Consider the following 51,646-nt stretch of genomic DNA (forward strand, 5'->3'; position numbering starts at 1 on the left):
TTTGTTACGTTGGCTTAGCTTCTTAAAAGAAACTAAAATTTATTGTTTGTTTGCACGATTCTGTTTGTTTAGTTTTCAAAGAACGATTTTATCATCGCTCAGAAGCGACTTTATTAATATAACATAAGTCATCAAAAACTGTCAATAACTTTTTTAACCGCCACTTACGAAAACATTTTTTCAATGTCTTGCAGCGACGGTTATTAATATACCAAGTATTCCTTATAAGGTCAATACGTTTTTTTCTTTTTTACAATAATTTTTTATTAAGACGATAACCTCTATGAAAAACACCCTGGCCTTTTGTCTCTATATTCACTACATCGATTAAATGTTTATCAATTAAATATTCAAGTAATACTCCTAGGTCAACAGAGTAAGGAATTAATTCCTGTTCACTCATAATTTCATTGAATAACCAAACTTCCCTGCTGCTAAGTACTTCTAAAAAATGACCTGTCCCCATTTTAGTTCTTGAATGAATCATAAACTCACTTGCAAGGAATAATAGTTCGAGTCTTTTTTCAAGCGTTTCTTCACTATACACAAGTTCCTCGTATAATTTATAAATTTCAGGTTCTATCTGTTTTACTTGATTCCAAACCGTTAACTCTGGATGAAGCCCATTTTCTAACACAGCTAACCTTGCAAGATGATGCAAGGAATGAACAACATAATTGTAGGCATCTAAAAACTGATGACTTTCAAATAAGGCTTTTCCATCCACATAGCGTCGAATCAATTTTGCAAATTCTAAACCTATTTTTATTTTGCGCCCATTAAAAGGAAAATCACGCAATTCTGTTTTTAAATTGGCTACATATTCGTTCCGATCGAAAATGATTTTGGCCTCATAAAGCCATTCAAATATTTTCCGATTCGATCCTAATAAAATCCATTCATTCAACTGCTCTTCCGTGATGATATGCATGGCTGCCTTTTTATCGTGGTAGGTATAGTGCTTTATAAATAGGGGCTGCTCTGCTTCTTTGACAAGGATTAACAAGATTACATCAAATGAATCTGTTATATGACTTAACTTTTGTTTTTTTTCTACCATCAATACTCCAAGAGTATTCAATTGGCTCGCCCGTTCTTGATAAATAGGCCGAAGGATGTCTTCCATCTATTATTCCTCCATTTTTTTCAGGTAGCAATATAACTTCGACAATGATAACAAATCTCCTTCTTTCTTCGGAGACAAATTTCGACATTTCTCATCCTTGCTTTTTCCTTCTTACCATAATTATGGTATAGTTTCTCTAGGAGGGAGTAACATGGCAAGATATTCGAGTAAAATAAATAAAATTCGTACCTTTGCATTATCATTAATTTTTATAGGTTTCATTGTTATGTATGGCGGGATCTTTTTTCGAACTTCTCCACTTATTATGACCATTTTTATGATTTTGGGCCTTCTTTTTATTATCGCAAGTACTATTGTTTATTTTTGGATTGGTATGCTATCAACAAAAACTATCCAAGTAACATGCCCTAACTGCGGAAAGCACACGAAAATGCTTGGTCGAGTGGATATGTGTATGTATTGTCGTGAACCATTAACCCTTGATCCTAATCTAGTAGGCAAGGAATTTGACGAGTCATATAATAAAAAATAAGAAAATAAAAGAGGAAGACTAAACCATTTTGCTAAAAAGCTACTGTGGTTAAGTCTTCCTTCTTTATTCACAAAAATCTGCTGCTTTAAGGTTAATGAACCTCTTTACTTGCACATTCCGGACAGGAACCATAGATTTCCATACGGTGGTTTTCAACTTTGAAACCTGTTACATGGGAAGCTAGGTGCTCCACTTCATCTAAGCCTGGATATAGAAAATCCACTATTTTTCCACACTTTTCACAGATGACATGATAATGATGAGATGTAACGAAATCAAATCGACTTGAAGCATCCCCAAATGTCAGTTCCTTCACAAGACCTACTTCACGAAATACTCGCAAATTATTGTAAACCGTCGCCACACTCATATTTGGAAATTTTCCTTCAAGGGCTTTATAAATATCATCTGCAGTAGGATGTGACATCGAGTTTATTAAATATTCAAGTATCGCATGACGTTGTGGAGTAATGCGTACCCCTGTTTCCTTTAAGGTATCCAACGCTTCTTTTAACTGGTTCATCGCCATGCACCTTCTTTCTAAAAAATATTCTTACTTTATAATTGTTATAATTAATTTTACTAAGTAAAATGTACTTTTGTCAATATTGTTATCTTATTAACAAATAATGTTTATTATCCTTTTCCATGTAATGTTTGTTCAGATGCACTTAATTGGAAATTTACATAGCGTGCAGTCACAAACAATAAGTCGGAAAGTCGATTTAAATAAGCTAATACAAGTGGATTAACCTCTTCACCTAATCCAACAGCGCATCTTTCTGCCCTCCTTGCTGTTGTTCGCGCCACATGGAAAGCAGCACCTGCAGGATGTCCCCCTGGCAAGATAAAATTTGTTAACACTGGAATTGCCTCATTCCATTCATCAATCTGTTTTTCCAATTCTTCAACATCTGATAAAGCAAGTGCCCACTTCACTTCCATTCCTTTTGGGGTGGCCAGTTCTGCACCTACATGAAAGAGATTTGTTTGTATTTTATGATATATAGTATCAATTATTTCTTTCCCTTGAAAATTTTCCTTATTTAAATAGCTAAGAGCAAGACCAATCATTGAATTGGTTTCGTCACAAGTGCCATATGCTTCCACACGTAAATCGTTTTTCGCCACTCTTTTTCCGTATATTAGTGAAGTTGTTCCTTTATCACCAGTTCTAGTATAAATTTTCATTTATTAAACCTCCTGTTAATGACCGTGACTACAAGGCATTATTGCGCGAGCATTTTTTTCATCATAACACCTGTTAATATATTTAGAAAACTCAAAATATAAAAACCCTTTGTATCTCCATAAAAAAAAGGGCCACTATGGACCCAAAATTTATCTGAGGAGGTATGCCCTAATAAAAGGATATTCAATCTCACGTAACTTGCATTGGACAAATGCCTTCCCTTAACAAAATAGGCTTCTGTTAAGGAATTAGCTGAGCTGCTCCCTTATGTATAATAAAGCCTCATCAACATGACCCTTGACTTTGACATTTCTCCATTCTTTCACGAGCTTGCCTTCCTTATCAATAATAAATGTAGACCTTTCAATCCCCATATATTCTTTACCGAAGTTTTTCTTTAACTTCCACACTCCGAAATTTTCTGCTAATTGATGTTCTGTATCTGCTAGAAGAAGAAAAGGCAATCCATATTTCTCGACAAATTTTTGATGACGGTCAACTGGGTCTGGACTTACCCCCAAAATAACTGCATCCACTTCAGTAAATTTTTGAATTTGATCTCGAAAATCGCATGCTTCTGTAGTACATCCTGGCGTCATATCCTTTGGATAAAAATACAAAACGATATTTGTGCCTCGGAAATTTGATAGATTTACAGTCTCGCCATTATTGGCCTCTAACTCAAAATTTGGTACTTGCATTCCAATTTCAACCGTCATCATTTACCACTCCCATATAATAATTCCTTTAGGTAAGCGTAACAAAATTCACCCATATAAAACAACTATCCTGCATCACTTATAATGTTTCCCGGTCAAACATAACTCGAGCTACAAAAGCTGCCGGTAATGTATATCCAATCAACGCCTCTGTTACTGTAATAATCCTGCCTATCCCCTGCGGAATGACATCACCATTTCCGACTGAAAATAAGGTCATCGCACTAAAATAAAAACTAGTCTCAAAAATATTCCTGTTATCTTGATTATTAACTTCCATTAGTAAGGACATGCCAATTAACTCAAAAAGTAAATAAATAAGTCCAAAGCCAAGAATAACCGTCAAATAAACTGAGCCTAAATACAAAAAATTATCAATGGATACTAACTTATCTTTAACTGTATTAGGAATAAAAAGCGTTCTTAAACTCATGAAGATGCAAAAAATAACAATTGGAAGCAAGAAAAAAAACAAAATAAACCACCTCAAAATTTTACTTTTTGTAGTTTATTTCTATGCTAGCTTGGACAATAAAATATCTGTTAAAACTAATTCCCTGCTCCTCTATATTTCTTTACACCTTGATTCCAAATCATTACAGCAATGAGGAAGAAAACAACACCAATTACAGGTGTTAAAAATGAATACCAAAACCATTCCTTTTTGCCAAGAAAAAAGGCAGCGGGGTAAACACCAACAAAGGCAAATGGCAGCACCCATGTTAAGACAAATCGAATGAGTTTATTGTAAATATTTACAGGGTACCTGCCATAATTGCTAATGTTGTACATCATGGGCATTAGCGACGTACGAGCGTCTGCCCAAAAACTAATGCAGGCAATCATGATGAAAACTCCTCCATAAACAAGTGCCCCACCAATGACAAAAAGGATAAATAGAAATGGATCAAACCAATGCAGTGAAAGATCCAGTCGGTTTCCGGCATAAAACATCACAGCAATTCCTGTAAGAGCTCCTAATAAGGACTCTAGTTCAAGCCTCTCAAGGATGATTTGAAAGAGACTATGGATAGGTCTTGTTAAGATTCGATCCAATTCCCCCTTCACGATATACCGTTCATTAAAATCCCAAATGTTAAAAAATGCAGAAAAAACAGCAGATGGGACGAGAAAAAATCCATAAATAAAGATAATTTCATCCCTGCTCCAGCCATTGAGTAAATTGGTATGACCAAATACAACTAATATAAAAATTAAATTTATCGCTTGTGATAATAGATCTGAGAAAAATTCAACAAAAATATCGGCTCGATATTGAAGTCTCGTTTTTAAATACTGTGATAGGTATTGAAAAAACATCGAAATATAGAACAACTCTTACTCTTACCCCCCTTGAATAATCAGTTGTTTCTTTGCCAAGGACCAAAGAATTTGGATTGGAAAAAATAACAGTATTACCCAAACAAATTGTTGAGTGATTGCATCAATCGCCTGTGCTTGAGAAAAACCTTTGGTCACAATCATACTCGGAAAATAACTAATTCCTTGAAAGGGAAGATATTTCATCACAGCCTGGGCCCAGCCCGGAAAAAAACTAATCGGCAGTAACAACCCAGAGAACAAATCAATGACAACACGTTTGGCTCGAATCAGCCCAGAGTTATTATATATGAAGAAAGTAGTAATTCCTGTTAGTAAATTCAACTCCGTATTTATAAAGAAACTCAACAAAATGGAAATGGCAAACAATCCCCAAACACTGAGATCCCATGTAAACTGTACTGGAAAGACAAAATAAACGATAATCAGTCCTGGAGCCGAAAAGAAGAATAGCCTGAAAATCCCTTCCCCTAACCCCTGCATAACTTTCATCCCCAGGTAATTGTAGGGCCTAATTAATTCAACTGCTACTTTACCCTCCATAATTTCCAGGGCCATTTCACGATCAAGGTTGTTAAAGTAAAAGGCACGGGCCATCCAGGAAACAGCAACATATGTGGTCATCTGCGTAACTGAAAGACCAACAATTTGCTCTTTATTCCCGTAAATCGCAGACCATAGAAAATAATAGGCACCAATATTAATACTATAGATTAAAATTCCCGTGTAATAATTGGTCCGGTATGCAAGCATCATTAAAAAGCGGATTCTAATCATCTCAAGGTATTTATCCACTTATACCGCACCCTTTTCATAAATATTTCGAATAATTTCTTCCGTCGACGTTTCATTTATTTTGATATCTTTTATTTTAATAGCAGCTACCAACTTGGCAATGACTTGAGAAATAACTTCATCATTATCTTCCAGCGTAGCCGTAAAGATTTGCCCTTTTTCGTCCAGGTCCCACTTTACAGGAATTTCACTGGTGAGGTTATGCACAGCAGACAGTTCGACATGTTCAAGAAACTGAAATTGAATCTCTTTCCCTTCCCCCCATTTCTCCTGAAGATTCTTTAATGCCCCATCATATATGACCTTACCTTCATCTAACATGATTACTCGCTCACACAATGCCTCAATATCTGTTAAATCGTGTGTAGTTAAAAGGATCGTAGTCTGATATTTCTCGTTAATCTCTTTTAAAAATTCACGAATTTTTAGCTTTACAAGCACATCTAATCCAATCGTTGGTTCATCCAAAAATAATAATGGCGGATTGTGAATGAGCGCAGCAGCAAGTTCGCATCTCATTCTCTGACCTAGCGATAATTTTCTTACTGGTTTATCTAGCAGCGGTTCGATATCTAACGTGCGAATCACATGACTCATGTGGCTGTTATAATCTTCATCGGACACCTTGTACACTTTTTTCAAGAGGCGAAAGGATTCTTGAACGGCGATATCCCACCACAATTGAGACCGTTGTCCGAACACAACCCCAATTGTCTGGACAAATTTTTCTCGTTCTTTATGCGGGTTCATCCCGTTTACCACGATTTCTCCTGATGACGGAGTTAAAATTCCGGTCAGCATTTTAATGGTGGTTGATTTTCCTGCGCCATTCTCACCGATATAACCTACCATTTCACCTTTTTTCACAGAGAAATTAATATCATTAACGGCAGGAACAATTTTATAATTTCTTGTTAATAAATCCCTAAATGCTCCTTTTAAACCAGTTCGGCTGGAATATGCCTTAAATTCTTTTCGCAAATTATTAACTTCTATTACATTATTCATTTTCTCCCCCCAAAACAATGACCTAGAAATTTAGTTTAGCCAAATAAGATTGATAAAACAACAAGCACGCATTCATGAAATATCCGAATAGTTAAACAGACAAAAATTAGCTGAAAAAGTGCTAAAATGGGATAGAAGTAATTGAAGGAGGGAAATATATGAAATTTATTAATTCAGAAAGATTACATAATGAAGCACTTGAACATATTGTGGGCGGAGTAAACAGTCCATCACGTTCCTATAAAGCCGTAGGCGGCGGAGCACCCGTTGTAATGGAACGGGCTCAAGGGGCATACTTTTGGGATGTGGACGGAAACCAATATATTGACTATCTAGCTGCCTATGGGCCAATTATCACTGGTCATGCCCATCCCCACATTACTGAAGCAATCAAACACGCCGCAGAAAGTGGTGTATTATATGGAACACCCACACCACATGAAGTTAAATTTGCAAAAATGTTGAAAGAAGCCATTCCTTCGATGGAAAAAGTTCGGTTTGTAAACTCTGGGACAGAAGCTGTCATGACAACAATACGCGTTGCCCGGGCTTATACTGGAAGGGATAAAATCATTAAATTCGCAGGCTGTTATCATGGTCACTCTGACCTTGTCCTGGTTGCGGCAGGCTCCGGTCCATCTACATTAGGTACACCAGATTCTGCAGGTGTCCCAAAAAGTATTGCACAAGAAGTAATAACAGTACCTTTTAATGATATTGAACCATTTAAAGAAGCTTTAGAGAAATGGGGGGACCAAATTGCTGGTGTATTAGTGGAGCCCATCGTCGGAAACTTCGGGATCGTCGAACCAAAACCTGGATTTCTACAGCAGGTCAATGACTTAACCCATGAAGCAGGTGCGCTTGTGATTTATGATGAGGTCATTACAGCGTTTCGGTTTATGTACGGTGGTGCCCAAAATTTATTAGGAATCGAACCTGATTTAACCGTCCTTGGAAAAATAATTGGCGGCGGTCTTCCAATTGGCGCGTATGGTGGACGGAAAGAAATTATGGAAACAGTTGCCCCGCTGGGCCCTGCCTATCAAGCAGGAACGATGGCAGGAAATCCAGCTTCCATCCTATCTGGAATTGCCTGTCTCGAAGTCCTAAAACAAGAAGGAATTTATGATTATCTAGACCGTTTAGGTGCCATTCTTGAGAATGGGATTTTAGAGGCTGCGAAAGAATATAATATCGACATAACAATCAATCGATTGAAAGGTGCTCTAACTATTTATTTTACAAAGGAAAAAATTGAAAACTATGTTCAAGCAGAAAATACAGACGGAGAAACATTTGCAAAGTTCTTTAAGCATATGCTCCATCAAGGAATAAATCTTGCTCCATCCAAATATGAAGCATGGTTTTTAACAATCGCACATACAGTTGAGGATATTGAGGCTACTTTACATGCAGTAAGAAATGCATTTTCTTTACTCTCGAACGAATAAATATACAATTTTTATGCACAAAAGGAAGTGGAAATCACTTCCTTTTATTCTTTTAAACCCTTTGAAAACGTTTACATTAACATATTCACTAATCAAATCAGTGCCTTTTATCCACTATTTTCTTATCCAAAATAATGTATATTTATTTGATTTCTGAAAATTCTTATGATACTATTAAATTACTAATTTTTTAATTTATCCTTTAACTATATACCCCGTTAAAGTGACAAACGAATACACAACCACGAATTTATACTTAAACTTTTAGTTTCATAGGAGGTGAATGGCCTTAGTAGATTACTGCTAAAGCCTAATATGATGACACAAAAATGGACCCCTTCCCTATTTAAAGATTTCCACAAACAAGAACATGATGCTTGCGGAATCGTTGCATGTCTTGAAAAATCTAAGCGTCCAACTAGAAAAAATATATTTGATTGTATAGACGCGCTTGTGACCATGAATCATCGCGCTGGATTTATAAATGGTGAAGGCGATGGTGTCGGCATTCATACCGATATCCCAGTGGAGCTTTGGAAAGAAAAATTGCTTCAAGCAGGTCAAGAACCAACACTTGCTGAAAAAGATGAATTTGCTGTTGGGCATGTTTTTATTAGTCAAAAAGTAAACTGGAAAACTACCAAACAGGAATTACTTAATAAGCTAGAGAAATACGGCTTTGATGTAGTATTTGAATCAGATCAAGTAACGGATTCTTCTGCACTTGGCCCAATCGCCATCCAGGAAAATCCTATTTTCTGGCAATTTGCCTGTCTTTCTTCAATAACTGGCCAAGAATTAACCAAGAGCCTTTTCGAAGTATTAATTGATTTTGAATCGAATGATCAAGTTCATGTTGCTTCATTAAGTCACAACCATGTCGTATACAAGGTAATGGGTGCAGGAGATATTCTCCCACGTTTCTACCATGACCTTGCGAATCCACTTGTGGCTTCAACCATGACGCTTGGACATAATCGTTATTCTACAAATACTTTATCAAGCTTCTTCAGAGTACAGCCATTTAGTGTTCTTGGACATAATGGAGAAATTAATACCATTGCCAAACTTCGAGATGAAGCAAGAATGATTGGTGTACCCCTTGTCAAAGATGGCAGTGACTCTCAAGATTTAAGCCGGACAATGGAAACATTAATTTGCCGCGAAGGTTTTTCATTATTTGAAGCAATCGATGTTTTATTCCCGCCAATCATCAATGAAATTAAGGCATATCCTGAAAATCTTCAAGATTTATATACTTACCTAAGAGAAGCATGGGGGCATTTTGCTCAAGGTCCTGCAGGGATTATTTCAAGATATGGTGATGAAGCCGTATTTAGTGTTGATGCACTAGGACTCCGTCCGCTGTGGATGCTCGAGACAGAAAGCTCTTATTTATTTTCCTCTGAACCAGGAATCATTTCTTCGAGCGAATATGTTAACGAACCAAAGCCTTTAGCACCAGGTGAAAAGGTTGGCTTTAAATGGAATGGTGAAACGCTGGAGGTTTTTGAGCAAGATCGTTTTCAAACTGAAGTCTATTCCCGTTTTTCTGAGAAGTTAAATATTAGTGAGGTTAGGGCTCGTTTGCTACCTCCTTCATTAGGAAAAACAGTTACGATGACATATCCTGACAAAATCCATAATGGACAATATAAAGCATTTGGCTGGGAACGAGATCATATTCAATTAATCGAACAAATGGCGGAAAAAGGTGTGGAACCAATTCGATCTCTTGGTCATGATGCACCACTAGCTGCACTTAACCCAGAAAGAAAAAATATTGCTGATTATTTTAAAGAAAGTGTTGCGGTTGTAACGAATCCTGCAATTGACCGGGACCGTGAGACTGAACATTTTTCAACACGTGTCATTATTGGAAAGCGTCCAACTCTATTCAATAAAGAAAATAGCGAAACAGTTATTGAATTAACTACCCCTTTATTATTGGAAGGGAAAGCAGGCTATGACTTATCTGAGAGTTTAAATCAACCAAGTTTTGATCAAGTTGTCTCTCATTTTCAGGCACGGAAGCTTGTAACTTTTATTTCTGCTACATTCAGTAAAGAAGAAAAATTAGAGCAAGCGTTAGAAAGACTTGCAAATGAAGCCGTTCAGGCAGTTCAAGCAGGAAAAACTTTACTTGTTCTTGATGATGCAAAAGCACATCAGGAAGATTCTTATTGGATTGATCCGCATTTAGTAACTTCAGTCATTGATCAGGCACTTGTTAAAGCAGAAATAAGAAGAGAATGTTCTTTAGTCCTACGTTCTGCTGCCATTCGTTCACTTCATGACATCATTACGGCATTCGGATTAGGTGCAGACTTAATCAGCCCTTACTATATGTTCCTAACGGTTCTTGACGAGACATCAAAACCTCTAATAAACCTTTATAGTGCACTTACTAAAGGGCTAGAAAAAGTAATTTCAACAATTGGTATTCATGAACTACGCGGATATGGCCGATTATTCTCAAGTATCGGCTTACATGAGGATATTGCCAATCTATTAAAAATTGTTAACTTTTTTGGTTCGAAAGAACTTGAAACTGATTTTGAAGCAATGAAACTTGATGCTTTATCAAGAGCCGAAGATTACCACAATGAAAAGGAAAGAGTCGGAAAGACTTTCCATCTCTTCCCACGGATTTGGAAGGCAATTGGTGAAGTAGCATCTACTGGAGATTACGATGTTTATCGTGATAAAATCACCGAACAAGAAACAGAGAATCCAACAACGATCCGTCATTTAATTCAGCTTAAACCAAGTAATAAACAGTTAGTACCAGAAGATGTCGACCTTCGTGTCGGTGACCATGATTTACCGTTCATTATTTCTTCCATGTCCTTTGGTTCTCAGAATGAAACAGCATTTAGAGCCTATGCCGAAGGTGCAGACCGTTTAAATATGGTTAGCTTAAATGGTGAAGGCGGAGAAATTAAAGATATGCTCGGTAAGTATCCAAAAACAAGAGGTCAGCAGATTGCCTCAGGAAGATTTGGTGTAAATGCTGAACTTCTTAACTCTTCTAACCTATTAGAAATTAAAATTGGTCAGGGGGCAAAGCCTGGTGAAGGTGGTCATCTTCCAGGTTCGAAGGTTACAGCAAAGGTTGCTGAAGCACGTAATGCAACCCTAGGTTCCGATTTGATCTCTCCATCTAACAATCACGATATCTACTCAATTGAAGACTTAGCGCAAATGATCTTAGAATTGAAGACGGCAAATGATCAAGCAAAAATTGCAGTTAAAGTCCCTGTTGTACCGAACATTGGAACAATTGCAGTTGGTATTGCAAAAGCAGGAGCAGATATTATCACTTTGAGCGGATTCGATGGCGGAACAGGTGCTGCAAGAATTCACGCACTACAGCATGTTGGATTACCAGTTGAAATTGGCGTAAAAGCTGCCCATAATGCCCTGCTTGAAAGCGGCCTTCGTCACAAAGTAGAACTTTGGGCTGACGGCGGTATGAAAAGTGCAATGGACGTTATGAAAATTATGCTCCTTGGTGCTAACCGTGTTGGCTTTGGGACATTATCGATGCTGGCAATTGGTTGTACGACCTGCCGTGGCTGTCATTTAGATACTTGTCACGTCGGTATTGCCACTCAAATTGAATCAGAAGCACAGGCAAAAGAACACGGTCTACGACGTTTTGTTCCAAGACAATTAGATTTAGCTGTACAAGGAATAATGAATCTCTTTACTGCATTTGCAACAGAATTAAAGAGTCTATCGGCTTCCATTGGAGTTCGCAATCTACAAGATGCAGTTGGTCGTTCTGATTTATTAGAGCAAATGAAAGGCCAGGGTCAACTTAGCCTCTCTTATTTGCTAAAACCATTAGAAATCAGCCAATTTGCTAAAACAGAAGCGTCAAAATCAATTGAAGAGGTGCAAATGCAAGTAGCTGTCGGAGCAGAATACTTAGATGGCAGTGTGGACCAATTACACTCTTCTCGTGAATTCACTAGTGTTACATCCGAACAGCGAGTACTTGGAAGTCGTGTATCTTGTCACCGTGTCCGCGGAAGATTAGATGGTTCTTATAAGCAGTTACCATCGGTTCAGCTTAATTATAAAGACGGTTCCATTCCTGGAAATGGCTTAGGTGCCTATAATAGTGAAGGAATCGAAATCACTGTTAATGGCGGCGGTCAAGACGGCGTTGGAAAAACATCCTTTGGTGGGAATATCCAAATATTAAAATCAAAAGGTAAGAATGGTCAATACTATAATGGTTCGGTAGGAAAAGGGTTCGGCTATGGTGCTCAAAAGGGACTTCTTATCGCGCAAGGAAATGCAGACGCAAGAGCTGGAATACGACTTTCTGGTGCAGATTTAATCATCGGTGGTACAGTTAAAAAGCCACTTCCGGAAAATGAAGGTGGGAATATCGGTTCAAATGCAAACATCAAAGGGTTTGCCTTTGAATATATGACAAATGGCCGCGGCCTTGTACTCGGTGACCCAGGTCCATGGATTTGCGCAGGAATGACAGGCGGGGTTGTTTATATTCGTCAGCAGCCAGAAATGGGATTAACCAGAGAAGCCATTCAGAGAAGAATTGCTAAAGGTGCAAAAGTTTCAATTGTTGATCTAAATGAAAAGGGCAAACAGGATATTAACGAACTTTTAGGTAAATATACTGACCTGCTCGAACAGAACGGTCAGACAGAGGAAGCACAGCAGCTTCGTGCACTACTAACGAATGTTGAAAATCACTTTGTGCAAGTACTTCCTGTCAAAGAGCAAGCTGATCCATCTGTATCTACAGAATGATTTATAGAAACAAGTTTAAGGACGTCCGCTTTTTTAGCGGACGTTTTTTTATTCCAACTTTTTTTAACAAATATCAAAAAAATTCATTTGATATCTCTTGATAATATGGGGTAATCCATGTATAGTAAAATTTTGCTTAAGAAAACCTTTTGAAAGGAAACCAATTAGAATGAAGTTAGGTGCCCGCATATTAAAAACGGGAATTGCTATTGTACTCTCACTTTACTTAGGTCAGTTGTTACACTCTCCCTCACCGGTATTCGCTGGCATTGCCGCCATATTCGCGATTCAACCAACCATTTATCGTTCCTATTTAACGATTATTGAACAAATTCAAGGAAATCTTATTGGGGCATTACTCGCAGTCGCTTTTGTTCTTCTCTTGGGAAATCATATTATTGTGATTGGATTAGCAGCAATTATTGTCATTGCCATTAATTTAAAGCTTAAACTTGAAAATACAATTGGATTATCGCTTGTTACATTAATTTCGATAATGGAAACCCCGGGTGGAAATTTCATTCCATTTGCTGGAATCCGCTTTTCGACCATTATGATTGGTGTATTTTCTGCCTTTATAGTTAATCTTTTGTTTATGCCTCCAAGGTATGAAAACAAACTTTACTTCAAAATGACGAGTACGACTGAAGAAATCATTAGATGGATTCGGTTAAGCACACGTCATGACTTTGATCATAATCTACTAAAATCAGATATTGTAAAATTAAAAGAGAATATTATTCAAATGAATCAATTTTACACGATGTATAGAGAAGAACGCAGCTATTTTAAGAAAAAGAGCTTAGAAAAATCACGTAAGCTTGTTATCTATAGGCAAATGCATTCAGCTGCCAAGAAGGCACTCGATACATTAAAAAGGCTTCATCGTTTTGAGAATGAATTATTACATCTTCCAGCGTCATTTCAGCAAGCCATACAAGAACAATTGGATTGTCTCATTTACCATCATGAACAACTTATGCTTAGATTCATTGGTAAAATTCCAACCTCTCCCACTGATTCTGAAAATAATGTTTGCTTAAATAAAAAGCAATTATTTGATTTGTTTTTACTCCACCAACAAAAATTTACTGAGCAAGACCAGCCGCATTTATTTCATACAATGCAAATCATAGCTTCGATTATCGATTATGGCGAACAGGTTGAACACTTAGATACTTTAATTACAAGTTTTCATTCATATCATCATAATGAAGTATTGATTGAAGAAGACATTCTATAAAAAGAAACCGAAGCATTTATTCTGCTTCGGTTTCTTTTTGTTCTAATTGTTGAACTTGAAAAAGTTTATAGTAATTCCCTTGTTTCGCCATTAACTCATCATGTGTCCCTATTTCTACGATTTGACCATGTTCAATCAGGACAATTCGATTGGCATGAGTTATGGTGGATAATCGGTGTGCAACGATAAAAGTGGTCCTATCCTTAGCTAATGCTTCAAGTGATTCTTGTATTGCATGCTCACTCTCCAGATCCAGAGCAGATGTTGCCTCGTCAAGTATTAAGATAGGCGGATTTTTTAAAAAGACTCGGGCAATCGCCACTCGTTGTTTCTGTCCTCCTGAAAGCTTAACTCCTCGTTCTCCGACCCTAGTATTGTACCCTTCAGAAAGGTTTAAGATAAACTCATCAGCATTAGCAGCTTTTGCAGCCATATAGACCTCTTCTTCAGCTGCATCTGGCTTCGCCAATAAAATATTATCCATTACCGATTCACTAAACAAAAGATTATCCTGAAAAACGACACCAATTTTGTCCCGTAGAGATTGAACCTTAAAGTTTCTGATATCTATCCCGTCTAATGTGATTCTCCCACTTGTCACATCATAAAAACGGGGAATCAAACTAACTAGCGTTGACTTCCCCCCGCCGCTCATTCCTACCAGGGCAATTGTTTCCCCCTTTTTCACATGTAAAGTAATATCTTTCAAGACTCTCTCTTCGTTTGCTTCGTAGCTAAAAGACACATTTTCAAATGAAATATCACCGTGTACTTGATTACAAACTTGAGCATCTGGGGAATCAACGATATCATACTTCTCATCTAAAAATTCAAACACCCTGTCCATTGATGCAAATGATTGAGTAATTGTTGTAGAGGAATTAACTAATCTTCGCAATGGATTGTAGAGCTTATCAATATAGGCAAAAAATGCAACCATCGTCCCTAATGATAGCTGGTTCTGAATGACAAGATAAGCAGAATAGCCAATCACAATTAATGGGGCAATATCTGTAATGGTATTAACTGCAGAAAATGCCTTTGCATTCCAGCTGGTATGCTGTAAGGCCTTTTCCAAGAAATTCTTATTTTGCTTATCAAATTGACTCTGTTCAAAATCTTCTATCGCAAAGCTTTTAATTACCGGCATACCTTGAACACGCTCATGCAAATAACTTTGCACCTCCGCAAGTGCTTGTGAACGTTGCCGAGTCAGCTTACGTAGATTCCCAAAAAAATAACTAATCGAAAATGCGTAAAGTGGAAACAACAATATTGATACGAACGTTAGCTTAACACTCATTGAAAACATAAGAATAATGGCGATAATAATTGTGGCAATATCCAGCCAAAGATTCATTAATCCGGAAATGACAAACGTTTTCGTCTGTTCCACATCATTAATGACACGTGAGATTATTTCCCCCGCACGATTATTTGAAAAATATTTAAAACTTAACTTTTGAATGTGAGTATACATCGTATCACGAATATCATAAAGGATTTTACTTGAAGTCCACTGGGCAAAATATTGACGGTAATATTCAATCGGCGGTCGCAGGATGACAAAAACAACAAGCATAATAACCAGAATGAATAAGAGCTTTTCAAGCTTCTCGTCGTGAGAAAGAGTATGACTACCTACAATGTCATCCACAACATATTTAATCAATAGTGGTATCATAAGCGGAATAGAAAATTTAATTACCCCAATGATGATTGTCCCTATCACCTGGAACCGATACGGTTTTACAAATTGCAGATACCTAAGAATACTGCTCAAAATAGCCCTCCTTTCAAAAAATAATAAGAAGCATGCTATACCAATTACTTTTTTACAATAATAAAATCACATTGTTTGCTTCCTTTACACAAAAGCAAATAAAAACCTGTTGATTACATCAACAGGCGCGTAATATCCTCTTTACCCATCTAACGTCTGTATGTTAAATAACGTTCATACCAAATATCAATAAAATCTGGTGCAAATGGGCCATTCCGTTGCCGAATCCATTGAATCAGTTTTTCCACATTCCTTTTTAGGATTTGATCAATCGGATCTGGATAATTCATTTCACGGCGATGACGTTCATACTCATCTTCGTCTAGTAAATTAAAAGTCATATCTGGAAACACCTTAATATCTAGATCATAATCAATATACTTTAGTGCTTCGCCATCAAAAATAAAAGGGGAACTGATATTACAGTAGTAATAAATACCATCCTCACGAATCATTCCAATTACGTTAAACCAGTATTGTGAATGGAAATAACAAATGGCAGGTTCTCTTGTTATCCATGTTCTTCCATCTGATTCTGTCACTAGTGTTCGGTCATTGCCTCCAATAACCAAATTCTGTGTCCCCTTTAATACAGTTGTTTCTTCCCAGACGCGATGGATGTGCCCATTGTGCTTATAGCTATGTATTTGCATTGGTTCACCTTCGATGGGTACGCCCATGTTTCTCCCCTACCTTCATTCCTGAACGCTTTGCAACCCTATTTAAACCGTTAGATAAATAATGACAAAAGGTAACAAAGTACAATTCCTATTTATTACTATTATTATAACGGTTGAGAACAGATTTTAAAACAAAAGAGCCATATTTCGATGGCTCTTTGTAAAAATTTGCGAATTTTTTAGGGAATTCTTTGTTTTTCCACCTAAAAGGAAGGTGTTAAGTTCATTTCCCGATAGGAATTGATTACTTCTTCTGTCTGCTTTTCAAAAGTGGACTGGATCCCTTTTAACTCATCTTTCATCAGCCGGATCTCTGATTGGATACTTTCAAGATCCGTTGACTTGTGTAACATTTGAAGCTCTGCTTCGATTTGTTGACAACGCTCAAGTTCTCCTTGAAGAAATAATAATTTCTCCATCGTTACCAATTGCTCGGAAACTAATCTGTTAAAATGATCCATTTCCCTCACCGCCTTCTTATTAGTTCCTAATATGTATTCTTGACCAAGTTGTATTCTCCTTTGAAAATTTATGTAGACATTAGAGAAGTTTTGTCGAAATTGAAAAGCGGAGGCGCCTTGAACAGGGGCGACAGGCATAAGACGAGCCGGCTTGAAGGTTGCTTTTTAACCTTCAGGACGGATTGGCTTATGACCCCGAGCCCCTAGGCGCTGGAGCTAGACAGTTTTCTAAGTACAATGACACAGAAAGAAGACACTCTATTCGAATCTAGAGTGTCTTCTTGGTTTTTAACTATTATTAGCTTTGACCAAATTGGCCATTGCCTTGGTTTTTACGGGCTTGAGATTGTTGGTTTTGTTGTCTTACTTCTTGAGCATCTGTTTGGCTTGCAAATTCAGTTCCAAATTGGCCAGATGAGCCCTGAGAACCCTGAGCAAAACCAGATTGAGATCTTTGAGCAGATTGTTGGTTTTGTTGTCTTACTTCTTGAGCATCTGTTTGACTTGCAAATTCAGTTCCAAATTGGCCGGAAGAGCCTTGAGAACCCTGAGCAAAACCAGATTGAGATCTTTGAGCAGATTGTTGGTTTTGTTGTCTTACTTCAGCAGCATTTGTCTCGCTCGCAAATTCAGTTCCAAATGAGCCTTGGGACCCAGATTGAGATTGAGCGTTTTGTTGTCTTACTTCCTGGATGTTAGTTCCAGCTGAAGTTTTGTTTGGCTGTTGATTGAATTTTGCCAAGTTAATCACCTCCACGAATATAATGTAACCATGCTTCGTGGAGATTATCCGAAAAAAAATATTATTTAAAAATAATTAAACGAGTAATGAAATTCCACCATCGATAATGATGGTCTGCCCCCTAATCATGCTCGATTCCTCTGATAAAAGGAACATCACACAATTTACCATATCCTCAATTTCCACCATTCGTCCTGCAGGAGTTTTTTCTTTTGCCTCTTGAAGCAGTTCTTCACGATTTGGAAAATGCTTTAATGCTTCCGTATCGACTGCGCCTCCTGAAACAGCATTAACGACGATATTTTTAGGAGCTAATTCAACCGCCAAATATCTTGTAAGTGCTTCTAAGGCCGCCTTTGAAACGCCAACGACCGTATAATTTTCTAAATAGCGAATAGATCCCAGAGAACTAATGCTGACAATTTTACCACCGCCAGTTCGTTCCATTAATTTTGCAGCTTCCTGTGCACAAAACAGCAAAGCTTTGCTATTAATATTTAAAGTCCAATCCCAGTGATTTTCTTCAAGTTCCATTACCGGCCGTTGTACGCCAGAGGCTGCATTATTTACAAACACATCCAGACGTCCAAATTCTGCATCAATTTGGGTGAACATATCTCTTATTTTCGCCACGTCGCCGACGTTTGCTTTAACAACGAGTACTTTTCTACCTAATGCCTCTATTTGCTCCGCTGTCTCTAGAGCTGATTTTTTGCTTCTAGCGTAATTTATGACAATATCGTATCCTGCTTCAGCTAATCGAAGAGCTGTCGCCTTACCGATACCCCTGCTGCTTCCAGTGATGAGTGCTACTTTTTGAGTCATCAAACTATTCCCTTCTGTATCAAGTAATGTTTTTATTTTATCTTTTCCACGAATAGAAGACAATTAATATTAAACAATAAGAGTAAATTACCTTGGAAAGGAAGAAGTGCTTATGTATGTTGGACGTGATATGACCGAACTGTCAATGATGGCCAAAGCGGATTGGAAAAGCAGTGAGCTTGCTTTTTTTCATCATTCTTTGCAGCAAATTGCTCCCTATTTAAATAGTGAGGGACAAACGATTCATCGTGAAATTATTGAGGAAATTGAAAGCCGGGGAGGCATTAATAGACAAGAGGCAGATTATACACATGGTACGAAAACAGTATACGATTGAAAAAACGCCGCATTTTGCGGCGTTCATTCCTTTTGGCGTTCCAGATAAAGCTTAAGCATTTTTTGATAGGATACAGGGAAGGCAAATTCTTTCATTTCTTCTAATGAAACAAACTTCCACTCGTCACTTTCCTGAAAATCAGATTGGAACACACCTGTATATACATTAATATTCCACACCAAATGAGAAAAAACATGTTCAAGCTGCCCAATAATTTTTTCAAGTTTTACTTTTATCTTTAGGGATTGCTCAAATAATTCACTAATCTGCTCCCGATCATTTTGTAAGGGATGATGAATTTCAACATTAGGGAACTCCCATAAATTTGCGAGCAAACCTGTTGCTGGCCGCTTGTGAATTAATACCATTCCATCACCATTTAATAGGATCGCGGCAGCTAGTTGAACATCTCGTGTCTTAGTTTTTTTGGTCTTTATCGGAAGTTCATTTTGAACTCCCTCTTCGAACGCTTGGCAATGCTCTCGAACAGGACATAATAAGCACGAAGGAGAGGTTGGTGTACAGATTAACGCTCCTAATTCCATTAAAGCTTGGTTAAAAGCGGATGGGTCATCGTGTGAAATCAATTCTCGAACTGCTTTTTCAAATATTTTTCGTGAGGAGGATTTGGCAATGTCTTCCCATATGGAGAGAACTCTTGAAAACACCCTCATTACATTTCCGTCCACGGCAGGTTCAGGAATCCCGTAAGCGATACTTAATATGGCACCTGCAGTATAGGGGCCCACACCTTTCAGCCCAGCGATTTGCTCTGGAGTATTTGGTACGATACCGCTATACTTCTCATTTACTTCCTTAACTGCTGATTGTAAGTTTCGTACCCTCGAATAATATCCGAGCCCTTCCCATGCCTTCAATACTTTATCTTCCTCCGCCTCTGCTAAATCCTCTATGGTAGGAAACCACTCGATAAAACGATTAAAATAGGGAATGACTGTATCCACTCTTGTTTGCTGCAGCATGATTTCTGATACCCATATTTTATAAGGGTCTTGGTCTTTTCGCCAAGGTAAATCACGTTGTTCGTGTTTAAACCAGGTGATTAAGTCTGATTGAAAAGCAGATTTGTTGATTTTCTCTATATTCTTTAGTTCAATAATCATAACTTTTGTTCCTCCAGATGTAGTTAAACTGTGTGAAAAAAGGCATTATAATAAGTAATATATTTGTTTTACGTTAAATCACTGGAGCATGTTTGACAAGAATTATATTTGAAGGAGGATTTCCTTTTGGATACAGGAACACACGTTGTTATGGGTATTGCTATAGGTGGTTTGGCAACTCTTGATCCTGTTGTCGCTAGCAGCCATGCCGCCACCACTAGTGTCTTAATTGCTACGATTGCCGGATCGCAAATACCTGATATTGATACGGTTTTAAAGTTGAAGAATAATGCCATTTACATTCGCAATCATAGAGGCGTTACCCATTCCATTCCAGCTGTAATTTTGTGGCCGCTTCTCATAGTTGCCGTTATATATCCGTTTTTCACTGGAGCTAATCTATTTCATTTATGGGCATGGACATTTGCAGCGGTCTTTATTCATGTATTTGTTGATATATTTAATGCTTATGGAACACAAGCACTCAGACCCTTCTCTTCAAAATGGGTCGCCTTAGGAGTCATCAATACCTTTGACCCCGTTATCTTTGGAATTCATATTCTTGGAATCATTATTTGGGTATTAGGAGCTGATCCCGGCTATACCTTCTTAGTCATGTATGCCATCATTGTCGGATATTATATCATGCGCTTTAAGGCAAAACATCGTGTAATGGCTGAGATAAGAAAAAAAATACCGGATGCAACAGATATAATTATCGCACCAACAATGAGGTTCCATCAATGGAGAATTGCTGCCATGAATACGAAACAGTTTTTTGTAGGAAAGGCGATAAATAATGAAGTCGAGATATTAGATTACTTTAACCGAATTCCCGTCCCAAAGACCCCAGTAATTGAGGCAGCAAAGAAGGATAAGAATCTGTCAGCGTTTTTATCTTTTTCACCAGTCTATCGGTGGGAAGTGGATGAATACACCGATTTTTATGAAGTGCGCTTTATTGATTTACGTTACCGGAGCAATGGCCATTATCCGTTTGTTGCTGTAGTTCAATTAGATTGCGACTTGAAACCGATTAGTTCCTATACTGGCTGGGTATTTAGTGAAAAGAAATTACGGAAAAAATTAAGCATCATTCCAAGTTAAAAAAGCGCAAGCGCCCTGGAAAGCGGCGTATGGCCTCCTCGAAAGCGCCAGCATCTTATCAGTAAAAAAAGCGGTGACGAAAAGTCACTCGCTTTTTCTAGTTTGAGCTATTTTTTTCCTGCTTCAGAAAGTCCTTGTATTTTGGGTTGGTTGCCACAAATTCGTGTAACTTTTCCCCATAGTTTTCAATCCATTGCTTAACAATTCTCTCAGTCATGTCACTACCCTTATATTCTCTGCCTGCCTTTGCGTAGGTTGTTTCAAAATCTTCCCAAAGCAGTTCCACCCATGTCCTTGCTTGGTTATAGCTTAGTTGGTTATTTTTACTTAATAGCAGATTTGCTAATTCGTCATGGTAACTGTTCATGTTCACACCTCATTGGCAATTTCTTTTAACATAACCTAAATTAATAAAGCAGATACTAATGGTACGTGGTAAGCAATGAGAATGCTTTGCTTTTCACGTGCTCTCATTCCATTTTGGAGGTATAGCATGAGAAATAAAGAAACTGGGTTCCCAAATCAAAATAACAATAAACTCGAGGGAGAACCTCGGGCTAAGGCAGAATATGCTTCAAAAAGAGCAGATGGCACGATTAATACTCATCCACAAGAGCGCATGCGTGCATCTGGAGAGCGCGACGACGAATCGCCGCAAGTGTATAAATAGATAGCCATTAACATTGTTAATAAAGACAAGCCAAAGATTTACTCTTTGGTTTGTCTTTTCATTTTTTCTACTTTTTTAACAAAGAGATTGGCAAGGCCTCTTCATGGCCATCCCCCTTAAGACGATACCCCCATGCAAACACACCGTTTAGATAGTCAATTTTAAAATATTGGCCTGGACTACCCTCGATTTCATAAAGTTCTCCTGGTTTAAACTCATTTGGATTCATTAGGTATGCTTTTGCCATTTGAACCTTTCGTTCTAGAACTGCAAACTCACTTACCATTCCCATTTGTTCTGCTTTTCGTGCTTGCTCCTGAAGTATGCCAATTTCCTGACGTAATTCATGTTCTGTCATTGTACTATAGCGTTTGTCCTGCTGCATTATTCATTCACTCCCTATTAATCCCTTTATTTTAGTATAGTAATTTTTATATAATTAATAAAGTTTGAAATCAATGAAGGAGATTAGATATGAAAACAATCATAATTACTGGGGCTGGTTCTGGATTAGGAAAAGAATTGGCACACCTTTTTTCACAGAAAGGTTATCATCTACTTCTTACTGGGAGGACGGTTGAAAAGTTAACATCTGCTAGGGATGAAATTGTTGCTAATGGGGGAAAGGCTGATATTCTGCTCTTAGATATTCAAAACGGCGATGATGTATCAAAAAAAGTAAAAGAAATAAGCCATACATATACAATTTCCGGATTAGTCAATAATGCAGGTGTTGGGCATTTCGGTCCATTTGTCGAAATAAATGAACAAGACATGGTAGAAATGATTAATACAAATGTTTTGGGTACTCTTTTGATGACCAAAGAAATTTTACCTTATTTACTTCAAACGACTGATGGAAGAATAATGAATATTATTTCGACTGCAGGTTTGCGCGGAAAAGTAAATGAAGCCGTCTATGCAGCAAGTAAATTTGCTGTTAGAGGCTTTACAGAAAGTTTGCAAAAGGAATATGAAGATCACAGCATTAAAATAAATGCCGTTTATATGGGCGGTATGGACACTCCATTTTGGGATCATACCGACCATGTCAAAGACCCTTCCCGTTTCCGTACTCCAAAAGAAATTGCAGAGATGATTATGGAACAAATCGATCAGGACTCCATTATTATTGAAAGTAAAAAATCATGACTCTTCTTGGTCATGATTTTCCACTTCTCCAAGGTATGATTCAATCAGTTCCATTGGGAAGCCTTTTCGATATAAAGCTTGCTTCATCTTTTGTTGAAATTCAAAGCCGCTGAACTTACTATATTTTCGGAGTGCCTTCTCACCTTGAAATCTGATTGCCTTCATATCCTCATCAGCATCGTTGTTTACTGACGCTTCATTAACGGCAATATTAATGACATCGTATGAATAACCTTTTCTAAGCAACAGGTTCTCCAGCTTTTGTTTTTGGATTTTTAATGATTCTTTAGCTTTCTTTTCGTAAAACTTTCCGCTTATTTTTGCAGCCTTTTCAATTTGCTGCTCCAACGGATATTCCCCTAAGGCAAGCATGATTGTGCCTTCATCAATCCCTTTTTCCTTCAGTTCCATTTTGATGTTCGTTGGACCTTTGTCAGTAGTATTTGCTTGGGTTCGTACATAAGCAAAGGCAAATTCCTCGTCATTTATGTATTTCAATGCGGATAGTTTATGGATAATTTCATTAATGACAGGTTCTTCTATTTCCTTTGAAGTAAGGTAATCCTTGATTTCTTTTTCAGACCTCATCCTTCTTGATAAATAATGGATGGCTTTGTTATATGCTTTACGTATGTCGTCTTGATACTGAATTTCCATAAAGGAGAAATCGTCAAGTTCCATCCCTTTTTTTAATTGGAATTTGATCAGAACATCACTATCGACACTGAAGGCGAATTCCTCTCCCTTCCCCTTGCCGTAATCCATAAAAATATTAAAGCGATCCTGATTTTTTTGCTGAGTGGTGATCTTAGTAATCGTAGCCATGTCATTCACCTCAACATTACTTTACCATAATCCTCATAAAATATTGTAAGATAAACGTACTAAGGGGGCGGAAAAATTGAAAATTACCATTGCTGGTGGAACGGGCTTTGTAGGGAAAGCTCTGACGGAGCAATTGTTGAAAAACAATCATGAGGTAATCATTTTAACTAGAGGCAGAAAAAACACAAATGGAACTAATCGAATTCGTTTTGTTCAATGGCAAAGTGAAAATTCAAGCCCCATACAAGAACTTGAGGGTACCGATATTTTTATTAATCTTGCTGGCGAATCGATCAATGGCGGGCGGTGGACACAGCAAAGAAAAGAAAAGATCTTAACCAGTCGCTTAAATTCTGTTAACGCACTGCTAGATATCATTTCTAAATTAAGGACTAAACCAAAGTCACTGATTAATGCAAGTGCTATAGGCATTTATGGAACATCTTTAGTGAAAATTTTTACGGAAAAAGAAAACCATGGGTTCGGGAATGATTTTTTGTCAAATACAGTGCAGCAATGGGAAAATGAGGTGAGCAAGGCCTCTCGGTTAGGAATACGGACTGTTTTTTGCAGATTTGGAATTATTCTGGATAAACACAATGGTGCCCTGCCTAAAATTGCCTTCCCTTACCAATCATTTTTTGGCGGGCCAATTGGGAATGGACGTCAATGGATGTCCTGGATCCATATTGAGGATGTGGTCAATGGTATACTGTTTATTATCGAAAATGAACAAATGGCTGGCCCCATTAATTTTACTGCACCCCATCCTGTAACGATGTCTGAATTTGGAAAATCACTTTCAAGTGTATTGCATCGTCCTTACTGGCTGCCTGTCCCAAGTGTTGCTCTACGACTGCTTCTTGGTGAAATGAGCACATTGGTTGTTGATGGGCAAAAAGTACTCCCGGAGATGCTTTTAGACAATGGCTATCCATTTAAGTACTCAAATCTAAATTTGGCATTAAAAAATATATTTTCATAAAATCCGTATCATTCCTTTCTTAAAAGGTAAAAATGGAAATAAGTACATAAAGTGCTTCTATTTTTTACCACATAGCTTGATGACGATTAACTAAAAAAATTGTTGAAAGGAATGAGCAAAATGGCGGAAAAGAAGAAAAAGGATAAGGATCGTGGAAAATACTCTCTAACGAGTATGCAAGAGGTATCTTATCAAAGAGAATTTAAAATGGCAGATCGTGCTGGCGGCTTTCACGACAAGAAAACGAGACTATAACTATCGAAAGGTTCTGCTGAAGTATTTTCCATTCATGGTTCCCTTTTAAGTTGTAAATCATAGTAAAGGGAGCAATTCTGCTCCTTGGATGTTAACAATGAAAGGGGTTTTTAGTAATGGGGCGTATGCATAATGGAACTGGTAATAGTAATAAAAGTTCACTTCCACAAACACCTAAGAACCTAAAAATTACAGATGGAAATGACGTCGAATATTCTGCAGAATTTGCAGACCATGCAGACCTTGAGGCACAAGCACGAGCGAACGCAGCGAATCAGCGGGTACAAGCAAAAAGAAATAAATAAATCTTTATGAAAGATGAATTAAAAAAGAAGCAGGGCTTCCTGCTTCTTTTTTTAATTCAGGGCTTTGTGATAAGTCTGTTGATTTGCGCTCCAGGTGCTTCGCTTCAATCAACAGGTGTATCAATAAAGGTCAGAAACTCAATAAATAATGTTACGCAAAGGAAGCTAACCAAACTGAATAGAAATGTATCTTTAATGATAAATGAACTGGTCCTCCTAATTGTAGCCTTCAGGATTATAATAATTATTGAAAAATATTTCTTTATAACGAGTTCTGCAAATCCTCATTATTTTTTGACACTAATGTTTGGAAATCATCTGTAAAGGCGATTATTTCTCCCCATTCCATTAGTTCATTATCGGAAATCTTCCACGTATGTTTATCAGCGTCATTTCTGATAACCGCAAAATGAAATCGGTCAGTTGAAAAGACCTTAAATCCCTTCTCCTTACATTGTTCAATGAAAAAGAAATCCTCAGCTCGATTTACTTTTTCAAATGGAACTTGTTGACAGACAGCTTTTCTAAACATTAAGGTCGCTCCAGCAACAGTGTCTGTGATTGAATTCTCATTACCTGTTACATGGATCAGCGCTTTTTTATTTTTAAAATAGATAAATACGGAGTTTTTTCCGATAATAGAAATATCTTTATTTTTAAAAGCAGCCATCGAACTTTTAATGTAATCGGGCCCATAATAGTCATCGTCATCAAATTTGGCAATAATATCATAATTTGATTTCATAATCCCAAAATTTAAGCAGTCACCTAAAGTTGCCTTTTCGTGTAGTTGATAAATCTGGACATTACGATATTTCCTAGCCTCAGTAATCCATCTATCCATATTCATAGAATCCTTATTTAGGATAATGATCAACTCTTTATTCTTCCAGGATTGCTGTTTATAATTTTTAAAAACATTATTGATATTCTCATCTCTTATTGTACAAGTAATAATGGAAACCACTCTCTCACTCCTTTAACGCTGAGAATTATTTTATGAGTTCATGATCTTATCTAAAACGGTGGTTAAATTAGTAAACTTTTTAAGTTTTTTAATCGAATTAATTTCTTTTTTCAGCTCATTTATGTCCTCAGAGCCAAAGCCTGCAGCTCCTAAGATATTTATGTGACGGATGTCGATTTGAAGTAAAAGGACAATTGTTTCAAGTATGTGCATGAATTTTTCTTGGAATTTTTGAAATTTCCCTGGATAAGATTGAATGAGTAATTTATATTCTTTTAATAGCTTACTCATTGTTAATAAATCAACAAGACCTGAAATCTCTAATCCGAGTACAAGTACATCGATGTCATGATGCTTCGAAATAAACAGTCCAAGGTTGTTAATTGCTTCTTTCCATTTGCTTTTGCCTACAGGGTGTTCTTGATGATAGGTAATCAAATCATTTCCTGTAATATATGTGGCCCCCATTTTATATAAACGATATCCTAGTTCCCAATCTTCGTAACCGTACAGAACAAAGTCTTCATCGAACAATCCTGCCTGAGTAATAAACTCTTTTTGAATGGAAACATTCCCTGTAAGAAATGCCATCCACGGAAAGGAAAACCCTTCTAAGTCAGCAGCAAAATTGTCGGTTATCGTTTGGAACCATGGGTATGTTACAACCCCAATATCCTTGAAGGCTTTTCTTGCAATATCACTTTTTTCCAACAACGGGTACGGTTGTTTAATTGAATCTTTATATTTATTAAACCTAGAATTAAGCAAATTATCTTTTTTTGTTAAAGTGGCAATCGTGCAAATTTTCTCTGGAGTAAATTCAGGAAAGATGCATGAATAGATGATTTTTGAGTGCATTACCCCTGATAAAATATGCTTATTTTTTGATTGATGGAACTTTTGATGTTTTTCAACAAAATCAGGTTCTGTTATCATTTCTGCATCAAGAAAAATAAGAGTGCTCCCTCTTGCTGTACGAATGCCCAAATTTCGTACGCTTGCTCTTCCTAGGTTCTTTTCATTTCGTATATATTTGAAATGATAGGGAGGCATATAGCCTTTTAGCTTTTCTTCCGTTTGGTCAGTTGAAGCATCATCTATAAGGATAACTTCCATTTTTGAAGGATTGAACGTTTGATATTCTAGTGAGAAAAGAGTCAGGAGATTTAGTGGATATTTATTTAGGGAAGGAATAATGATACTTACTTCAATATCTTGGCTATCATTTACTGGCGTTTCTTTATTAAGTTTCTCTTTGGTGCTTGTGTCCTTGTTATTTGAGGACTTTTTGGTTTTTGGATTTACTTTCTGTGGTTCTTGTTTATTTACAGTTGGAATTGGCCAAACACCATATAGCCCTTTTTCGTTTCCTGTAAGCTTTTTATTCATAAAATTATTAAGATTTTGTTCTGTCCTGCAATGATCCCACAGTCTGATTTCGTTAATATCACCATTAAAGAACAGACCTGGCAGACCGCCAATCATCCCAGATGGGTAGACAAAGTCTTTAATGCTTCTAACACCTTTTTTTACAAACTTCCCATTAATAAATAGCTGCGGCTCTCTTTCATCATAGACAACCGCAATGTGAATTAGATCATTAATACTTGCTTCATGGACTAACACCGCATATATATTCTCATTCGTATGTTCATAAATCGTTATTCCATTTAGTCCAATTGAAACACTAACTCCTGCATCATTATCGGTCATCCCTTGTCCTGGCCCAATCACATAATTCGTTCCTGTACCATCCACTGACTTTTCCCGAGATTGCTTATCGATATGATGAACATTTTCGGGTAATACCCAAAATTCATAGGTAAATGTATTTTTCAGATTCGTTAATAAACGACCATTTAGGCTATTCCATAACATGACGCACCTCTTCAATTTACTTTTATAAGTAACTAGTCCATTTGGGTTTTGCTTTTACACAATATGTATACCATTTGATTTTGACTAGACTTATCCCCATTTATAGGTTGCTTTGTATATATTTTTTTGGTTTTTGTCGATTCCCTCCAATTAGGAGCATAGAAATTCACAAAAAAAAGAGCTTATGCGCTCTTTTTACGGAATAATTGCTTATGATTTTAATCAAACTATATGGCGGCTAATGTCACTTCTTTATCATTGCTTTCCATTTCATACTCCCCTAAAATTTGAAAGCAACACTTTATGTTTTGTTCACTCATTAACTGTTTAATTAACTCCGTATTTGTCCGGATAATTGCTGTCTCCTCACTAGTTTGAGTAATCCATGTGATCAATGGGTTTTTAGTATCCTTTGTGAGACCTTGAATTATCCATAATTCGTCTGCATGCTCTTTTTTATCTCCTAAATGAATTGCTGGCGTCTTTGTGAAATACTTATTTGTCCGCTTATTTTGACAGACATAAACTAAATCTTCAATTGCTGCACTTGCTGTTGGAAACATGCCGGCACCTGGTCCTTGTAATGTAATACTACCAACAAGATCTGTGTAAACATTAACAGCATTTTCTACCCCTTCAATAGAATAAAAAGGATGAGACTTTCCAACAAGGACTGGTCTAACAGCGGCTTTAATTTGATCATCTTTCTTACTTATACTTGCAATATGTTTAAACCTAAGTCCAAGTCTTTCAGCTGCCTCGATTAATTCACTTGTAATTGAAGTAATCCCTTCTCGTTCTACATCCTCCCAATTCGGTTCCTCACCAAATGCAATTCTGCTTAGAATCATTGTTTTATAAAAAGCATCAAAGCCCTCGACATCATTGGTTGGGTCTGCTTCAGCAAACCCCTTTGCTTGTGCTAAACTTAGGGCGTCAGCAAAGGACTGCTTCTTCTCACGCATTTCTGTTAAGATGAAATTCGATGTTCCATTTAGTATACCTTGGACGTGATGAACACGGTTTACATTTAATAGCTGCCTTAAGGTTTGAATAACAGGTATACCACCCGCAACTGTCGCCTCGTAACCTACTGAGACATTATGATGTTTTGCTAATTCGAGCAGGTCATTCCCGTGGTGTGCAAACATTTCTTTATTAGCTGTAATTATGTGGCATCCTCTTTGAATCGCTTGTTTTATAAATGTAAAAGTGGGTTCTTTATTGACGATTGCTTCGAAAATAACATCAAGTTGAGGTAGACTTAAAATTTCATTGAAATCTGCAGTGACTAGTACATCTTCATTAATATTTCTCTTTTTATGCTTATTTCTAATTAGTACGGCTGCGACTTCGACCCTTTTTCCTAATACTCCCTCAAGTTCTTCTGCATGGGATTGTATCGTTCTATAAACACCTTCCCCGACTGTTCCGAAACCTAGAATCGCTACTTTTATCACAGACATATTGATCCACCCTTCATTGATAATAGACATGGCTAAATAGAAAAAACCCTCTTCATAAGAAGAGGGTTAGTTTCCTCCTCTTATCTGTCAGGTAAATAACCTGCAGGAATTAGCACCTTTTCAAGATTTACCTTGATGGTTGCCGGGCTTCATCGGGCCTAGTCCCTCCGCCGCTCTGGATAAGAGTTTTATGTAATTGTTTGATTAAATTTCCAAGTTATAAAGAGAATTCTAGTTGAATCCATTGCTGTTGTCAATATTATTTGAAATTTCTTTTAAATGATTTTAGAAAACAAACCTACCGTATGGCAGGCTTGTAAAAGTCATATTTATTGCTGCAGTTTTCCCTCTGCAAGCTTGATTTGTTTCTCGACTTGCTCTGGTGATGTTCCACCAAAGCTATTTCTTACACTAACCACATGCTCTGGAGCCAATACCACATAAATATCTTCCTCAAATAAAGAACTGAAGCCTTGATATTCTTCAAAGCTCAAATCGAGCAAAAATTTATTATTCTGAATCGCATATAAAACGATTTTTCCAATTACTTCATGAGCATCACGGAAAGGCAGACCTTTTCTTACCAAATAATCAGCAATATCTGTAGCATTAGAAAAATCATTGTTGATCGCCTTACGCATGATATCTTTATTAACGGTCATGGTTTCAATCATCGGGGCTAATAACATTAATGAACCTTCCAGCGTTTCAACGGTATCAAACATACCTTCCTTATCCTCTTGTAAATCCTTGTTATAAGCTAGAGGTAAGCCTTTAAGAACGGTCAGCAAGCCGATTAAATTGCCATAGGTACGGCCTGTTTTACCGCGCAGAAGCTCTGGTACATCTGGATTTTTCTTTTGCGGCATAATACTTGATCCTGTGCAGAACGAATCGTCCAGTTCAACAAACTGAAACTCCTGACTTGACCAAATGACAAGTTCTTCTGATAATCTGGAAATATGAGTCATGATAATCGAACCGATGGATAAAAATTCAAGAATAAAATCACGATCACTAACAGCATCCATACTGTTTGGATAAACCGTTTCAAACCCCAATAACTCAGCGACACGTTCACGGTTTATCGGAAAGGTTGTTCCTGCCAATGCCCCTGAACCAAGCGGGAGCCAATTGATGCGCTTCAAACTATCAATCAATCGCTCTTTATCACGTTCAAACATCCAAAAATACGCCATTAAATGATGAGCGAAGGAGACAGGCTGAGCTCTCTGCAGGTGTGTATATCCAGGTATTAAGGTTTGGACATTCTCTTTCGCTTGCTTAATTAATGCCTGTTGAACATCTTCAACTAACTTAATAAGTTCCGTCGTTTTTGTTCTTAAGTACAGATGCATGTCGGTAGCCACCTGATCATTACGGCTGCGCCCTGTATGAAGTTTCCCACCGACCGGACCAATTTTTTCAATTAATAGTTTTTCAATATTCATATGGATATCTTCGTCTTCTACTAAAAACTCAACCTCATGATTATCTACCAGGTTTTTTATCGAGAGAAGACCATCCTTAATTTTCTCGGCATCCTCTACGGGAATGATACCGCACTCTCCCAGCATTTGCACATGAGCGAGACTTCCTGCGATATCCTCCTTAGCTAGCTTTTGATCAAAAGATATTGAGGCTGTAAATTCCTCTACTAGCTTATTGGTTTCTTTTGTAAAACGGCCGCCCCATAACTTCGACATGTAGTGTTCCTCCCTACCCTAATAACAGAGCCCTCGAAAAGGACTCGAGGGCAATCCGAATTATTTTAAAATAGATTCCTTTTTATTCACTTCTGAATAGACTTTCGTCGGTAAGCCCCAAATCTTAATGAATCCTACGGCTGCATTATGATCAAACGCATCGCCTTTAGAATATGTTGCAAGTTCCTCATTGTATAAGCTGAATGGAGACTTTCTGCCAACAACTGTATGATTCCCTTTATGAAGCTTGACGCGAATGGTACCTGTTACTGTCTTTTGCGTTTCATTAATAAATGCATCAAGGGCTGGCTTAATAGGAGAATACCAAAGTCCTTCATAAATGATTTTAGCCATTTGCTGTTCCACTTGGGCCTTAAATTGAGATACCTCACGAGTTAATGTTAAAAACTCCAATTCTTTATGAGCATTGATTAAAATGAGTGCAGCAGGGTTTTCATAGACTTCACGAGATTTGATCCCTACTAATCTATTTTCAATATGGTCAATACGGCCAACACCATGTTTGCCGCCAAGCGCATTTAGCGTTTCAATTAATTGTACAAGCGGAAGTTTTTCACCGTTAAGAGCAACCGGTACCCCCTGTTCAAATTCGATTTCAACATATTCTGCTGTATCAGGAGTTAATTCAACTGGATTCGTCCAATCGAAGGCTGCTTCTGGTGCCTCAGCCCATGGATCTTCCAACACGCCTGCCTCACATGCACGGCCCCAAATATTGGCATCAATTGAGAATGGATTATCTAAATCAACGGGAATTGGAATACCGTTTTCCTCTGCATATTTGATTTCTTCGTCACGAGTCATTCCCCATTCACGAACTGGTGCAACGACCTTTAGGCTTGGGTTTAAAGCTTGAATAGAAACTTCAAAACGAACCTGGTCATTTCCTTTCCCTGTGCAGCCATGGGCTACAGCAGTTGCTCCCTCTTTTTCTGCTATCTCCACTAATAATTTAGAGATTAATGGACGAGAAAGAGCAGATGATAATGGATACTTTCCTTCATATAAGCAATTAGCTTTTAAGGCTGGTAAAATATATTCCTTCGCTAATAATTCTTTCGCATCGATCATATAGGCTTTTACTGCACCAACATTTAGTGCTTTATTTTTAATTGCTTCTAGGTCTTTACCTTCGCCAACATCCAGACCCAATGCAATCACATCGTAACCATATTTTTCTTGAATCCATTTTACTGATACGGATGTATCTAAACCGCCGGAATAGGCTAGAACGATTTTTTCTTTTGTCATTTTATAATTCTCCTCTTACTAAGTCTGTATTTTTATCCAACTGATAGAATTATTATACAACAAGTTCCATAGAAAAAGAAACTATTATTCTAGTAAAAGTTTTAAAATTGCTTTTTGAGCATGCAGGCGGTTTTCTGCTTCATCAAAAACAACTGAATGTGGACCGTCAATAACCTCTGCGGTTACTTCTTCACCACGGTGTGCAGGCAAACAATGTAAAAAGATAAAATCATCTTTTGCAAACTTGCACAGTTCATTATTTACTTGGAAACCTTGGAATGCCTTCAATCTCTTTTCTGTTTCTTCTTCCTGACCCATGCTGGTCCACACATCTGTGACTACCACATCTGCGCCTTTAATCGCTTCTTGGGGATCATTTGTAATGATTAGTGAACATCCAGTTTGTTTCCCCACTTTGATGGCGTCCTCGGTTATTTTACCATTAGGCAAATAGCCTGGTGGACTAGCAATGCTAATATCCATGCCGACTTTCATGGCACCCTCCATTAACGAGTGGGCCATATTGTTATTACCGTCCCCGATATAACATAGCTTTAAGCCAGCTAATTTCCCTTTATGTTCTAGTATTGTTAACAGATCTGCCAACACTTGAGTTGGGTGTTGAAGATCGGTTAAGCCATTTATAACCGGTACTGTTGCATGTTCAGCTAATTCCTCTACTGAATCATGTGAAAATGTTCGAATCATTAATCCATCCACATAACGGGATAACACTTTAGCCGTATCTGATATGCTTTCTCCTCTTCCTAATTGGATATCCTTTGAACTAAGGAATATCGCATGTCCTCCGAGCTGCAACATTCCTACTTCAAATGATACTCTTGTACGGGTTGAGGATTTTTCAAAAATCATTCCTAAAACCTTACCGGCTAAATACGGATGTGGTTTGCCTTGTTTTTGGAGTTTCTTCATCTCTACTGCTTCATTTAATAGATAAAGGATTTGATCTGTACTGAACTCAGAAAGCTGTAGGAAGTCTTTTCCTTTCAGCTTCTGAATAGTTTTTTTACTAGTTTCAAATAAATTAATCGCCTCACCCATGAATGGCACCTCTCTCTTCTAACTTGTAATATTCATTCACAGATCGTACCCCAAAATCGGATCGTGGACCTTTTTCAAGATCAATAATCGCCTCAATTGTATCTAAGTGTGTAAATACAGGTACCTTGTAGCGAACAGCATGCTCGCGAATCTGGAATCCAAATTTAATTTTATTTCGACCTTGATTCGGTATGTTAATAACAGCCTTCATGGACTGGTTTCGGAAAAGATCGAGGACCTCATCATCGCCCTTAATTACTTTTTCAACAGGAATTCCATTGTCTTGAAAATAGGCAGCTGTTCCTTCTGTTGCAGCAATCTTGTATTGTTTTTTTACAAGTTGTTGCATGATTGGAAGTGACGATTGCTTATCCCGATCGGCAATAGAACAAAAAAGATAATTTTCCTCAGATTGACCACCTAGGGATGGAATAGATTTTTCAAGAGCCTCTTGATAGGTTACTCCCATACCAAGTGCCTCACCTGTAGATTTCATCTCAGGCCCGAGCACATGGTCTACACCTTTAAGTTTACTAGATGAAAACACCGGTGATTTAACCGAAAAATAATCAGGTTCGTCCATTAGTCCCTTTGTTGAACATAAATCGGTAAGGGTCTCTCCTAATTGAACACGTGTTGCCCATTCAATCATTGGTATTCCTGTCACTTTGCTCATGATTGGGACCGTTCTGGATGAACGAGGATTGACTTCAAGTACATACACCTGTTCTTGATAGATGACAAATTGAATGTTCATGATTCCAATTACCGGTGCTGAGTTAGCTATTTTCCCAGCGTAATCAATTAATGTTTCTTTCACTTTTTCTGAAAGTGACACTGGCGGGAACACTGAGATACTGTCGCCAGAATGAACACCAGCTTTTTCTATATGTTCAAAAATTCCTGGTACGACGATATTTTTCCCATCACAGATGGCATCGATCTCGCATTCTAGTCCAGGTATATATTTATCTACTAATAAAGGCCACATGGAGGCTTGCGAATTTTTCTCAAGCTGCGCTATATATTGGTTCAATTCCGCTTCTGAAAATATCGTAAACATCGATTGGCCGCCAATGACATAGGACGGTCTTACTAAAACTGGATATCCTAACGCAGCCGCTGCTTTTTTCAGTTCTTCGGGGTGTGTTACGGTCTGCCCTTCAATATGTGGAATATTTAAATCCTCCAACAGCTGATAGAATTCTTTTCGATCTTCTAAACGATCGACATTTTCCACGGTCGTGCCTAAGATATTTACTCCCTCTTCTTTTAATGCATGGGCTATGTTAATTGCTGTTTGCCCGCCAAACTGGATCAATACACCATCGACCTTTTCTTTATCGATGACATGAAGCACATCCTCAGCGGCGAGTGGTTCAAAATAAAGGCGGTCCGCAACAGAATAATCGGTACTAACTGTCTCAGGGTTATTATTAATAACCACTGCCTCGTATCCTTTTTTCTTAATTGCTTTTGCTGCATGTACCGAGCAGTAATCAAATTCAATTCCTTGCCCGATTCGAATCGGACCTGAACCAATAACAAGAATCTTTTTCTTGCTTGTTACCTCAACCTCGTCAAATCCATGCCAGGTAGAATAATAGTAAGGAGTGACGGCATCAAATTCTGCTGAACAAGTATCCACCATCTTATAGCCTGGTTTCAAGTTCAGTTCTTTCCATTTGCTTCTTACTTGTTTCTCTGGAATGGCATATATTTGAGATATTAGCTTATCGGCGATATTATTTCGTTTTGCCTGTTTAAGCAAGGAAACAGGCACATCACTCCAGGTATAGGACGCCAATTCCGCTTCTAACGTAACGATTGAGCTAATTTTGTGTAAAAACCATGAATCAATCTCGGTGATTTGTTGAACTTTTTCAAAAGAAATTCCTCTTCTAAAGGATTCTGCAATGATGAAAAGTCTCTGGTCATTTGCTTGTTCAAGAAGTCCAATTAAGTTCTTTTCATCCATTGTTTTATTTCCCTCAAGACAAAGCCCATAAACATTCATTTCCATCGAGCGAATTGCCTTGTTTAAGGCTCCTTCAAAGGTCCGATCAATCGCCATTACTTCCCCAGTCGCCTTCATTTGCGTTCCTAAAGTTCGATCTGCTTCAGGAAATTTGTCAAAAGGGAAGCGAGGTAGTTTCACCACAATATAATCAATCGCTGGCTCAAATGAGGCAAACGTATTACCTGTTATTGGGTTCACAATCTCATCCAAATGATACCCAATCGCACATTTCGCTGCCATCCGGGCAATTGGATAACCAGTTGCTTTAGATGCAAGTGCTGATGAACGGCTCACCCGTGGATTTACTTCGATAATGTAATACTGATTCGATGCTGGATGCAGTGCAAACTGGATGTTACAGCCGCCGATAATCTTTAATTCTTTAATTACTTTTATTGAAGAATCACGAAGCATTTGATACTGGACATCTGTTAATGTTTGCGATGGAGCGACGACAATCGAGTCACCTGTATGAACACCAACTGGGTCCATATTTTCCATATTGCAAACAATGATGCACGTATCATTGGCATCTCTCATAACCTCATATTCAACTTCTTTCCAGCCTTTAATACTTCTTTCTACTAATACTTGATGAATAGGACTAGCTGCTAAGCCTTTTTTTAGAACAGTTTCAAATTCTTCTTCATTGTAAGCAAAGCCGCCGCCATCTCCTCCAAGTGTATATGCGGGACGAATAATAACTGGATATCCAATTTCTTTAACGAAGGATACCCCTTCCTCGAAGCTGTGAATAATAGCTGATTCAGGAATGGGCTCTCCAATTTCAAGCATCAAACTACGGAATTTCTCTCTATCCTCGCCATTTTTGATGGACTCGACAGATGTTCCTAATAATTCCACATTGTATTTACTTAAAATGTTTTGTTCGTAAAGTTCAACGGTTAGATTCAAGCCAGTCTGGCCGCCTAAGGTGCCAATAATTCCGTCTGGTTTTTCTTTCTTGATGATTTTTTCAATGGTCTCCACATTAAGCGGTTCAATATATACCTTATCGGCAACTGCTTCATCCGTCATGATGGTTGCCGGGTTATTATTAATTAAAACAACTTCTATTCCTTCTTCTTTCAAAGCAATACATGCTTGTGTGCCTGCATAATCAAATTCTGCGGCCTGCCCAATGACAATGGGGCCTGATCCAATCACTAATACTTTTTTTAAGGATTTATTTAATGGCATATACTGTCTCTCCCATTGATGCTATCTGACTTACGAAATCTTTTAAGATATACTCTGTATCACTTGGCCCCGGATGGGCTTCTGGGTGAAATTGTACAGTTTGAATTGGAAAATTCTTATGCTTCAAACCTTCAATCGAACGATCATTAACGTTTCTGTAGCTGATATCAAATACTTTGCTGTCAATACTTTCATCAACTACAACATATCCATGGTTTTGAGCAGTGATTTTCACTTTTCCAGTCATTAATTCCTTTACTGGATGATTGCCGCCGCGATGTCCATAGGCTAATTTAGTTGTTTTAGCCCCATATGCAAGGGCTATTAATTGATGCCCTAGACAAATTCCTAGTGTAGGATAATTTTGGCTTACCTTTTTTATTTCCGGAAACCACTTTTTCAATTCCATCGGGTCCCCAGGGCCGTTACTCAATAGGACACCATCTGGATTTAAGGCTTTGATTTTTTCATAAGGTGTATTGTATGGAACAATGGTAACCGCACAGTTCTCATCCAGCAGGGCGTTAAGAATTGACTTTTTGTATCCAAAATCCATTAGCACTACATGCGGACCGCTGTTTTTGAAATATTGAATTTTTTTGGTCGATACTTTCTCAACCCAAAATGAGTTAGTATTTGATTCTAGATTTTCATTATTCTTTGTTTTGCTTAAATACCCTTTTACCGTCCCGCGGCTGCGAATGGTTTTTACTAAAAGTCGAGTATCAACTCCCGCAATCCCAGGAACTCCTGCTTCTTTAAGATTTTCAGAAAATTTATTGATGGATTGATAATGGCTTGGTGTTTCACATAAATCACCAATGATAACCCCAGACAATGCTGGTGTGACACTTTCATTGTCCATTGCATTTATTCCATAATTTCCGATGATCGGATAACAGAATGTAATGATTTGTCCAGCGTATGATGGATCGGTGATAATCTCTTGATACCCAGTCATGCTAGTATTAAAAACCACTTCTCCGAGAGAGTCTTTTTCGGCACCAATTAATATTCCTTCAAAGACTTCGCCCGTTTCCAAAGTAAGGTATCCATTCTGCAAACTACTCACACGCCTTTCTCAATACTTTGGAAAGTTTTTTCCAATGCTTTAATAAATTCATTTATTTCTTCCGATGTAACAGTTAACGGTGGTAAAATCCTTACCACATTTGGACCGGCTGTAAGAATCAGAAGGTTGTTTTCGAGTGCTTTTTGAACGATTTCTAGAGCATTCGATTCAACAACAATTCCTTTTAACAGACCAAGTCCGCGGATGTCTTTTATCAATGAATACTGTTCCTTCAAGACATGCAGTTGTTTATCTAAGTATGTTGCCATATCGTTTGCTTGATTTAATAGGTTCGTGTCATTTATATGTGTGACCGTTGCGACTCCAGCAGCTGTGGCTAATGGGTTCCCTCCGAAAGTACTGCCATGACTGCCTGGGTCGAAACCTTTGGCTGCTTCCTCATTAGCGATAATCGCTCCAATCGGAAAACCTGAGCCAAGCCCTTTGGCAATACTAATGATGTCGGGTTCAATTCCGTATTGTTCATAAGCAAAGAGGGTACCAGTTCTGCCAATCCCTGTTTGAATTTCGTCAACCATCAGGAGTATTTCTCTTTCCTTACAAATCTTCGCTAATTTTTTGACCCATTCTTGGTTTGCCGGGATGACTCCACCTTCACCTTGAACAAGTTCTAGGAGAACAGCTGCAGGCTCAATCGTATAGAGCAGCTCCAACGCTTCTTCATCATTAAATGGCAGATAACTAAACCCTGATACTAATGGAAAAAATCCCTGCTGAATTTTTTCTTGTCCTGTAGCCGATAAGGTTGCTAGGGTTCTTCCATGAAAGGATTGCTGAAAGGTGACAATTTCAGGTGCTTCTTTTCCCTTCACTTTGTGGGCATATCTTCTAGCTAATTTAATCGCTGCCTCATTAGCTTCGGCTCCACTATTACAAAAGAAAACCTGGTCACCGCAGCTTTTACCCGTAAGAAGCGCTGCCAGCTTCTCCTGATTTGGAATATTATAGAGGTTTGAACAATGCCACAAGTTTTGCAATTGCTCCTCAAGTGCAGCTTTTACAACATCTGGGACATGCCCTAGGTTACAGGTTGCTATACCGGAAGTGAAATCTAGATATTGTGCTCCCTGTTCATCCCATACATAGCTCCCTTTCCCTTTAACTAGTGTGACAGGGAAGCGGCTGTATGTTGCCATCACTGGCGAGGTCAGGGAGGTGGAATTATTGATAGACATTACGCGATCCCCTCTTCTAAGACAATTTTTGTGCCGGTCATTTTACCGTTCGTATAATCTATTAAACTGCTTTTTTCCGATCCATTGATAATACTAACTTCAGGAATTTGGTGGACAAGGCCATCAATGGCGGCTTTTACTTTAGGTATCATTCCACCATAAATGGTTTTATTATCGATCAGTTCCTCGATGGTTGCCTTTGAAACTTTATCAAGTTTTGTCTTTGCACCATTTTTTTCAACCAAGATTCCAGGTATATCACTAATGAAGCAAAGATTTGCACCCAATGCTTTGGCAATCGCTGAAGCAGCAATATCGCCATTAATGTTATATCGCTGCCCGCCAGCATCGATGCCGACCGGAGAAATGACTGGAACATTACCTTGGGCAATGATTCCTTCGATTACTTTATGGTTGACACCAATTACTTCACCAACGAATCCTAATGTATCTGCATTTTCAGTTGGTTCAGCTTGTAATAGGGAACCATCTACACCACTTATGCCAATCGCCTTGCCCCCAACTTCGATAAGGTTTCGGACAACTTGTTTGTTGACAGAGCCGCTCAATACCATTTCAACAATATCTAATACTTCGTGATTGGTTACTCTTAGACCATTCACAAAAGTGGTGTCAACGTTTAGATTTTTTAATAAAGATGTAATTAGTGGGCCCCCGCCATGGACGATGATGGGCGTCCATTCGCCTCCTTTATGAAGTGCGACAATATCTTCATAAAAGGACCTTGGGAGATTATCTAACACACTTCCGCCGCACTTAATGACTATATATTTCATTCTTTCGTCCCCCTCTTATGTGCGGTAGGATGCGTTGATCTTCACATAATCATAAGTTAAGTCGCATCCATAAGCTGTAGCGCTATATTCACCTTGGTTTAATTCAACACTCAATTTAACAATTTCGGATTCTAAGTATTCTTTTACTTCTTCTTCAACAAAGTGGCTTGGCAAACCATTTTCAAATACTGTGAAAGGTCCAATCGCCACTTTTACCGTGTTAGGTTCAACCGCTACACCACTGTAGCCAATAGCAGTAACTATTCTCCCCCAGTTTGGATCTGTTCCATAAATTGCAGTTTTAACAAGGTTTGAGGATATAATTGCTTTGCCGACTGCACTTGCTGCGTTTTGACTGTATGCGCCATTCACTTGAACTTCTACTAGTTTTGTAGCACCTTCACCATCTCTTGCAATTTTTTTAGCAAGTGACTCACAAACAATTTTTAATCCTTGTTTGAAAATTTGCCATTCTGGGTGATCTTTTGTTAGTTGAGTATTCTCTGCTAATCCATTCGCCATAACGAGAACCATATCATTTGTACTTGTATCACCATCAACGGTAATCATATTGAATGTTTGATTTGTTACATCTCGAAGTGCTGCAAGCAGATCTTCTTGCGCAATGTTTGCATCTGTTGTAACAAATCCAAGCATGGTGGCCATGTTTGGATGGATCATTCCAGACCCTTTAGATGCTCCCCCAATGGAAACAGTTTTTCCATCAATTTTAAATTGAACTCCGATATGTTTGACACATGTGTCTGTTGTTAAGATTGCATTTTTAAAGTGATTTTCATCTTGATTCTCTGGATTTAAGAGTTGTTTTATTCCTGTTAACACTTTATCCATCGGTAACAGTTCACCGATAACACCTGTTGAAGTAACAGCTACCAGATGGTCTTGTAATCCCAACTCGTTTGCAAAACTTTTTTGCATCGCGAATGCATCCATTAATCCTTGTTCCCCTGTACATGCATTGGCATTTCCAGAGTTCACGATAATGGCTTGAACCTGGTTTTCCTTTGCGATACTTTCTTGGGTGACTAATAATGGAGCAGCTTGAAAGATGTTGGTTGTATATACTCCTGCAGCCGTAGCAGGAACCTCTGAAACGATATATCCTAAATCAAGTCGTTTTCTTTTAATTCCACAGTGCATTCCGCCCGCTTTGTATCCCTTTGGTAAGGTTACACTACCTTCTTCTATAACAACGATTTCGTTTGTAGATGTTGCTTGTGTCAATTTAATTTCCCCCTTCAAATTCCCTTCGTTCTCCAATTTAACAAGGTAGTATTTTCTTATGGATACATCGGAATGTCAGTGAGCCCCGTTCGCTCATCCCAGCCGTTCATCAAGTTCACATTCTGGATGGCCTGCCCGGCGGCCCCTTTAACCAAATTATCGATAACTGATATGATTGTAAGTCGATTCGTTCTTTCGTCAACATGAAGACCAATATCGCAATAATTTGAACCGGATACTTCTTTTGTCGAAGGGATATTCCCTTCAGGCCGCACTCTTATAAAATGAGACTCTTGATAAAAACGTTTATATAAATCTATAACTTTTTTCGTTGAAATTTTTTCTTTAAGATTTACATACATCGTGCACATAATTCCCCTGGTCATTGGTACAAGATGTGTAGTGAATGAAATCGTTAGTGGATTTCCACTTTCATCTGAAAGTACTTGCTCTATTTCAGGAATATGTTGATGTGCACCTAGTTTATACGCTTTTAAGTTTTCATTGATTTCGGAGTAATGAGTTGTTAAAGAAAGTCCTCTTCCTGCTCCGGATACTCCCGATTTTGCATCAACGATGATCGATTTTTCATCTATTAAATTTGTTTGTAATGCTGGTATAAGGCCTAGAGTTGTGGCAGTTGGATAACAGCCAGGATTAGCTATTAAGTTAGCAGTCTTTATTTTTTCTGCATAAATTTCACTTAATCCGTAGGTTGCTTGTTGCAAATATTTATCCTCTGCTGGTGAATGCTTATACCATGATTCATATATATCACCCGACCTGAGCCGGAAATCTCCAGATAAATCAATACATTTAATTCCAGTCTCTAAAAGCTGTGGAACATACCTGCTACTGACTCCCGAAGGTGTAGCCAAAAATACAATTTCGTTCTTTTCAGACAATCTATCAACATCAAATTTTTCAAGTGGTTGATCAGTAACTTCAGATAGGTGAGGATAAATTTCACTAAAGCTAGACCCTGATTGTGAGTTGGAAACAATTGAACCAATCTCCAAAAAAGGATGTTTATTGATTAACCTCACTAATTCAATTGCTCCATAACCAGTACCACCAATAATTGCAGCCTTCAATTTATCCAACTCCTAAGTTGCTTTTATAATGAATTATTATACATATTTACATATAAATATTCAATGAAAAAATAGCTTAATTTTCTGTTTTAATTGAAAATTACCCTCTTTATTTTTGTAAACGCTTTCATTAATAGGAGTAATATTATACATTTTTTATGCATTCTTATGTATATTAAAAAGACAGTGAACGGTTAAGTTCACTGTACTACTAAAACTGCATTAAAAATTAGCATTTATTTTTATTGAGACATTTTCCGTCGATGTTTATATTGGTTCCATTGGAAGTGGATGAAACATCCAACACAAAAACCTAAAATGGCTACAAACGCCGCGACAGTAACAAGAATAGTGAACACGTAACCTAGGGCAGTCCAACCAAGGAAAAAACTGATAAAGCCTATTCCAAGACACGATACGGCCAACTTCTGATTAAATTGCTGCTGCTCCCAATCTTCTGGGATATAGGACTTCGAGTCTTTTCTTAAGAATAATTTAGCAACATACATTACCGGATTAAATCCAACTAGCAATCCAAGTAAACCCGAAATTAATGGTATCAATAATAACCACTTACTACCTGACAACCAAGTTAACACAACACTTATGACAATAACCCACTGGTTTGTTCTTACAAGTGGACGAGGTATGGAACGAGTATTTTCTGTCATGACCTTTCAATCCCCACTTTTCCTATTGGCTTTATATACTTAGAGTCATACTAACCTGAATGAATTCGATTGTAAAGTAATTTTTCCTCTCAAATCTAAAAAAACACTCACCAGAGTGTTTTGAAACACTCACCAGAGTGTTTTGGTTAGATTTATAGGCTTTCATGCAGAAGATTTAATACGCTTCTTAATTCCTTAACTCCCACTTGTCCAGGGGCAGATGCTTTTTTCGCTGCTCCAAAAGTTAGAGCTGACCCAAATACTTCGCCGGCCAATCGACTAATGACTCCCTTACCTGCCATAGACATCGTTATAAACGGACGATTCGCATATTGCTCCTTCATTGTATTGGTTGCATCTAGGAGGGTGAGCACATCAGCTGTACAATTGGGCATCACAGCAATTTTCGGTAAATCACCACCTAATTCTTGCGCTTTCCTTAACCGAGAGATAATTTCTTCTTTTGATGGCGTTTTATGAAAATCGTGGTTGGAAATAATCACCAGGACATTTTCGGCATGAGCCATACCAATTAAGTCTTTTACTGACTTTTCATCATTGAATAATTCAACATCTATGATATCAACCAGGCCAGTTTCTACAATAATCTTGTTTAATTCAAAGTAGAAAGAAGTCGAAATTTCCTTATTGCCGCCTTCTTTATGACTTCGAAAAGTAAAGAGGATTGGTGTATTAGGAAGGATTGAGCGAATATCAATCAGTGCCTCTTTCACTTTCTCGATATCTTCTACATACTCAAAAAAGTCGACACGCCACTCGACTAGATCTAAGTCGATATCTTTAAGAAAATTTGCTTCTTCCTTTAATTGTGCAGCGGTCTCTGCCACCAAGGGCACACAGATTTTTGGGATTCCCTCCCCAATTGTGAGGTCTCTTACAGTAACAGTTTTAGGCATTTTCCCCGCTCCTTATTGATCTTTTGAAACTTCTAATAGTTTAGTCCACATAAGAAATTAATTCATTTACAATTAAGTCTGCAATTTCATCCGAAGTTTTGTAATTGGTGGAAATCCTTAAATGATGGTTCTTATAAATATCTTGTCTTTTATAATAAAGCTCTTCCATTTCTTTCATTGACTTTCCTTGTAAAACAGGGCGGCTGTCTATAATCAGCTGAATTCTATCTTTCCAGGCTTCCAATGATAGTTCGAGAAAAATCACAATACAAGAAGCTAAGCAAGTTTCTCTTATCTCTGTTTGGAGAAAGGCCCCTCCACCAACAGAAATAACTTTTTGCTTTTGTTCCGCTAGACTCACAATTAAGCTTTTTTCTCTATCTCTAAATTCAGTCTCACCAAATTCAGTAAATATCTGGGACACAGGCATGTTATACTCTTTTTCGATTTGTTCATCAATATCAATAAATTCACGATTGAGTTTTGTAGCAACCTTCTTGCCAATCGTAGTTTTCCCAACACCCATAAACCCAATAAACACAATACTCTTGTCACTCATCTCCAAATTACTCCAGACCTCCCGTTGCTTAAAACAAATTATTAAGCATAATTATAATGCTATTTTGAGATTTTAGACAATTTTTTAGGATTAATTTATCGGTGCCTGACACCAAAAGAAAGAGACCCGCACAGGAGTCTCTATATCTATTGTTTCATTTTCGGGTCTAGGATATCCCTTAGTCCATCACCCATTAGGTTAAAGCCAAGGACTGTCAGCATAATGGCTACCCCTGGGAAGAATAATGTCCAAGGTGCCTGCGTGATATAGTTTTTGGAATCAGCAAGCATTTTTCCCCATTCAGGTGTCGGAGCCTGTGCCCCCATTCCAAGGAAACCAAGGGCTGCTGCCTCTATAATAGCGGTGGCAATCGCTAAAGTGGCTTGAACGATTACTGGTGATATACTATTTGGTAAAATATGACGTAGTAGAATTCGTGTATCCTTCATTCCTACTGCACGGGCCGCCATAATATATTCTTCCTGTTTAACACTTAATACTTTAGAGCGAACGAGTCGTCCAAAGTTTGGGATATTAATAACCGCAATTGCGATTAGTGCATTTTGTAAGGATGGTCCCAAAATTGAAACAACCGCAATCGCCAAAAGAATACTTGGAAAGGCTAACATAATATCAAAAATGCGGGAGATAATTGCATCTACCCAGCGGCCGTAGTAACCAGCAACAATTCCAAGGAATGTCCCTGCCACAACAGACCCTAAGACGGAGAAAAAGCCCACCCACAAAGATATCCTAGCGCCATAAACAATCCGAGAAAAAATATCACGTCCAAAGTCGTCGGTCCCAAACCAGTGATCACTAGAAGGAGGGAGCATTCGATCTGTTAAGACTTGAGCTTTATAGCTATATGGAGCAATAATCGGGGCAATTATTGCAATAATGATAAAAAAGACAACAATCCCTAAACCAGCTAATGCCAGCCGGTTTTTATAAAATGAGATCCATGCTTCCTTCCAGGGAGGTGTCAGCTTTTCTTCAACAATTACCGTCGTTATATTTGCCGGTTTTTTTGCAAGTTCCGCCACTCTTCATTCCCCTCCTCTATTTCGTATATTTAATTCGTGGGTCAACAAATACATACAATAAATCCACGATTAAATTAATAAGAACAAAAATTGCCGCAATAATTAATATCCCTGACTGAATAACCGGATAATCACGGTAGCCGATAGCATCATATAGATATCTTCCAATTCCTGGCCAACCAAAGATGGTTTCCGTTAGAATTGCTCCTCCAAGTAAAAGGCCCGTTTGCAGCCCAATAATCGTAAGAACAGGGATGACAGCATTTTTTAAGGAGTGCTTATATACGACCCAAAACATGCTCAGTCCTTTTGCTCTCGCTGTACGGACATAATCCGACTTCATCACCTCAAGCATGGTCGCCCGTGTCATTCTTGCGATAATCGCCATTGGAATGGTGGCAAGTGCAATGCTTGGCAAGACCAAATGCTTTAGGACCGTGATAAATTGATCGGTTCTTCCTTGTATTAAAGTATCTATTAAATAGAAATTAGTAATCGCTGAAACAGGGTCTCTTACATTCTCTCTTCCCGTCGTTGGCAGCCATCCTAATTCAATGGAAAATACCCATTGTTCCATTAAACCAAGCCAAAAAATCGGCAGTGAAACTCCTATCAGTGCAAGCACCATCGCAACATAATCAAACCATGATTTTGAGAACCAGGCACTGACGATCCCTGCATTGACCCCAACAACGATGGCAATCAACATAGCTACAACAGTTAGCTCTGCTGTTGCTGCTAAGTAAGGCCATATTTCTTCGTTGATTGGCCCCCTTGTCCGTAGTGACTCACCTAAATCCCCATGAAGAAGGGCATTAATATAATCTACGTATTGTATGTACCAAGGCCTGTCTAGCCCTAATTCCTTCGTTAACGTGGCAATTGATTCTGCCGTTGCTCTTTGACCAAGAATTACCTGAGCGGGATTTCCTGGAATAGCATGGATAATAGCAAATACAACAAGCGTCATCCCTATTAATACAGGTATTAATGAAAACACCCGGCGAACTGTATATGTTAACAATTTATTTCACCTCACTGTATAGCATAAGCGCCTGGCTAGACGCTGCCACTCAACCTTTTTCTTCATTAATTATGAATATGCATAGCTAACAAAAGGGGAGGCTAAAATTCCTCCCCTTTCAGCCATGATTATTTAAATTCAACTTTAGTTAACGCTTCAGATCCAGTTGGGTGTGGTAAGTAATTGGCCACATCTTTCCCTGCTGCTAACAGCGGTGTAGAGTGAACAAGTGGTACCCATGGAGCATCATCATGGATAATCACTTGTGCTTCTTCGTAAAGTGCATTACGCTTTGCTTGATCTATTTCTGTTTGTGCTTTAATTAAGACTTCATGTAACTTGTCATTGCTGTATTGGGAATAGTTGTTACTTCCAATACTATCTTTATCAAGCAATGTGTATAAGAAGTTATCAGGGTCTCCATTATCACCTGTCCAGCCGAGCATGAACATATCAAATTCACCTTTTGCTGCTTTATCTAGGTAAGTAGCCCAGTCCACAGATTGGATTTTGGCTTTGACGTTGATTTTGCTAAGGCTCTCTTGAATAACTTCGGCTACTTTTTGTGCTTCTGGCATATAAGGACGAGCAACAGGCATTGCCCATAAGTCGATTTCAAATCCTTTTTCGTATCCAGCTTCTTTCAACAATGCTTTAGCTTTCTCTAGATCATATGGATATGGTTCAACTGATTTATTGTAGCCTTCGATGGAAGGAGGCATTGGATTGACAGCCTCTAGAGCCTTCCCGCCATAAAAAGCATCAATAATTGATTTTTTATCGACAGCATAGTTAATCGCTTGACGAACCAATTTGTTATCAAATGGTTTACGAGTAGTTGTTAAACCGATATAACCAACGTTCATAGAAGGACGTTCAATTACTTGGAGATTGGCATTTCCTTTAACCGTAGCTTCATCTGAATTATTTAGTCCATCCATTACGTCAATCTCACCATTGGCAAGAGCGTTCAGACGTGCAGTATTTTCAGGAATCACACGGAAAATAACTTTGTTTAACTTAGGCAAGCCTTTTTGCCAATAGTCAGGGTTCTTTTCAAGTGTAATAGTATCGTTTTCTTTCCACTCAACAAATTTAAATGGACCCGTACCAACTGGATTTTGTCTAAACTTGTCACCGTATTTTTCAACAGCTGCAGGGCTTGCAATTCCAAACGGAGACATTGCTAGATTCTTTAAGAATGGAGCCTGTGGACGTTTTAGTACAAATTGAACCGTATTGGCATCTAGGGCTTTTACTTCTTTAATTACATGGCCCTCATCCTTTTTATAACCACCAAACATAGTGTAATAAGGATATTTATCGGCATCTCCATTCATCCAGCGATCAAAGTTAAAAACAACCGCATCTGCATTAAAATCAGTACCATCATGGAACTTAACGCCTTGACGAAGCTTGAAGGTGTAAGTTAAGCCATCAGGTGTCACTTCCCACGATTCAGCAAGACCTGGATTAATTGTGGTATCTTGATCACCATATTGGATTAATGTTTCAAAAATGTTTTCTGTTACTTTAAATGCTTCGCCTTCAGTTGTTGTAATTGGATCTAGTGATGTAGAATCTCCACCACGGCCATATACTAGAGTATCCTTTTTCGCTCCGCCGCTTGTGGCAGGATCTTTCTTGCCGCCTGCTTCTTCATTCGTTTTGCTGCTGCAGCCAACTAAAAACATACTGATGGCTAGTAGAGAAATCAATAGCAGTTTAAAAGATTTCTTCTTCATAAGCTTTTTTAACCCCCTATATTTTTGTTTTCTTTATCATAAATGCAGCAAATCACTTGTTATATAAGTGACATGCGACAAAATGACCGTTCAGGTTTTGTTCCGCTGGTCTAGTATTTTTACAAATATCCATCACCTGTGAGCAGCGTGTATGAAAGGCACAGCCTGAAGGAGGATTTGCTGGACTGGGAAGTTCTCCTTCAATTAAAATGGTTTCTCTCTTAATATCTGGATCTGGTATTGGTACAGCTGAAAGTAGTGCTTCTGTATATGGATGCTTTGGATTCTCGTAAAGCTCCTCACTTTCAGCTAACTCTATTAATCTTCCTAAATACATCACGCCTACGCGATCACTAATATGGCGTACGACTCCTAAATCATGAGCGATAAAAATGTATGTAAGCTGGAATTCTTTTTGAATATCCTTCATCAGATTGAGAACCTGGGCTTGAATGGACACATCGAGTGCTGACACAGGCTCATCTGCAATAATCAGTTTCGGTTTCGTCATTAACGCTTTTGCAATTCCAATCCGCTGACGCTGACCACCACTGAATTGGTGGGGATATCTTTTGGCATGATAGCTGCTTAAGCCTACGACTTCAAGCATGTCTCTCACTTGCTTATTACGTTCCTCCTTTGTCCCAATTCCATGAACAATCAAAGGCTCTTCTAAAATCTGTTCGATAGAATGCCTTGGATTAAGCGATGCATAAGGATCCTGGAAAACCATTTGGATATCCCGGCGCGTTTTTCTTAATTCCGCTTTTGACATACTAGTAATCTCTTTATCTTCAAAGACAATCTTTCCGTCGCTAGCTTCAATCAAGCGCATAAGGAGCCGGCCAGTGGTGGATTTACCGCAGCCGCTTTCACCAACAATGCCCAATGTCTCTCCTTTTTTAACGTAAAAAGATACATCGTCAACCGCTTTGACCTCTCCTTGTTTCCTTCCAAACAGGCCGCCTGTAATCGGAAAGTACTTTTTTAAACCATTAACTTCAAGAAGTAATTCTGACATGGTTGTCACTCTCCTTCTCCAATGTATGTAGGAAACAGCGCACAACATGTCCGTCTTTTTCCGTTTTAAATAAATCCGGTGTTTCTTCTTGGCATTTGGTGAATGTCTCTGTGCATCTTGCCGCGAATCGACATCCCTTATGAATCGTCCCTGGAGTTGGGACTGCACCCGGAATACTATACAGCCGTTCTGTTTTCCCTCTTAAATCGGGTACAGATTTTAACAAGCCCTTCGTATAAGGATGCTGTGGATTTTTGAGAATCGTTCGAACATCACCCTGCTCCACGATTTGCCCAGCATACATGACAATGACGCGTTCACAAATTTCAGCCACAACCCCTAAATCATGAGTAATAAGAATGATCGTTGTATTTGTCTTCCTATTTAAATCCTTCATCAATGCTAGGATCTGTGCTTGAATTGTCACATCGAGTGCGGTTGTTGGCTCGTCCGCAATCAATACCCTTGGATTGCAGGCCATTGCCATGGCAATCATAACCCGCTGTCTCATTCCTCCCGAAAGCTGGTGAGGATGGTCTTTAATTATTCCTTCTGCCCGTGGGATTCCAACAAGCTTTAATAATTCAATACTTCGTGCCATTGCTTCTTTTTTTGAAAGGTCTGTATGTAAGCGAATCGCTTCAATTAATTGATTGCCAATCGTAAAAAGCGGATTTAATGATGTCATGGGTTCTTGGAAAATCATTGAAATCTGATTCCCGCGGATGTTGCGCCACTCTTTTTCAGATATATTTTTCAAGTCTTTTCCTTCGAAAATAATTTCGCCATTCTCGATTTTCCCGGGTGGTGTAGGAATCAACCCCATGGCTGTTAGTGAAGTAACACTTTTACCACTACCAGATTCACCTACAATCCCTAGTATTTCGCCATCTCTTAAATCAAAGCTGATACCATCTACAGCTGGAACGAATTTCTTCCCTGATTGAAATGACACCTTTAAGTCTTTAATTCGAAGAATAGGATCCTTTTCCACATTTACACCTTCCTGTTCATTCGTATGTTTTATGTATTCTCATTTATCAGAAATATAACAATATAGTAAATTTTAAAATAATTATGACATATATAACTTTAGTGGTACGTTCCATATTTGTCAATTACGTGAAAAAAGTTCAAAATATTCCAGTTCTACAGAGCCGCGTTGATGCAATAAAGTAAATTTGGCTTTTTTTCCAAAACTCTAAATTTAAATACTAAAATACTAAAAGATCCTAAAAATTAATAAAAAACCCTGCAAGACTATTGCTGTCTTACAGGGAATCTTAATAATATCTTTGGTACATCAATAATTACAGGGATAGTTTTTGGCAGGTAAATGTGCTTATACGTTTTCTTATACTCAACTTTTGTGCCCATAGTTTATATAGCTCCTGTTTCTTTTATAAAAATTATTTTTTCTTACCGGTATAAATATGAATGGCATCTCTTAGAAACGCTGCCGTACCGGGCTGTTCTTTATCATAATAGGCGGTAAATCTTTCATCATCCACGTACATTTGTGCAAGACCTGCATGAGCTTCCTTATTATATTCATTCCAATAGCAGCATAACCATTGTTTATGAAGATCAGCAGCTTTTTGAGCTAAATCTCCGGCAGGGTCTCCTGTTTTATAAGCCTCAGCTAGTGTTTCTGTTATCAGTTCAGCTAACTTAGTACCCACCTCATATTGCTCTTGTGTCATATTTTGAAGTTTTGCATTGGATTTATTTACAGTATCATCCCCATACTTTTCACGAATCTCTTTTCCATATCTTTCTTCATTTTCATCCACCATTTTCTTCTTAAAGCCCTCAAACTTCTCTTTATTTGACATTTTCATTCTCCCTTCCGTTACTGCAATTGTCTTATCCACATTTGCGATTAACAATTCTAATTGTTCCTTTTTCTCAAGGAGTTTTTTTCGATGCTCTTTCAGTGCAGCTGCCCCATCAAAGGAAGGAGCCGTTACGATTTCTTTGATGCTTTCTAAGCTAATTCCTAATTCCCTGTAGAATAAGATTTGCTGCAGGCGATCCACTTCTGCTTGCCCATAGATTCGATATCCTGATGAATTTATTCTTGCCGGCTTAAGAATCCCTATTTCATCATAATACCGTAGTGTTCTGGTGCTAACTCCTGCTAGACTCCCAAGCTTCTGTACAGTATATTCCATCCGCTTTCACCTCCTTGTAAAACTAACAATACACCTTTACGCAACGTCAAAGTCAATCATAATATCGCCTATTTTTTTAGAAAAAGGTGCCTGACACCACAGAT

General features: G+C 38.1%; 49 protein-coding genes and 1 riboswitch. Of the genes, 11 read left to right on the forward strand and 38 right to left on the reverse strand.

The window, feature by feature from the left end:
• Window positions 1–250: 250 nt before the first annotated feature.
• Window positions 251–1,126 carry a nucleotidyltransferase-like protein gene (locus COJ96_RS23425; RefSeq protein ID WP_098576221.1) on the reverse strand — a complete coding sequence of 292 codons (876 nt, stop codon included), beginning with the start codon at window positions 1,124–1,126 and terminating at the stop codon, window positions 251–253.
• Between the two features lie 151 nt (window positions 1,127–1,277).
• Here COJ96_RS23425 and COJ96_RS23430 point away from each other — a divergent pair, with 151 nt between their 5' ends.
• Window positions 1,278–1,619: a YgzB family protein gene (locus COJ96_RS23430; RefSeq protein WP_098576222.1), complete on the forward strand. Its 342-nt coding sequence runs from the start codon at window positions 1,278–1,280 to the stop codon at window positions 1,617–1,619.
• Window positions 1,620–1,710: 91 nt separating this feature from the next.
• Here COJ96_RS23430 and perR read toward each other — a convergent pair whose 3' ends face one another.
• From perR to COJ96_RS23465, 7 genes are all read right to left on the reverse strand, one after another.
• Window positions 1,711–2,148 carry a peroxide-responsive transcriptional repressor PerR gene (perR, locus tag COJ96_RS23435; RefSeq protein WP_026564336.1) on the reverse strand — a complete coding sequence of 146 codons (438 nt, stop codon included), beginning with the start codon at window positions 2,146–2,148 and terminating at the stop codon, window positions 1,711–1,713.
• A gap of 107 nt (window positions 2,149–2,255) precedes the next feature.
• Entirely contained in the window at window positions 2,256–2,810 is a 555-nt protein-coding gene (locus COJ96_RS23440; protein ID WP_098576223.1) for a cob(I)yrinic acid a,c-diamide adenosyltransferase, read from the reverse strand.
• A gap of 249 nt (window positions 2,811–3,059) precedes the next feature.
• Window positions 3,060–3,530 carry a thioredoxin-dependent thiol peroxidase gene (gene bcp / locus COJ96_RS23445; protein WP_098576224.1) on the reverse strand — a complete coding sequence of 157 codons (471 nt, stop codon included), beginning with the start codon at window positions 3,528–3,530 and terminating at the stop codon, window positions 3,060–3,062.
• Between the two features lie 79 nt (window positions 3,531–3,609).
• Window positions 3,610–4,005, reverse strand: a complete 396-nt coding sequence (locus tag COJ96_RS23450) for an ion channel (protein WP_306460612.1) — start codon at window positions 4,003–4,005, stop codon at window positions 3,610–3,612.
• Between the two features lie 74 nt (window positions 4,006–4,079).
• Window positions 4,080–4,865, reverse strand: a complete 786-nt coding sequence (locus tag COJ96_RS23455) for an ABC transporter permease (RefSeq protein ID WP_098576225.1) — start codon at window positions 4,863–4,865, stop codon at window positions 4,080–4,082.
• A gap of 9 nt (window positions 4,866–4,874) precedes the next feature.
• A complete protein-coding gene (locus COJ96_RS23460; protein WP_098576226.1) occupies window positions 4,875–5,666 on the reverse strand; it encodes an ABC transporter permease in 792 nt (263 codons plus the stop codon).
• Entirely contained in the window at window positions 5,667–6,674 is a 1,008-nt protein-coding gene (locus COJ96_RS23465) for an ABC transporter ATP-binding protein (protein WP_098576227.1), read from the reverse strand.
• Window positions 6,675–6,832: 158 nt separating this feature from the next.
• On the opposite strand from COJ96_RS23465, the gene COJ96_RS23470 reads away from it, so the two are divergent.
• The 3 genes from COJ96_RS23470 (at window position 6,833) to COJ96_RS23480 (ending at window position 14,159) form a co-directional block, all read left to right on the forward strand.
• Window positions 6,833–8,128, forward strand: coding sequence for a glutamate-1-semialdehyde 2,1-aminomutase (locus tag COJ96_RS23470; RefSeq protein WP_098576228.1), 1,296 nt, complete (start codon window positions 6,833–6,835; stop codon window positions 8,126–8,128).
• A 318-nt stretch (window positions 8,129–8,446) separates the two neighbouring features.
• Window positions 8,447–12,916, forward strand: coding sequence for a glutamate synthase-related protein (locus COJ96_RS23475; RefSeq protein WP_098576297.1), 4,470 nt, complete (start codon window positions 8,447–8,449; stop codon window positions 12,914–12,916).
• Window positions 12,917–13,085: 169 nt separating this feature from the next.
• Complete coding sequence (locus COJ96_RS23480) at window positions 13,086–14,159, forward strand: FUSC family protein (RefSeq protein WP_098576229.1); 1,074 nt, start codon at window positions 13,086–13,088, stop codon at window positions 14,157–14,159.
• Window positions 14,160–14,175: 16 nt separating this feature from the next.
• Here COJ96_RS23480 and COJ96_RS23485 read toward each other — a convergent pair whose 3' ends face one another.
• The 5 genes from COJ96_RS23485 to fabL all read right to left on the reverse strand — a co-directional run bounded on the left by COJ96_RS23485 (window position 14,176) and on the right by fabL (window position 18,650).
• Window positions 14,176–15,942 carry an ABC transporter ATP-binding protein gene (locus tag COJ96_RS23485; protein WP_098576230.1) on the reverse strand — a complete coding sequence of 589 codons (1,767 nt, stop codon included), beginning with the start codon at window positions 15,940–15,942 and terminating at the stop codon, window positions 14,176–14,178.
• Between the two features lie 149 nt (window positions 15,943–16,091).
• On the reverse strand, window positions 16,092–16,622 hold the full coding sequence (gene ntdP, locus COJ96_RS23490; RefSeq protein ID WP_098576231.1) for a nucleoside tri-diphosphate phosphatase: 531 nt from the start codon (window positions 16,620–16,622) through the stop codon (window positions 16,092–16,094).
• A 203-nt stretch (window positions 16,623–16,825) separates the two neighbouring features.
• Window positions 16,826–17,083: a YgaB family protein gene (locus COJ96_RS23495; protein WP_098576232.1), complete on the reverse strand. Its 258-nt coding sequence runs from the start codon at window positions 17,081–17,083 to the stop codon at window positions 16,826–16,828.
• A gap of 298 nt (window positions 17,084–17,381) precedes the next feature.
• Window positions 17,382–17,825 carry a gamma-type small acid-soluble spore protein gene (locus COJ96_RS23500; RefSeq protein ID WP_098576233.1) on the reverse strand — a complete coding sequence of 148 codons (444 nt, stop codon included), beginning with the start codon at window positions 17,823–17,825 and terminating at the stop codon, window positions 17,382–17,384.
• 75 nt (window positions 17,826–17,900) lie between these two features.
• Window positions 17,901–18,650 carry an enoyl-[acyl-carrier-protein] reductase FabL gene (fabL, locus tag COJ96_RS23505; RefSeq protein WP_098576234.1) on the reverse strand — a complete coding sequence of 250 codons (750 nt, stop codon included), beginning with the start codon at window positions 18,648–18,650 and terminating at the stop codon, window positions 17,901–17,903.
• Between the two features lie 112 nt (window positions 18,651–18,762).
• Here fabL and COJ96_RS23510 point away from each other — a divergent pair, with 112 nt between their 5' ends.
• Complete coding sequence (locus COJ96_RS23510; RefSeq protein WP_098576235.1) at window positions 18,763–18,987, forward strand: hypothetical protein; 225 nt, start codon at window positions 18,763–18,765, stop codon at window positions 18,985–18,987.
• A 23-nt stretch (window positions 18,988–19,010) separates the two neighbouring features.
• Here the strand turns inward: COJ96_RS23510 and mutY are convergent, their stop codons facing one another.
• The gene (gene mutY, locus COJ96_RS23515) at window positions 19,011–20,111 is read right to left on the reverse strand and encodes an A/G-specific adenine glycosylase (protein WP_098576236.1); all 1,101 of its coding nucleotides are present in this window, start codon (window positions 20,109–20,111) and stop codon (window positions 19,011–19,013) included.
• Window positions 20,112–20,237: 126 nt separating this feature from the next.
• Here mutY and COJ96_RS23520 point away from each other — a divergent pair, with 126 nt between their 5' ends.
• The gene (locus tag COJ96_RS23520; protein ID WP_098576237.1) at window positions 20,238–21,218 is read left to right on the forward strand and encodes a metal-dependent hydrolase; all 981 of its coding nucleotides are present in this window, start codon (window positions 20,238–20,240) and stop codon (window positions 21,216–21,218) included.
• A 97-nt stretch (window positions 21,219–21,315) separates the two neighbouring features.
• On the opposite strand, the gene COJ96_RS23525 is transcribed toward COJ96_RS23520, so the two are convergent.
• A complete protein-coding gene (locus COJ96_RS23525) occupies window positions 21,316–21,585 on the reverse strand; it encodes a YfhJ family protein (protein ID WP_098576238.1) in 270 nt (89 codons plus the stop codon).
• Between the two features lie 126 nt (window positions 21,586–21,711).
• Between COJ96_RS23525 and COJ96_RS23530 the strand changes: the two genes are divergently transcribed.
• Complete coding sequence (locus COJ96_RS23530; RefSeq protein WP_098576239.1) at window positions 21,712–21,888, forward strand: small, acid-soluble spore protein K; 177 nt, start codon at window positions 21,712–21,714, stop codon at window positions 21,886–21,888.
• Window positions 21,889–21,955: 67 nt separating this feature from the next.
• Here COJ96_RS23530 and COJ96_RS23535 read toward each other — a convergent pair whose 3' ends face one another.
• Window positions 21,956–22,273 carry a YfhH family protein gene (locus COJ96_RS23535; protein ID WP_098576240.1) on the reverse strand — a complete coding sequence of 106 codons (318 nt, stop codon included), beginning with the start codon at window positions 22,271–22,273 and terminating at the stop codon, window positions 21,956–21,958.
• Window positions 22,274–22,362: 89 nt separating this feature from the next.
• On the opposite strand from COJ96_RS23535, the gene COJ96_RS23540 reads away from it, so the two are divergent.
• Complete coding sequence (locus tag COJ96_RS23540) at window positions 22,363–23,040, forward strand: SDR family NAD(P)-dependent oxidoreductase (RefSeq protein WP_098576241.1); 678 nt, start codon at window positions 22,363–22,365, stop codon at window positions 23,038–23,040.
• Here COJ96_RS23540 and recX read toward each other — a convergent pair.
• Entirely contained in the window at window positions 23,035–23,865 is an 831-nt protein-coding gene (gene recX, locus COJ96_RS23545) for a recombination regulator RecX (protein WP_098576242.1), read from the reverse strand. The two genes, COJ96_RS23540 and recX, sit on opposite strands and share 6 nt — an antisense overlap.
• Before the next feature lie 76 nt (window positions 23,866–23,941).
• Here recX and COJ96_RS23550 point away from each other — a divergent pair, with 76 nt between their 5' ends.
• The 3 genes from COJ96_RS23550 (at window position 23,942) to COJ96_RS23560 (ending at window position 25,410) form a co-directional block, all read left to right on the forward strand.
• A complete protein-coding gene (locus COJ96_RS23550) occupies window positions 23,942–24,850 on the forward strand; it encodes a TIGR01777 family oxidoreductase (RefSeq protein ID WP_098576243.1) in 909 nt (302 codons plus the stop codon).
• Between the two features lie 120 nt (window positions 24,851–24,970).
• Complete coding sequence (locus tag COJ96_RS23555) at window positions 24,971–25,105, forward strand: YfhE family protein (protein ID WP_081825373.1); 135 nt, start codon at window positions 24,971–24,973, stop codon at window positions 25,103–25,105.
• 116 nt (window positions 25,106–25,221) lie between these two features.
• Window positions 25,222–25,410 (forward strand): YfhD family protein, encoded by a 189-nt coding sequence (locus COJ96_RS23560; RefSeq protein ID WP_098576244.1) that lies wholly within the window; start codon window positions 25,222–25,224, stop codon window positions 25,408–25,410.
• Window positions 25,411–25,672: 262 nt separating this feature from the next.
• Here COJ96_RS23560 and COJ96_RS23565 read toward each other — a convergent pair whose 3' ends face one another.
• The 21 genes from COJ96_RS23565 to COJ96_RS23665 all read right to left on the reverse strand — a co-directional run bounded on the left by COJ96_RS23565 (window position 25,673) and on the right by COJ96_RS23665 (window position 51,542).
• Window positions 25,673–26,377: a glycosyltransferase family 2 protein gene (locus COJ96_RS23565; protein ID WP_098576245.1), complete on the reverse strand. Its 705-nt coding sequence runs from the start codon at window positions 26,375–26,377 to the stop codon at window positions 25,673–25,675.
• 30 nt (window positions 26,378–26,407) lie between these two features.
• Window positions 26,408–28,255 carry a glycosyltransferase gene (locus COJ96_RS23570; protein WP_098576246.1) on the reverse strand — a complete coding sequence of 616 codons (1,848 nt, stop codon included), beginning with the start codon at window positions 28,253–28,255 and terminating at the stop codon, window positions 26,408–26,410.
• 227 nt (window positions 28,256–28,482) lie between these two features.
• Window positions 28,483–29,721 carry a homoserine dehydrogenase gene (locus tag COJ96_RS23575; protein ID WP_098576247.1) on the reverse strand — a complete coding sequence of 413 codons (1,239 nt, stop codon included), beginning with the start codon at window positions 29,719–29,721 and terminating at the stop codon, window positions 28,483–28,485.
• A gap of 77 nt (window positions 29,722–29,798) precedes the next feature.
• A riboswitch (SAM riboswitch) is annotated at window positions 29,799–29,907 on the reverse strand.
• Window positions 29,908–30,050: 143 nt separating this feature from the next.
• On the reverse strand, window positions 30,051–31,427 hold the full coding sequence (gene argH, locus COJ96_RS23580) for an argininosuccinate lyase (RefSeq protein WP_098576248.1): 1,377 nt from the start codon (window positions 31,425–31,427) through the stop codon (window positions 30,051–30,053).
• 60 nt (window positions 31,428–31,487) lie between these two features.
• Window positions 31,488–32,699 (reverse strand): argininosuccinate synthase, encoded by a 1,212-nt coding sequence (locus COJ96_RS23585; protein ID WP_098576249.1) that lies wholly within the window; start codon window positions 32,697–32,699, stop codon window positions 31,488–31,490.
• 84 nt (window positions 32,700–32,783) lie between these two features.
• The gene (argF, locus tag COJ96_RS23590; RefSeq protein WP_098576250.1) at window positions 32,784–33,761 is read right to left on the reverse strand and encodes an ornithine carbamoyltransferase; all 978 of its coding nucleotides are present in this window, start codon (window positions 33,759–33,761) and stop codon (window positions 32,784–32,786) included.
• Window positions 33,754–36,981 (reverse strand): carbamoyl-phosphate synthase (glutamine-hydrolyzing) large subunit, encoded by a 3,228-nt coding sequence (gene carB, locus COJ96_RS23595; protein WP_098576251.1) that lies wholly within the window; start codon window positions 36,979–36,981, stop codon window positions 33,754–33,756. The genes argF and carB overlap by 8 nt, the downstream gene beginning before the upstream one ends.
• Entirely contained in the window at window positions 36,968–38,044 is a 1,077-nt protein-coding gene (locus tag COJ96_RS23600; protein WP_098576252.1) for a carbamoyl phosphate synthase small subunit, read from the reverse strand. Before COJ96_RS23600 ends, carB begins: the two co-directional genes overlap by 14 nt.
• A 5-nt stretch (window positions 38,045–38,049) precedes the next feature.
• Window positions 38,050–39,249: an acetylornithine transaminase gene (locus tag COJ96_RS23605; RefSeq protein ID WP_098576253.1), complete on the reverse strand. Its 1,200-nt coding sequence runs from the start codon at window positions 39,247–39,249 to the stop codon at window positions 38,050–38,052.
• Window positions 39,249–40,046 carry an acetylglutamate kinase gene (gene argB, locus COJ96_RS23610; RefSeq protein WP_098576254.1) on the reverse strand — a complete coding sequence of 266 codons (798 nt, stop codon included), beginning with the start codon at window positions 40,044–40,046 and terminating at the stop codon, window positions 39,249–39,251. Before argB ends, COJ96_RS23605 begins: the two co-directional genes overlap by 1 nt.
• Window positions 40,047–40,061: 15 nt before the next feature.
• On the reverse strand, window positions 40,062–41,291 hold the full coding sequence (gene argJ, locus COJ96_RS23615; protein WP_098576255.1) for a bifunctional ornithine acetyltransferase/N-acetylglutamate synthase: 1,230 nt from the start codon (window positions 41,289–41,291) through the stop codon (window positions 40,062–40,064).
• Window positions 41,292–41,347: 56 nt separating this feature from the next.
• Window positions 41,348–42,385, reverse strand: coding sequence for an N-acetyl-gamma-glutamyl-phosphate reductase (argC, locus tag COJ96_RS23620; RefSeq protein ID WP_098576256.1), 1,038 nt, complete (start codon window positions 42,383–42,385; stop codon window positions 41,348–41,350).
• Between the two features lie 242 nt (window positions 42,386–42,627).
• Window positions 42,628–43,056 (reverse strand): DUF4395 domain-containing protein, encoded by a 429-nt coding sequence (locus COJ96_RS23625; RefSeq protein WP_098576257.1) that lies wholly within the window; start codon window positions 43,054–43,056, stop codon window positions 42,628–42,630.
• Window positions 43,057–43,208: 152 nt separating this feature from the next.
• On the reverse strand, window positions 43,209–43,973 hold the full coding sequence (gene aroD, locus COJ96_RS23630) for a type I 3-dehydroquinate dehydratase (protein WP_098576258.1): 765 nt from the start codon (window positions 43,971–43,973) through the stop codon (window positions 43,209–43,211).
• 40 nt (window positions 43,974–44,013) lie between these two features.
• Window positions 44,014–44,532, reverse strand: a complete 519-nt coding sequence (locus COJ96_RS23635) for a shikimate kinase (protein WP_098576298.1) — start codon at window positions 44,530–44,532, stop codon at window positions 44,014–44,016.
• 146 nt (window positions 44,533–44,678) lie between these two features.
• The gene (nikC, locus tag COJ96_RS23640) at window positions 44,679–45,578 is read right to left on the reverse strand and encodes a nickel transporter permease (protein ID WP_098576259.1); all 900 of its coding nucleotides are present in this window, start codon (window positions 45,576–45,578) and stop codon (window positions 44,679–44,681) included.
• A 16-nt stretch (window positions 45,579–45,594) separates the two neighbouring features.
• On the reverse strand, window positions 45,595–46,602 hold the full coding sequence (locus COJ96_RS23645; RefSeq protein WP_098576260.1) for an ABC transporter permease: 1,008 nt from the start codon (window positions 46,600–46,602) through the stop codon (window positions 45,595–45,597).
• A 128-nt stretch (window positions 46,603–46,730) separates the two neighbouring features.
• The gene (locus tag COJ96_RS23650) at window positions 46,731–48,347 is read right to left on the reverse strand and encodes an ABC transporter substrate-binding protein (protein ID WP_098576261.1); all 1,617 of its coding nucleotides are present in this window, start codon (window positions 48,345–48,347) and stop codon (window positions 46,731–46,733) included.
• Window positions 48,348–48,399: 52 nt separating this feature from the next.
• Window positions 48,400–49,368, reverse strand: a complete 969-nt coding sequence (locus COJ96_RS23655; protein ID WP_098576262.1) for an ABC transporter ATP-binding protein — start codon at window positions 49,366–49,368, stop codon at window positions 48,400–48,402.
• Entirely contained in the window at window positions 49,349–50,362 is a 1,014-nt protein-coding gene (locus COJ96_RS23660; protein ID WP_098576263.1) for an ABC transporter ATP-binding protein, read from the reverse strand. Before COJ96_RS23660 ends, COJ96_RS23655 begins: the two co-directional genes overlap by 20 nt.
• Window positions 50,363–50,777: 415 nt before the next feature.
• A complete protein-coding gene (locus COJ96_RS23665; protein ID WP_098576264.1) occupies window positions 50,778–51,542 on the reverse strand; it encodes a MerR family transcriptional regulator in 765 nt (254 codons plus the stop codon).
• Window positions 51,543–51,646 lie beyond the last annotated feature (104 nt).

The sequence above is a fragment of the Bacillus sp. AFS073361 genome, from assembly GCF_002567005.1.
GTDB lineage: Bacteria > Bacillota > Bacilli > Bacillales > Cytobacillaceae > Neobacillus.

Coding starts and splice junctions, on each gene's coding strand:
- COJ96_RS23425 (WP_098576221.1), bottom strand. CDS start 1,126: ATGGAAGACATCCTTCGGCCTATTTATCAAGAACGGGCGAGCCAATTG.
- COJ96_RS23430 (WP_098576222.1), top strand. CDS start 1,278: ATGGCAAGATATTCGAGTAAAATAAATAAAATTCGTACCTTTGCATTA.
- perR (WP_026564336.1), bottom strand. CDS start 2,148: ATGGCGATGAACCAGTTAAAAGAAGCGTTGGATACCTTAAAGGAAACA.
- COJ96_RS23440 (WP_098576223.1), bottom strand. CDS start 2,810: ATGAAAATTTATACTAGAACTGGTGATAAAGGAACAACTTCACTAATA.
- bcp (WP_098576224.1), bottom strand. CDS start 3,530: ATGACGGTTGAAATTGGAATGCAAGTACCAAATTTTGAGTTAGAGGCC.
- COJ96_RS23465 (WP_098576227.1), bottom strand. CDS start 6,674: ATGAATAATGTAATAGAAGTTAATAATTTGCGAAAAGAATTTAAGGCA.
- COJ96_RS23470 (WP_098576228.1), top strand. CDS start 6,833: ATGAAATTTATTAATTCAGAAAGATTACATAATGAAGCACTTGAACAT.
- COJ96_RS23475 (WP_098576297.1), top strand. CDS start 8,447: ATGACACAAAAATGGACCCCTTCCCTATTTAAAGATTTCCACAAACAA.
- COJ96_RS23480 (WP_098576229.1), top strand. CDS start 13,086: ATGAAGTTAGGTGCCCGCATATTAAAAACGGGAATTGCTATTGTACTC.
- ntdP (WP_098576231.1), bottom strand. CDS start 16,622: ATGGGCGTACCCATCGAAGGTGAACCAATGCAAATACATAGCTATAAG.
- COJ96_RS23495 (WP_098576232.1), bottom strand. CDS start 17,083: ATGGATCATTTTAACAGATTAGTTTCCGAGCAATTGGTAACGATGGAG.
- fabL (WP_098576234.1), bottom strand. CDS start 18,650: ATGACTCAAAAAGTAGCACTCATCACTGGAAGCAGCAGGGGTATCGGT.
- COJ96_RS23510 (WP_098576235.1), top strand. CDS start 18,763: ATGTATGTTGGACGTGATATGACCGAACTGTCAATGATGGCCAAAGCG.
- mutY (WP_098576236.1), bottom strand. CDS start 20,111: ATGATTATTGAACTAAAGAATATAGAGAAAATCAACAAATCTGCTTTT.
- COJ96_RS23525 (WP_098576238.1), bottom strand. CDS start 21,585: ATGAACAGTTACCATGACGAATTAGCAAATCTGCTATTAAGTAAAAAT.
- COJ96_RS23530 (WP_098576239.1), top strand. CDS start 21,712: ATGAGAAATAAAGAAACTGGGTTCCCAAATCAAAATAACAATAAACTC.
- COJ96_RS23535 (WP_098576240.1), bottom strand. CDS start 22,273: ATGCAGCAGGACAAACGCTATAGTACAATGACAGAACATGAATTACGT.
- COJ96_RS23540 (WP_098576241.1), top strand. CDS start 22,363: ATGAAAACAATCATAATTACTGGGGCTGGTTCTGGATTAGGAAAAGAA.
- recX (WP_098576242.1), bottom strand. CDS start 23,865: ATGGCTACGATTACTAAGATCACCACTCAGCAAAAAAATCAGGATCGC.
- COJ96_RS23555 (WP_081825373.1), top strand. CDS start 24,971: ATGGCGGAAAAGAAGAAAAAGGATAAGGATCGTGGAAAATACTCTCTA.
- COJ96_RS23560 (WP_098576244.1), top strand. CDS start 25,222: ATGGGGCGTATGCATAATGGAACTGGTAATAGTAATAAAAGTTCACTT.
- COJ96_RS23570 (WP_098576246.1), bottom strand. CDS start 28,255: ATGTTATGGAATAGCCTAAATGGTCGTTTATTAACGAATCTGAAAAAT.
- COJ96_RS23575 (WP_098576247.1), bottom strand. CDS start 29,721: ATGTCTGTGATAAAAGTAGCGATTCTAGGTTTCGGAACAGTCGGGGAA.
- argH (WP_098576248.1), bottom strand. CDS start 31,427: ATGTCGAAGTTATGGGGCGGCCGTTTTACAAAAGAAACCAATAAGCTA.
- COJ96_RS23585 (WP_098576249.1), bottom strand. CDS start 32,699: ATGACAAAAGAAAAAATCGTTCTAGCCTATTCCGGCGGTTTAGATACA.
- argF (WP_098576250.1), bottom strand. CDS start 33,761: ATGGGTGAGGCGATTAATTTATTTGAAACTAGTAAAAAAACTATTCAG.
- carB (WP_098576251.1), bottom strand. CDS start 36,981: ATGCCATTAAATAAATCCTTAAAAAAAGTATTAGTGATTGGATCAGGC.
- COJ96_RS23605 (WP_098576253.1), bottom strand. CDS start 39,249: ATGTCTATCAATAATTCCACCTCCCTGACCTCGCCAGTGATGGCAACA.
- argB (WP_098576254.1), bottom strand. CDS start 40,046: ATGAAATATATAGTCATTAAGTGCGGCGGAAGTGTGTTAGATAATCTC.
- COJ96_RS23625 (WP_098576257.1), bottom strand. CDS start 43,056: ATGACAGAAAATACTCGTTCCATACCTCGTCCACTTGTAAGAACAAAC.
- aroD (WP_098576258.1), bottom strand. CDS start 43,973: ATGCCTAAAACTGTTACTGTAAGAGACCTCACAATTGGGGAGGGAATC.
- COJ96_RS23635 (WP_098576298.1), bottom strand. CDS start 44,532: ATGAGTGACAAGAGTATTGTGTTTATTGGGTTTATGGGTGTTGGGAAA.
- COJ96_RS23650 (WP_098576261.1), bottom strand. CDS start 48,347: ATGAAGAAGAAATCTTTTAAACTGCTATTGATTTCTCTACTAGCCATC.
- COJ96_RS23655 (WP_098576262.1), bottom strand. CDS start 49,368: ATGTCAGAATTACTTCTTGAAGTTAATGGTTTAAAAAAGTACTTTCCG.
- COJ96_RS23665 (WP_098576264.1), bottom strand. CDS start 51,542: ATGGAATATACTGTACAGAAGCTTGGGAGTCTAGCAGGAGTTAGCACC.